We start from the raw sequence: 57,671 nt of genomic DNA on the forward strand, positions 1-57,671 counted from the left end.
GCGCATTTAGATCTGTTCCACAACTACTTCTATAACATCGATGCCAGTAATTATGAACGTAATTTGGAAAAAGCACTTTGGCTGGCCAATAGTTCTGTAGACAACCTCTATCGCCAGAAAAAAGCGGATGGTGTCTATAATCGCTTATTGCAGTATTCCTTAGTTCAAAAAGTACTGAGTATTGACTCAAGGATAACTGAAAATAGTGGCTCTTATAGTTTCATTACAACAACCATTTTTGAAATTAATAGAGGCTCTATTATCGATACCTATGAACTAGTTTCAACCGGAAACCTAATGATGGTTGACCGAAACTTCCCAAACAATACGCACGGATTATTGATTACCGATTACTTCGAGAACACATTAAAAAAACTAAATAATGAAAGCCCATAATCGGCAATTAAAAAAACCACGGTTATGAAATGAGCCATAACTGTTTTTGATACTAATCCAAATGTTGATTGGCGAATTACATATGACCATTGAAAAACAATTAAAAAGCATCAGATGAAAATAGAAAAGAACAAAATAGTATTTGCAGCAGTATTGGCTGTGATTTTCATATTCCTGATTTCATATTCCTTGATGGTAATAGGCGATGATGAAAGTGAAAATGAAAACCTTGAACAGACTCTAATACCCGATTTAGAAAAAAATCAAAAGGAATATGATTCTAAACTGGATGCCATAAATGATTTGAAAGAAGTGCGTGAGAATAACGCACCGAGCATTTATGACGAAAAATTGATTGATTCCTTGGGTTTTTATGACCCTGATTTACCCGAACGAGAAAAGAAACGTATAGTGGATAGCATCTATGATGCCGGAAGGATTCAATATTCGGAAAAACAATATCAGAACTTCGGGCAGAGAAAAGTCGCTAAAAAACAGATTATACTAATTGATTCCGCTGAAGTTAAAAAAGAACAACAAATTCAAGCTAAGGAATTGGCTTTGGAACATCAACTGTTTTTTGCATCCTCGCCAAAGGCAATTGATATTTCAAGAATTGGAAATACAGATGCAACCATTCACGTGGTTGTGGATGGTGACCAAGTTGTAAGGGCAAATACCCGATTGAGAATGCGACTGACTAAAGATGCAATGATAAATGGTAAGCAAATGCCCAAGAACGCACTAGTATTTGGGTTTATCAGTTTTAAACCTAATCGTGCCTTGATTGAAATTGAAAATATCAAGCATCATCCCACCAAACTTAAAGCGTTCGATTTACTGGATGGTAGTGAGGGCATCTATGTACAAAACAATTTTCGAGCAGAAGCTACCACCGAAGTTATAGACGATATTGTTAGCGACATCAATATTCCTACCGTTCCACAAGTAGGCGGAATTACAAAGGTGCTTAGACGTAACAATCGAAACGTAAAAGTAACGGTATTGAACAATTACAAATTAATTCTAAAAGCCGATAATCGGCAATAATTAAAACACTCTATTATGAAAACTTGTATTATAACCATAATGGTTTTTTGTATAAACCATATGATGGCACAACAGCCACTCGATACCATTTATGCTAACGACTACAAAAACGTAGCTATATTTTTTCCAGAACCCATACGACAAGGTATCACCGGTTCAGATAATTTTGTCTTTACCTATAACCGTGAAAAAGAACAATATTTCGGGCTGCTTCAAGCGAAGCCAGGAAAAGAAAGTAATCTTTTGGTGGTGAATAGAAATGGATCGGTTTTTTCATATATCGTACGATATAAAGCACAACTTTCAACGCTCAATTATTTTATCCCGTTATCAAATAGTATTGGGAATGAAAAACCAATCGTAACCGATTCTACTCAGGCTGAAACTTCTGAAAAAAGTATAGATAACAGATCATATTATTATCAAAAATTCTGCTCGTATCTTCTTAACAGAAACCAGCGTATAGGCCGAATCAAGAAGCGAAATGATGGTATCATTTTAAGTATTGAAAATATTGTTTTTGATAAAGAAGAGCTCTATTTCGTTATTCAGATTGAGAATAATTCTACGATGGATTACGATTTGAATTTCTTGAACCTTTCAATCGAGACTCGACAAAAAGGGGAAAAGAAATCTTTACAGAGTTTGTATCAAGAACCAATTTACAAACACCATCTACCATCAAAAATTGCTGAGGGTGAGATGACAAAATTCGTTTACGTGTTGCCTAAATTTTCATTGTCCAGTGACCACAGGGTACTTTTAGAATTGAATGAGGAAGTTGGCGAACGCAATGTTGAATTAAAAATATCGCATGCATACATTAATAACCCAAATTAGCTATGGTATGAAAGCAGTTATTACATCTCTATTTGCATTGTTGCTATTCGCCTGTGCAAACAATCAAAAAACATTACAAACCGATACAGTTAAAGTTGTAATGGAAAGCTTTTACCCAGACGATAAAGCAACTTTAAAAAAGTATATATGCCAATTTTATGACAGTACAAGATCTTTATGGCAAAGATAGAGATGCTGACTTTAGTGTCCTACCAGAAAACTCTGATGGTAAAACAGCCTGGGTAAAATCACCACCTTATATTCAGACGAACCAGAAACGTTTAAGCTCGTGATGCAAGATGGTAAATGGAAAGTTACTGAATAAGATAGGAGGGAACGAGCGCCTTTTTGAGCTCTATGTACCGCTATTTTACGAATCGGTGATACAAGAATGTTAATGGAAGTTGTTTATGATGAAATGATGCAATGTGATGCAAAACCTCCATGCCTAAGTTGTACGGCTTGAATGCTTTAGCTTTCACAAATTTTTCTCGTAGTTCAATCATATTGTTTTTATACTCCTTGAACGATGGGATATTTTTAAATGAAAAAACATTACCAGACTTAGAACAATACTCCTCAGCTAAACAGATATCTACAGTATCTTCAGTTGGATACCAAGTCTGAATACTTATCTTGTCTTCAAAAAGCTTGGTGAGCTCTATAACCTTGTTATATGTTTTCTCTGAATTTAAAATAATACACCAATCAAGTAGGCTCGCTAACAACATTGAAGATTCTAGCTTTTGTTTTGATTTGCCAAAATAGATGTCAACTAACTTTTCATAGTTTGGTCTAAAGAGCGGAAATAATTGTTTTATTTGATATTGATTATGGAGTGAAATCAAGATTTTTTCAATCCATTGTAAACAAAAATCATCTTTTTGGTACATCCGTAGGAACTGCATTGCCAAGTTAAATTCTATCAAATGGTCGTCATATAAAGGATAATTTAAAGATGAATTTTTTGAAACAAAAGATGTCAAGGATTTGCTCACATCTGTAAGTGAACGCAGGAATATTTCTTGCCCAGCTTTATTTTTATTTTGAAGATATACCCAATATTGTTGCAGCTCAAAATGACCAAGAATAGAAATAAGTCCCAATTCTTCCCAAGTTCTTAAGCCATACTCCAAATGGTTTTTTGAATAGCGCTGTACGCTCTGCTCTACAAAATAATGGTCATTTACTTTATTGTAATAATCTACAGCGATTAAACGACTTAAGTCATACAATTTGAAATATTCCACTTGAATGTACTTAAGCTCTAGTTTGTTGCTCTTTGTTAAAAAATTGTATGTTTTCAGCAAAGTTATATGGCTAAGGGTTACTGCGGATTTTAAGTTGCCAACTTCATCGCTCCACTTAAACATTAAATCCAATAGTAACTTTATTAAGCGTATTGTTTTTTGAAGTTCTCGTTTTCGCAGAATAGTTTTATCCAAAAGAGCATCTAACAGTTGAACATAATGATAATATTGATAATCAGTTAAGTCCATAAATGCCAAAGTCTTTCGAAATAAGGCCTGATTCTTTTTATCAAGTAATGTATCAAATAGAAAATCTTCCTTTATCTGATTTGTTATATCATCAATCCCTAAAAAATTGACTACCACATTATTCTTACTATGTTTTTGTTTGAAAGCAGTCCAAACTAAATTTAAATTTTGAGAAATGGTGCCGTTTGTGGCAAGAGTAATAGTTATAGGAAGTTGTTGTTCTTTATTAGTTAGATGCTTTGGTATATAAGTATCAATAATATCCTCTATAGATTGTTTGATGGCATTTGAATTCCCATCCCAATCATTGCGATTTATATTACCTCTTTTAACCGTAACAATTTTTATCTCTGAAACTTTACCTTTTTGTTTCTGTTCGGCATATATATCTACACCATACTGTCGTCCTTTTTCAGGTTTATACTTTATTGCATAGCCTTGCTCAAAGAGCAGGTCTACCAATAACAAATCCAACTCTCCGTCCTCCTTAAGAATTGATATGTACTCACGAATTATGAAATTCATCTTTTGAAATATATCTAAAATGTAATCTTTTTGCTTGTTGCCCAATTGGGTCTATAAATTCTAATCTTGGCATTTCCATTGAATGAGAAATACGTTTTGGCTCCATTACGTTTGTGAAACCCCGATCCGTTTTCGAAAAGAAACCTTTGCCCACTCTTAATTGTGTTTTATCTGCAAAATCTAAAAATGATGGTTTCTTATTCTCCATTGCTTCATTTCCTAAACCACTAAATTGGACTTTATTATAATAAGACAATCTCTTTTCGGATGGCTTAAATTCATCGTGAATTGGAAGATTACTTAGTCGGTTAAAAAAATCGTCCGCTTTATCCGTGATTTGTTTAATTATGGCTTTTTGTTTTTTATCTGAAACATTTTCCTTTCTTAGTTTTTCTATCAATGACGGGTAATTTAAGAGCAATTCAGAATAAATTAAACTCGCAGTATGATTTATTATCTCCTGCGATTCAAGATTCGCTGCCAATATTTGAAAGAGCATTCTGTAGGCAACATCTTTATCCCAAGCAAAACCTATTACTCGCAAAGCCAATAGAATTGTATCTTCCTCATTCAATTCTTTTATCCAATCGCCATCTAATTGCAAGGAATCCCTTGTGCTTCTAATTTCACTAATCACGGATTGAACTGCAAGGCCATAATTATGTGATTTTAATAGCCAAGTTGAGATTAACTTATGAAAATACTTTGAATTTTTATCGTTGAAGTTGTTCAAAAGATGCTCTAAAACTTGCATACCGTTTGCACTTGGTAAATGAAAATCAATCCAATTTTCAAGAAATATTTTGATAATCTCTGGATTGGAGTCGAAGAATTTATCGAACGAAAAGTTTAAAGAATTGTAAATACCAGAATACTGAAGTGGAACTGTTGCAAGATGCTTAATTGACAGATAAAATAGCTCCTCATTTTTCTCTAACTCAATAAAAGAGTTCAAAGATCTAACAAGTGGAGAATAGATATATGATGATTCAATTTTATAGAGTTCTTGTATTCTATTACTAAATTTTGGGAAATCCTCTAGATGACGAGTATAAAAATTCATCAAGTATGCCCAATCAATATTTTCAAGAATTTCTTTAAATTTATTTATGTCTATTAGACTGTCAATTCTATCGTAAAAAGAGTGTTTTTCTTCAAAATTTATTATTGTTGCCGCTCGAAATCCAGCAGACAGTTTAAAACCGATTTTGGATTTGATATTATTGATTATTTCGTCTTCAAAGTCTTCACCGACCTTATCCAATCCATAAACAATACTTGCCCAAAACTCATAAGTATCTCTTGAGGGGTTCTTCTCAATTTCTTCTTTTATCTGTTTAGCTATTCTAGGGTTGGTCTCAGAATATTTCTCAAGCCAAGTGTAAAATTGACCGCTTGATAAATCAGATTTAAAAAAAATGTTGATACTGGCAAAACAACTTACGAAAAGTTCAACATCCTCTACTTTATTATACTTGTAAAATTTCTGAATATCTCTCCAGAATTGAAACTTTTCAATACTACCAGCCTTTATTTTTTTTAAAAATTCTTTAGAAGAAAAATCACCTTTAGAGTTCATCGTACTATTTTTATTGAATTATAATTCATCCTTGGATCCGCGTTTAGTCATTCCCACCGAAAAGACCCCTCCATAAATTCCACTTCACTTCTTTTTAATCCTATTTCTTCTGCAAAATGTTTCCAGTTTTTAACCACCACCAATACTTCTGAAAGTATAATTTCCATTTCACTTTCGCTTAAGCGAAAATACATTCCTACACTTTTTGCCAAGTCAAAGCTTAAGGCATTATCATCCATATCTATATTTAAAGATAGACCATCTTTTTCTATTGAAGGGTTTAAGTCATAAGCTGGCGATAAAATCCAACCCTTTTCTGTTAGGATAAATCCGTGATTTCTTAGGTGATCATCCGTATTTGATATAGCAATATTAAACACAATTCTTCTCCATAATTTGTGTAAATTAGTTTCCACATCAACTCCATAGTTTTCAATAAACTCAACAATTTCTAAATAACTAGGTATTGTGTCTCTGATAATATCTTCTGTATTTGCAGTCATTGTCATTGCTGAGGCAAAGTGGATTCTTTTTCCATTATCCCTATCAAATCGTTTGGTCAGGAATGTATGGTATTGACCGCTTATCTTTTCTATTTTAGATTCTGCCATTTCAATTCCGGAGGCAATCGCCAATTTATAGGCTAGAAACTCCCAAGCTGCTTTATCTACTACATCCGTCTTAGAAGGAAATTTGGCTATCCACAAGTTCTTTTGGGCATCAAGTATATTAGCCTTAGGTCTTGCACCTCCTAGAGAAGAACCAGGTGCAATTAAAACTGCTATCCATTTTCTGACGGTATCACTTTGTTCATCATTTTCTAAATGATTTACTGCTTCTTGAAGCTCACCAATTGATGACCAAGGTGGTGTTGGACTATTTGTATCATTATCTAAAAAAGGGCCTTCTAAATCAGTTTTAAATCGTAAAGCTCCCATTCTACTCTCATCAAAAACTCCGAGCAGATAATCTATTTCATACAACGTTTCCGCTTTTTCATTCCTATCTCTAGCATCTTGTGCAGCTCTACGTTTCATTAACGTTTTACCCCAAGTGTCTGGCATACTATCTAAAAAGATGCCGAAATTTTCTTTATTAGCAGGGTATTGTGGGCCTGAATAAAAATCAATATCTGGATCTAGTAATCGTTGCGCATCGGTTTTTAACCAATTTTTATCATACTCAAAACTGAATGCCTTTTTGCCCTTGGCAAAATGTGCAGAAAGTGTTCCTATGGGTGATGGTTCTTCCAAACCAATCCAATCGGCAAAAACGTATATTTCAAATTTTCCTCCAGCCATTTTTCTTATAATAAATCAAGATCTTGCAATTTTCTACCGAATTCGTCATCCACAGCAAGCTTTTTAAAATCATCTTCTAAATTTAATACCCGTAATACATTAAAAAAAGAACCTATAGCAACCGCTGGGTCACCCTTTTCTATTCTGTAAAGTGTTGTCCGGTTAATACCAGCCCGTTCAGAAACCTGCTCGGTCGTTAGCTTTCTTCGCTTTCGCGCTAGCTTTATATTCTCACCCAACTGCTCAAAAACCTTCTGATATTTCGGCAGCAAGATTGCTTTCTTAGGATTCATTTTGTTGTATATTTACCACAAATATACTATTTTTGTTGATAATACGCAACATTAATAAATTTCGATTATGTATAATATTTTCAATCAAGACGACGAAATGGCCATTAAAATGGGAATACCAAATGTATTTCGAATTTCGACCGCCAAATGAGAATACGTTAAGCGAAATCAAAGAAAAACACATTTGGTTTTCAGATAGGAATTCTCTTAATGATGAATTGGATTCTAATATTTATATGATATAACAGAAACATTCTTTATAATCTAAAGTATTTAATTATTCAAAAATAAATCTCGTCTCCTCGTAAACCCGCTCAAAATTAGCCTCCAAATCAGCTTGAGAAAACTGCTTCGATTCTTGTGGAAACTCTCTTTTTATATTGCCTGGCTTGAACTGTATCTTTTTATCCTTTCCATCCGCATAGGTTGATAAAAAAATTAATTTTAAATAATTTAAAGGAATTAATTGGAACCTTATTTAACAATGGTTAATGTTGATTTTTGAACTTCAATTTTAGCTCTCAAAAGATTCATGTCATCACTTACTTTTTGCTCAACAACTCTTGCATATATTTGTGTTGTTGCAAGTTTGGTATGACCAAGAAGTTTAGAAACAGTTTCTAGGGGTACACCGTTGCTTAGAGTTACTGTAGTAGCAAATGTATGTCTTGCCATATGGAAAGTAAGGTTTTTTTCGATCCCACATAAATCTGCAATTTCTTTCAAATAACTGTTTAATTTCTGATTGGATAGCTTGGGTAATAAGCTAGAATTTTCATCGGTTTTAGAGGAATATTTACTAATAATAACTTTTGCCTTAGTTAATAAAGGAATTTTAAATGGAGTACCTGTTTTAGTTCTATTCGCCATGATCCAATTTTCAGAATCAATTCCCTCAATGATATTTTTTGAAGTAAGCGTCATTATGTCGACATAGGCGATTCCTGTATAGCAACTGAAAATAAATAAATCTCGGACAATGTCGAGTCTTGTTATTTGTGTTGCCAATGATTCTATTTGCTCTAATTCTTTTTTAGTAAGAAAATCTCTTTCTCGCTTTTCAAGTTTAGCTTTGAATTTAACGAATGGATCCTTATCAATCCATTCCATATCAAGCGCTAGATTTATCATTCTTCTAAGCCGCTGAATATGTTTCATTACAGCATTGTTTCCAATTTTACCTAGATAATGTTTAGGACGATAACCTCTTAGGTAATTTTCAAATCCAATGACAAATTTGTAATCTAAATCCCTGAGAAAACGGTCATCCTCCTTGTATTCCTTCTTCAAAAAGCTAAGTATGTAATTTTGGCTTGTATTATAATGACACAAAGTTTTTGGGCTAAGTTTATTAGACATTTTATCATTGAAAAAAGTTATAATGTCTAATAAGGAATACTGAATTTTTTCTTCCCCAAGAAATCGAGACTTTAGAATTTGCGGGGAAATTGTTTTATGTTCTAGCTTTAAATCTTTGTAATGGCTAAAAAGAAGAGATTGAACCTCATCTAAATAAAGATTTGTGATTCGTGCAGTTTTAGAATTTCCTTTTACTCTTTGTCTTGAAGAGTCCCAAAGGGTTATGTCGGCTTTCTTTTTTAAACTAATATTAACTCTTTTAGAATTAATTGTAATTCTAGCATAAATTGTGGCCTGATTGTTTTTAGCACGTTTGCTGTACACCCAAAAAAGGGTTGAAAAAGTGGAATTTGTTTTCATAGTTGTCGTCTTAAATGTTAAACATTAGTGAGACGAAAGTCAAATCAACTATTGGTATTAAAAAGTTCAAACTGGTTCACAAATCGTCAACATAAATTTTTTATTGCAAAATGTTGACGATTTGTGAACCAATAAATTCAAATAACATCAAATTCTATGATTGGCCTAAAATCATAAAACCTTGAAAATCATAAGATTTGCAAGGTTTTGATGTGATTTGAATTTTCATTCAGTGACCGGGCCGGGGCTCGAACCCGGGACCCTCTCCTTAAAAGGGAGATGCTCTACCAACTGAGCTACCAGGTCATAATTTCAGCAATAGTCTAACAGATTGTTCCCTGTTTGCGGGTGCAAATATACTATCAATAATTAATTATACAAGCCTATTTTCATATAATTTTATTTTTTTTTGATTTGAGCATAAAATATTTCAATTTTACATAAAATAAAGACATGAAAATTGTACTTGTGGGGTATATGGGAAGCGGTAAAAGTACCATAGGAAGATTACTTTCTAAGAAATTGAAAATCAATTTTATAGACTTGGATGACTACCTTGTTTCTAAATTAAAAATGCCAATTTCAGAACTTTTTGAAGTGAAAGGTGAGCTATTTTTTAGAAAAAAGGAACGTGAATATCTTCAGGAGCTAATGCTTAAAAAAACATCATTTATTTTAGCGACGGGTGGTGGAACTCCTTGTTATGGCGATAATTTAAGAATTATTCAGGAGGGTACTACGCACGATTTTTATTTAAAATTATCAATTCCGAGTTTGGTTCAGCGCTTGCTATCTGAAAAAGAAAACCGTCCTATACTAAAAAACATTGCGAACGATGCGCTGCCAGAATTTATTGGAAAGCACTTATTTGAACGAAATAATTATTATCTAAAGGCCAATCACATTATTCCATGTGACGGATTACATCCTGAGGCCCTAGTGGAAGAAATTATCAGGCGATTAGAGTAGGTAAACCACGTCATTTTTAGCCTTAAATTCAACCTTTACTTTTTCATGCAACGAAGTAGAGAGTGATATACCCTTGTAATCTGCTTTGACAGGGTATTTTTTATGATTTCTATTCACTAATACCGCCGTTTTTAATTGTTTTAAAGGCACGCGTAAAAAATGATGAACACCATAAATCAAGGTCGTTCCAGAGTTTAAAACATCGTCTACTAATACAATTGATTTGTTGGCATAAGCCGCCTCTGGAAGTGATGTTTTTACCCCGGTACTTAAAGGATTCGTCTTATCCATACTAAGCTTACAAATAGTAATTTTTGCTGAGGTAATTTCTTTCAGGACCTGCTCTATTCTAGTGGCAAAATTAAGCCCACCACCCTCAATACCTGCAATTATAATTTCTTCTTCATCCACATTTGCTTCATAGATCTGATATGCAATTCGTTTTATTTTATGCTGAATTTCCTGGTGTGTAAGTATAATATGTTGCATCTAAATGGTATTTCTAAATTAAACGATTCCTAAAGGCTTGCTTACTCCTCACTATTTTTGGGTACAGCACTATCATCAATATAATCTTCAATATCGCGCCTATCTTTTTTAGTGGGTCTACCTGCGCCCTTTTTTCTATAATAATCTTTGGAATATTGTAAAAGTTCATTGCTTTCAAACTCCGAAGCTGGCGTGGTATCTAATCGGTATAAAGCTACTAATTTAGCACCAACTCTGTTGGGTGGTATGTCTAAAACAGTAAGTTGATAATTAATCTGGTTTTTTCGTACTATAATTTTGTCTTGAGGCATAACTTCCTTAGAAGGCTTGGCTGCCGAGCCATTTAATTTTACATGGCCCTTTTTACAAGCTTCAGTACCAATATTACGTGTTTTAAAATAACGCACACACCAAAGATATTTATCTATTCGCATAAACTATTGTAATTCTTTCTTAAACTATTCCACAAAAATAGTGGAAAATTGTATCTTGCGGCACTTAAAATAAAATTGATGAAAATCAGAAGTTTATATTTATTATTGGTACTAGTTTTTTTAACTATCGTTTCTTGTAAAAAAGATGATGATGGTGTGGTATTTGTACCACCTCAAAATTTAAGTGAAATATTTGTTCAGGATGAGGCTAAATTACAAGCTTATTTTGAAACCCATTTTTACAATTATGAAGAGTTTGCAAATCCGCAACCAGGCTTTGACTATAAAATCGTTATAGATACCATTGCAGGGGCAAATAGTGATAAAATTTCTTTAAAAAATTCCCCAAGCTTTGGTTTTAATTCTGTAGAGGTTAATTCTTCTAATTTTGGTACTGTTAAGGAGGAGTCTATAGCACACAAGATATATTATATTATTGCAAGACAAGGCGTTGGTGCTTCACCTACTTTTGCCGATTCGACTTATGTTCAGTACGAAGGTTCGTTATTAGATGGCTCAATTTTTGATTCTTCTTCAGCACCAGTATGGTTCGATTTAACAACAAATATTCCCGGTTTTTCACAAGGGATTACAAGTTTAAAAGCTGGTGGTGATTTTATTGAAAATGGGGATGGAACTATTACCGTTAATGATTTTGGTATAGGAGCTATTTTTATGCCTTCTGCTTTAGCCTATTATAGTAACTCGGGAAATAGTGGAATACCAGCATATTCTCCATTAGTATTTAAGTTAAACTTGGTTGCTGTAAGTGAAATTGATCACGACAGAGACGGTATTCCTTCGTACATGGAAGATCTAAACGGGAACGGTAACTTAAGTGATGACAATACCGATATAGATACTGAAAATTCCACTCAACGATTTTTGCCTAATTATGTAGATTCAGATGATGATGGGGATGGCAAACTTACAAGAGATGAAATTATCATTAATGAAGATGGTACCATAGAATTTCCAGATGCAGACGGAGACGGAGTTCCTGATTATCTAGATAAGGATACAAAATAAAAAAAACCTGAAAGCTTAAAACTTTCAGGTTTTTTCTTTTTAATTTGCTTTTAAAGTTTTATGGATAAACTTAAAATAAGTTGATCTGGTCTTGTGTCGATACGTCCAACAACTGCATTGCCTCCATTGGCGTCAATTATTGAAACCTCATTTTCAGAAAAGCCTCTTTCATAACGTAAATCAATCCCTATTTTGCCTAGGTTGAGCCCAGCACCTATGTTAAGACCCACAGTAAAATCATTTTCTACATCACCTAAAGTAACTCCGTCAAAGTCAGTATCTAAAATGTATTGCAAAGAAGGACCAGCAAAAACAGTTAAGGGGCCAATCACTTTAAAGCCTACAAGTAAAGGGGCATCGATTTTACTCATATCGAGACTATTATTCTCATAGTCTGATTTGGTCTTGGTGTATACTAATTCTGGTCTAAAATAAATAGTATTCCCTAATTTTCCGAAGATACCCAAGTGATAGCCTACATTGCTGTCGGGGTTTTGAATTGCCTGGCCTGCTGAATCAAAGTAGTCACCATTGGCGCTGTAGTTTAAACCTCCTTTAATTCCAAATCCAGATTCATTTTGTGCAAATGCCATAAAGCCTAAAAAAGCAAATACAGCCGTAAAAATCATTTTTTTCATATGTATTAGTTTTAATGTAAACACTGGTATACAAAATTAATGCCAATGGCTTACATGTTTCTTATCAGATTCAACGCTAGTGCTTATGCTTTATTGTTAAGCTCGTTGTTTATTGCTGTTAATTAAATCGTAAATCTGTTTTAAAACCCTCGTGCAAACATGAATGCGAAACAATGGTATTCCTTTTTTTAAGCCTTAAAATAGCGCTGATTTTTCGTGCTTCTAAAAAGTCAAAAGTGGCGCAATAAGAAGAAATTTTTAGCATATGGAGAAAGTTTAAAGAGGTTCACCATTTTTCTTTCTTAGTTGATTATATTTGCGCTTACTAAAACACAATTTTGAAATTTACATTAAAGCATACTGACGTTCATAGCAAAGCGAGAGCTGGTGAAATTATAACCGATCATGGAAAAATAGAAACACCTATTTTTATGCCTGTTGGTACTGTAGGTTCTGTAAAAGCGGTGCACCAACGTGAGCTGAAAGAAGAAATTAACCCTGATATTATTTTAGCGAATACCTATCATTTATACTTAAGGCCTAAGACTGAGATTCTAAAAAAAGCAGGAGGAATTCATAAATTTATGGGTTGGGATAGAAATATCCTTACTGATAGTGGTGGGTATCAGGTATACTCGCTTTCAGGCAACCGAAAAATAAAAGAGGAAGGCGTAAAATTTAAATCGCACATAGACGGTTCGTACCACGTTTTTACACCTGAAAATGTCATGGAGATTCAGCGGGTTATAGGAGCGGATATTATTATGGCTTTCGACGAATGTACGCCATACCCATGCGATTACAAATACGCACAACGCTCTATGCATATGACGCATAGATGGTTAGAGCGTTGTTTAAAACATTTAGAAAAAACGCCACTTATTTACGATTATAGTCAAACTTTTTTTCCAATAGTTCAAGGGTCTACCTATAAAGATTTAAGAAGGCAGTCTGCAGAGTATATCGCAGGTGTTGGTGCCGAAGGGAATGCTATCGGTGGATTATCAGTCGGAGAGCCAGCAGAAGAAATGTACGCCATGACCGAGGTGGTTTGTGAAGTTTTACCCGAAGACAAACCTAGATATTTAATGGGCGTTGGTACACCTATAAATATTTTAGAAAATATTGCCTTAGGGATTGATATGTTCGATTGTGTTATGCCCACCAGAAATGCAAGAAACGGTATGTTATTCACGGCTCACGGCTCTATAAATATAAAAAACAAGAAATGGGAAGATGATTTTTCTCCTATTGATGAAATGGGGATCACTTTTGTAGATACCGAATATTCCAAGGCCTATTTAAGACATCTTTTTGCAGCCAATGAATATTTAGGAAAACAAATTGCCACTATTCACAACTTAGGTTTTTATCTTTGGTTGACTCGCGAAGCAAGAAAACATATTTTAGCTGGTGATTTTTATGATTGGAAAAATAAGATGGTAAAACAAATGGATAAAAGGCTGTAATAGTGACCATTTTAGATAAATACATATTAAAGCGTTATTTGGTAACATTTTCAGTAATGTTATTATTGTTTATTCCTATCGGAATCATGGTTCATTTGGCCGAACAGATAGGGAAAATGCAAGATAATGAAGCGCCACTAAATGAAATACTGGTGTATTTAGGGAATTTTTCTATTTATATCGGGAGTATGTTATTGCCTATTTTTCTATTCTTATCTGTCATCTTTTTTACCTCAAAACTCGCAAGTAATACTGAGATTGTAGCCATACTCAGTTCAGGTATCTCTTATGCTCGTTTTTTAAAGCCCTATATTATTGGCGCTACCATAGTCGCTACATTTATGCTTTTAATGGGGATGTTTATTGTACCGAATGCCAGCAAAGGCTTTAATGAGTTTAAGTTTAAATATTTAAAAAAAGGAAAACAAGACAGAGTTACAGAAAATATTTTCAATCAATTGAATGAGAATGATTTTATTTATGTTAGTCGTTTTGATCCACTGCGTCAGCAAGGCTATAATTTTACCCTAGAACATTTTAACGAAGAGAATGTTTTAGAGTATAAGTTGTCAGCGGCAAATATTAGATGGGTGCCTACAGACTCTTTGTATAGGCTTACTTCTTATGTAAAACGCAGTTTAATAGGTGAAACTGAAATTATTGAAACAAAAACAAGGTTAGACACCATTTTTCCATTTAAAATAAATGACTTAACCCCTGTTTCGTATATCGCAGAAACTAAGAATTTATTTGAATTAAATGAATTTATAGCCGATCAGAAGCGGAAAGGAGCATCAAACATTAATACCTATATTTTAGCGAAATATAAAAGATGGTCCTTGCCTATTACTGCTTTTATTTTAACCTTAATTGCCGTAGCTGTCTCTGCACAAAAACGCAGAGGTGGTATGGGAGTAAACTTAGCCTTTGGGATTTTAGTAGCCTTTATCTACATATTTTTTGATCGCGTTTTTGGGACCTTAGCGGAACAATCAGGTTTTTCTCCACTTTTAGCAGTTATTGTTCCTAACCTTTTGTTTGGCGGGCTCGCACTTTATTTATTGCGAAGAGCCATGCGATAGGCTACCACAGCTATTATTTATATATGACTTGTTTATATCATGACCGATAAAGTTAAAAATTACCTACACCTTCACGTCATTGTTTTTATTTGGGGCTTTACGGCCGTGCTAGGAAAACTCATAAGTTTAGATGCTTTACCCTTGGTTTGGTATCGGATGGGTATTGCTGTAGCACTTATTGGATTGTTTATTATTCTAAAAAGAATACCGCTTAAGGTAGCTCCGAAACAATTGGCATGGATGGGAATTGCAGGCATTGTAATCGCCTTGCATTGGGTTACTTTTTTTACGGCTATAAAAGTGTCTACTGTTTCGGTGGCTCTAGCGACGCTGTCCACTGGCGCGTTTTTTACGGCTTTATTAGAGCCTTTCTGGTACGGTCGTAAAATAATTGGCTATGAAATATTTTTTGGTATCCTGGTCATGCTTGGGCTCTACATTATTTTTAATGTCGAAACACAGTACACACAAGGAATTATATACGGATTAATATCCGCCTTATTGTCTGCTATTTTTTCTTTAATCAATGGAAAACTTGTTCAAACCAATAAGCCGAGTATAATTTCATTTTATGAACTAGGCTTAGGTGTTTTATTTCTAACGGCATATCTAGGGTATAAGAGTCGTTTTACAAGTTCCTTTTTTGAAGTATCTGTAAACGACTGGTTATTTTTAGGTATTCTAGCATCTGTTTGCACTGCCTATGCTTTTATAGCTTCTGTAAAAGTAATGAAGTTTTTAACGCCGTATACCGTCATGTTAACCATCAATTTAGAACCTATTTACGGGATAATTTTAGCCTTTGTTTTGCTAGGAGAAAGCGAAAAAATGAATCCTTTATTCTATTTAGGGGCTTTATTAATACTAAGCACGGTGATAGCCAACGGATTACTAAAGAACCGAGCAAGGTTAAAAAAATGGAGTAGGAGTTAGGCATCCCTATTTAAAGTTTTATATTTGTCTAATTATAAAAACTAAACAGGAGTACTCATGGAATATTTAGATTTTGAACTTCCGATTAAAGAGCTTGAAGAGCAATTAGATAAGTGCATGATTATTGGTGAAGAGAGTGACGTTGATGTTACCGAAACCTGTAAGCAGATAGAAAAAAAATTATTAGAAACGCGTAAAGAGATTTATAAAAATCTTACCGCATGGCAACGCGTACAATTATCCAGACATCCTAACAGACCTTATACGCTAGATTATATTAAGGCCATATGCGGTACTACTTTTTTAGAGCTTCATGGCGATAGAAATGTTAAAGATGATAAAGCTATGATTGGTGGTCTAGGTAAAATTGGCGATCAAAGTTATATGTTTATCGGGCAACAAAAGGGCTACAATACCAAGACCAGACAGTATCGAAATTTTGGTATGGCAAACCCTGAAGGGTACAGAAAGGCATTGCGTTTAATGAAGTCTGCTGAAAAATTTAATATTCCTGTTGTATGCTTAATTGATACTCCAGGTGCCTATCCAGGCATTGAAGCTGAAGAGCGCGGACAAGGAGAAGCTATAGCTCGAAATATTTTAGAAATGACGAGGTTAAAAGTGCCTATTATTGTCGTTATTATTGGAGAAGGTGCTTCAGGTGGAGCTTTAGGTATTGGCGTTGGTGATAAGGTATTAATGTTAGAAAATACTTGGTATTCTGTAATTTCACCAGAATCTTGTTCCTCTATATTATGGAGAAGTTGGGAGTACAAAGAAATTGCTGCAGACGCTTTAAAACTCACAGCAACCGACATGAAAAAGCTAAAGCTAATTGACGAAATTGTTCGAGAACCAGCAGGCGGTGCCCATAGCTCTAGAGATAAAACTTTTGAAATTGTAAAAAATAAAATAATTTCAAATTATGAGGAACTTAAAAAGTTATCACCAAAAGAATTGATTAAAATTAGAATGGATAAATACGCCAATATGGGTGTATTTAATGATTAAAACCTGTTTTATCATAGCATTTTAAAATCTGAAGAATTAAATCTTCAGATTTTTTTTGTTGTTAACATAAAATCGTAACTTATTAACATCGTAATTGTTGAAGACCTGTGAACATCGAAATTTATTTTTTGAGGTTCAGTAGGGGTTAATTACATACTTTCGTAATCATGGAAAAACCGAGCCCAATTGTTGGACATAGAATAGACAAATCTAATATTATCAGCTTAGAAAGAGGGAAAATTCCGCCACAAGCTATTGATTTAGAGGAGGTTGTGATTGGAGCGATGATGATCGATAAAAAAGGTATCGACGAAGTAATCGATATCTTACATCCTGATGTTTTCTATAAAGACGCCCATAAATTTATTTTTGAAGCAATTTTTAAATTGTTTGAAAGTTCTGAACCTGTTGATTTATTAACCGTTTCTTCGCAACTAAAGAAAGACGGTAAATTAGAGGCTGTAGGAGGCGATTTTTACTTGATTAAATTAACGCAAAAAGTAGCGTCTTCTGCACATATCGAGTTCCATGCTCGTATTATACTTCAAAAATTTATTCAGCGTAGTTTAATAAAAATTTCTAATGAAATAATCGAAGACGCCTACGATGAAGGTAGTGATGTTTTTGATTTATTAGACATGGCAGAATCAAAACTATATGATGTTACCCAAGGTAATTTAAAACGTTCCGCTGAAACTGCACAAAATTTAGTCATACAGGCTAAAAAGCGCATTGAAGAAATTGCGAATAAAGAGGGTTTAAGCGGTGTACCTTCAGGTTTTGATAAAGTAGATAAACTTACCTCTGGTTGGCAGCCAAGTGATTTAATTATCATTGCAGCTCGTCCTGGTATGGGTAAAACGGCGCTCACCTTATCGATGGCTCGTAATATGGCTGTTAATTCCAATATTCCTGTTGCTTTCTTCTCCTTAGAGATGTCTTCAGTGCAATTAATTACACGTTTAATTTCTTCTGAAACGGGCTTATCTTCTGAAAAATTACGTACAGGTAAGTTAGAAAAACACGAATGGGAACAGTTAAATGTGAAAGTAAAAACGCTTGAAAAAGCACCCTTATTCATCGACGATTCACCATCGCTGTCTATTTTTGATCTAAGAGCTAAAGCAAGACGTTTAGCTTCACAACATGGTATTAAAATGATTATGATCGATTATTTGCAGTTGATGACGGCTGGAGGTAGTCAAAAAGGTGGTGGTAATCGAGAACAAGAAATTTCTACTATTTCCAGAAATTTAAAAGCCTTAGCTAAAGAACTAAATATCCCTGTCATTGCCTTGTCGCAACTATCACGTGCTGTAGAAACTAGGGGTGGTACTAAAAGACCCCTATTGTCGGATCTTAGAGAATCTGGAGCCATTGAGCAAGATGCCGATATTGTTTCGTTTATCTACCGACCAGAATACTATAAAATTGATGAATGGGATGATGAGGAACGCTCACCAACCGCAGGGCAAGGAGAGTTTATCGTTGCAAAACACAGAAATGGGGGCTTAGAAAATATTCGATTGAAATTTATTGGTAATCAAGGAAAGTTCGATAATCTAGATGACTTTGATTCTCCTTTTGAATTTCAGTCTAAAATGAATGCGGATGAAGACAACCCGTTCATTACCAAAAATCTTCCTAATCCCAACCAAGCCTTTGGAAGTGCTATGAATGAGGAAGATGATAATGATGTGCCTTTTTAATTAAAAGGAGCGGGTAGTTACTATTTTTTTCAATATCTTAAGGCTTTATTAGAGTTTACTCCAAGACCAGTAACTTTAATGGATGTTTCTAAATTATACCATGAAAAAAATACTCTTTTCTCTGTTCTTTTTTCTTTTTTCGCTAAAAATGATAGCCTCAGCAATTCTAATTCCCATGGATGCCGAAAGTCAAAAAAATCATTTGAAAGCCTACGGGGTCACCTATTGGATTTTGGCGAAACAACAAAAAGTGCAGTGGCTTTTAAATTACCGTGGGGGCTCTTTTCTCTTACCTGATGGCGAGGATATTCGTAAAGAGTGCCAAATTAGAGGCGTGTCTTTTGAAGTTTTATCGGATAGTGAAGCCAATGCCATTTTAGCGACTATAGCTAGTCCTTCTCAAAACCAAGAAGCTGTTATTTTAGAAAAAGCTCCTAAAATTGCAGTATATACGCCCAAAGGATTGCAACCCTGGGATGATGCCGTGACTATGGTCTTGACCTATGCAGAAATTCCCTATGAAACTATTTATGATGAAGAAGTTTTAGATGACAAGCTGGTGTTATTTGATTGGTTGCACCTGCATCATGAAGATTTTACAGGCCAATATGGTAAATTTTATGCGGCTTATAAAGCAGCACCATGGTATTTAGAGAGTAAAAAAGAAGCTGAAGCCTTAGCGGCTAAATTGGGTTTTAACAAGGTGTCAGAATCGAAAAGGGCAGTTGCTTTAAAAATCCGGAATTATGTAATTGGTGGTGGTTTTATGTTCGCCATGTGTTCTGCTACCGATAGTTTTGATATCGCCTTAGCAGCTTCTGATAATGTAGATATTTGTGAAGCCATGTTCGATGGTGATCCTTCAGATGCGAATTACCAGTCAAGGTTAGATTTTACAAAAACTTTTGCATTTACTAATTTTACACTAGAAAGAAATCCGTTGCAGTATGAGTTCTCTTCTATTGATATGACTCAGAAAAGAAGTATTATAAAAGAATCTGATTATTTTTCATTGATGGATTTTTCAGCAAAATGGGATCCAATTCCTACCATGCTATGTCAAAACCATACCTCTTTGGTGAAAGGCTTTATGGGGCAAACCACATCCTTTGAACGGAATGAAATTAAATCGACTGTTTTAGTGCTTGGGGAGAACAAAGTAAATGGAGAGGCTCGGTATATACACGGAATTAAAGGAAAAGGTTTTTTTACCTTCTACGGAGGCCATGATCCTGAGGATTACCAACATAGAGTCGGGGATCCTAAAACAGAGCTAGCCTTGCATACGTCATCTCCTGGATACCGTTTGATCTTAAATAATGTTTTGTTTCCGGCCGCTAAAAAGAAAAAACAGAAAACGTAGAATAATTTCCAATTTCGTTTTTTTGCTTACCGATTACCGCAAAGAATCTAAAAGTCGTTAGCTTGCTAAATACTTTTAATTTCGGACATTTTTGAGTACATAGCTCCATTAATCATCAACAATTTATTTATTAGACATTCTACATGAGACTTTCGACTAAGTTTTCAAGGATCTTTTCTACTCCAAAATCATCATTACTGCTCGTACTGTAATTTGCGGCTTTTATAACATTGGGGTGCGCATTTGCCATGGCAAAGCTATAATCGGCTAAAGCTAGCATTTCTAAGTCGTTATTATAATCTCCGAAAACTAATAGTTCTTCTGGCTTAATATTATTTTGTTCCATTACTTTTTTGAGTGCATAGCCTTTATTGGCATTTTTGCTAGATATATCCACCCAATTAGAACCTGAAATTTTGACCTGTAGGTCTTGTTCTAAAAACGAAACCTGAGGATATACATATTTTTCAGAACTTTCAAAATGATAAATGGCGATCTTTAAAATCTCTCCCTCGTAATCGCCCAAACTATCTAATACTTGGTAATGAGAATAGTATTCCTGTAATTTTTTTTCAAATAACGAAGAATTTCCTAAGATGTAGGCACTGTTTTTTCCGCAAAGTACAGGATGAATATTACTGATGCGATCTAAAATGCTAACCACTTCATTTTTTGTTTGATGGGGTAGTGGGGTTGCTACAATTTCTTGTCCATTTTGCATCGCAAAGCCTCCATTTTCTGCAATTACAATGATGTCTTGTTGTATCGGATGTAATTTGCCTACAATACTGTGATATTGACGACCACTTGCCGCAACGAACAGAACCTCCTTTTTCTTTAAGGCTTCAAATAGGGTAAAAAATTGGTCGCTCACTTCATGATTAGAGTTGAGTAAGGTACCGTCCATATCGGTAACCACCATTTTTATTTTCGATAAATCCATAGTACTGTTTTTTGAACCTTGCAAAGTTATTGGATAAGGTTTAAAAAGACGGTACTAAATGGATAAGTTTGTAACCTAATTACAAATCACTTATGAAATTCTACCAAAAAGAGATTACATTAAAATCGTACCCCCGAGGTTTTCATGTAATTACAGAACAAATTACAGCTGCTGTTGCTTCAGATCTATCTTTCATTACTATAGGTATGTTACACGTTTTTATAAAACATACTTCGGCTAGTTTAACCATCAACGAAAATGCAGACCCTACTGTTCGGGTTGATTTTGAGCGTCACTTCAATACAATGATTCCTGAAAATGCACCCTACTACCAACATAATTATGAGGGCTCAGATGATATGCCTGCACACATAAAAGCCTCTTTATTGGGGAATTCAGTACAAATACCCATTACGAATGGAAAATTAAATTTAGGAATTTGGCAGGGTGTTTATTTAGGAGAACACAGAAATAAAGCCTCGGGGAGAAAATTGGTACTCACAATTTTTGGAGAGAGCTAAATTAGTATTTACTTTAATATTTCTAAAAAGTAAGTATAGAAACAGATAGTGCTGTTCATTGAAAAACAAAAAAAATCCGACTCGTAAGAATCGGATTTTTTAATAAGTGAGATATATTGTTGTTACTTTATTTTTTGAACGACTGCTTTAAAAGCTTCTGGGTGATTCATCGCTAAATCGGCTAAAACTTTACGGTTTAGCTCAATGTTGTTCGCTTTAATTCTCCCCATAAACTGAGAATAAGACATTCCGTGTAAACGAGCACCTGCATTAATACGAGTGATCCATAAAGAACGGAAGGTTCTTTTCTTGTTTCTACGATCTCTATAAGCATATAACATTGCTTTTTCAACCGCATTTTTTGCTACTGTCCAAACGTTTTTACGTCTTCCAAAGTAACCTTTGGCTTGCTTCATCACCTTTTTTCTTCTGGCTCTTGAAGCTACTGAATTTACTGATCTTGGCATACTTTTAAATTGTTTTTGTAGTAGGCGGTCGATAATCGACACTTTTTAGGCCTAACTCCATGGTTAATATTAATTTACCTGTAAAATTGAATAATTACTTTAAACGTAATTGTTCTTTGATACTGTTAACATCTGCTTCATGTACTAGACCTGAATGTGTTAACGCAAGCTTACGTTTTTTAGATTTCTTCGTTAGAATGTGGCTCTTAAAAGCGTGCTTTCTTTTAATTTTACCAGAACCTGTAAGTTTAAATCGCTTCTTAGCGCTGGATTTTGTTTTTTGTTTAGGCATCTTGTTCCTAGTTTATTTAATTATCTCACTTATTATCATTCAAACTGCCAGCAAAAGCCAGCAGTCTATTTTGTTTACGTCATAAGTATAAAAGCTTATGAGTGGTGTTGTTTATTTTTTGTTCGTTTTAGGAGCGATGAACATCGTCATCCTTTTTCCTTCTAATCGAGGCATCTGTTCTACTTTTCCTAAATCTTCTAATTCTGAAGCTAATTTAAGTAATAGAATTTCTCCTTGATCTTTATATACAATTGATCTTCCTTTGAAAAAAACATAAGCTTTGAGCTTAGCGCCGTCTTTTAAAAACTTTTCGGCGTGTTTCTTTTTAAAATCATAATCATGATCATCTGTTTGTGGACCAAATCTAATTTCTTTTACGATAACTTTAGTCGCTTTAGCCTTAATGGCTTTTTCGCGCTTTTTTTGTTCGTAAAGAAACTTTTTGTAGTCTGTTATTTTACAAACAGGGGGTTCAGCGTTAGGAGATATTTCTACCAAATCTAACTCTAATTCTTCTGCTTTATTTAGTGCTTCCCGAATCGGGTAAACACCAACTTCTACATTATCACCTACCAACCTGACTTTCGGAGAAAGTATTTGCTCGTTAATTTTATGAGGGTTTTTGTCTTCCCTACGCGGTTGAGGTCTAAATCTTTTTCTAATTGCTATGACTAAATCTTTTTAATTAAACTTATTTTTTACTTTTTATCCTCGTTTTTAGAGGTCAATTTTGTTTTTAGCGCCGAATTTTCCAATCGAAGCTATTAAAACGGTTTTAATGTACTATTTATTTCTGTAGAAACCAATTCTTCGAAGGTTTCTAGGCTAATTGAACCCAAATCTTCACCTCCGTGTTTTCTAACAGCAATGGTGTTTTGTGCCTCTTCACTTTCTCCGACAATCAGCATAAATGGTATTTTATTCATTTCTGCTTCTCGGATTTTCTTGCCGACCGTTTCATTTCTGGCGTCAACTTGGGCGCGAATTTCGTGTTTTTCTAGCGATTTTAAAACTTTTTCTGCATATTTTTCATGTTTCTCGCTAACAGGCAAAATAATGGCTTGTTCAGGGATGAGCCAAAGCGGAAAATTACCACCTGTGTGCTCTAATAAAAGCGCAATAAATCGTTCCATACTTCCAAAAGGGGCTCGATGTATCATAACGGGTCTATGTAGTTCATTATCACTACCTTTATAGGTAAGATCAAAACGTTCTGGGAGGTTATAATCTACCTGAATGGTACCTAGTTGCCATTGACGGCCTAGGGCATCTTTCACCATAAAATCTAATTTCGGACCATAAAAAGCAGCTTCTCCACTTTCGATCACAAAATTTAGTCCTTTTTCTTTGGCTGCATTTATAATTGCATTTTCTGCTTTTTCCCAATTTTCAACAGAACCAATGTATTTTTCAGGCTTGTTTAAATCACGAACAGAAACCTGGGCAGTAAAATTATCAAAACCTAAAGAGCCCAAAACATATAAAGATAAATCAATAACGTTTTTAAACTCTTGATCTAATTGATCAGGTGTGCAAAAAATATGAGCATCATCTTGGGTAAACCCGCGAACTCTTGTCAGTCCATGTAATTCGCCACTTTGCTCGTATCTATAAACGGTACCAAACTCAGCAAATCGTTTGGGTAAATCTTTATAGGAATGGGGTTTAAAATTATATATTTCACAATGATGGGGACAGTTCATTGGTTTTAATAAAAACTCTTCATCCATTTTTGGTGTTCTAATGGGTTGAAAGCTGTCTTCACCATATTTTGCATAATGTCCAGAGGTAACATAGAGTTCTTTTTGGCCAATATGTGGAGTTACCACCATTTCATATCCAGCTTTTTTCTGAGCTTTCTTTAGAAAATTTTCTAGTCGTTCTCGTAGGGCTGCTCCTTTGGGTAACCATAAAGGCAAACCCTGACCAACTTTAGCCGAAAAAGTAAAAAGCTCCAACTCTCTACCTAATTTTCTGTGGTCTCGTTGTTTGGCTTGTTCGAGTAATTCTAAATATTCGGTTAACTCTTTTTGTTTTGGAAATGATATTCCATAAACTCTAGTGAGTTGTGGATTTTTTTCATCACCTCTCCAATATGCCCCAGCAACACTTAGTATTTTAATAGCTTTAATGATGCCAGTATTGGGAATATGACCTCCTCTACATAAATCGGTAAAGCTATCATGATCACAAAAGGTGATAGTGCCATCTTCAAGATTTTCAATGAGCTCTACTTTATATTCATTGTTTTGCTCCTTATATATAGATAGGGCTTCTTTTTTACTGATGGCGCGCATTTTAAAATCGTGCTTACCTCTTGCGATTTCCAGAGCCTTTTTTTCTATTTCAGGAAAGTCCTTGTCGGATATTGTTTTATCCCCTAAATCAATATCATAATAAAATCCATTTTCAATAGCCGGCCCTATAGTTAGTTTTACACCAGGGTAGAGTTCCTCTAAGGCTTGTGCAACTACGTGGGAAGAAGAATGCCAAAAAGCTTTTTTGCCTTCATTGTCATTCCATGTATATAAAATAATAGAACCATCTTCAAGTAATGGTGTAGTTACTTCGACAACAGTGTCATTAAATTTCGCTGAAATAACATTTCGAGCGAAACCTTCACTAATATTTTTAGCAACATCCATGGGCGAACTCCCTTTTGCCATTTCTCTAATACTACCATCAGGTAAGCTGATCTTAATCATGTAATTTAATTTATGGACTGCAAATATATTGTAAAGTGAGTTGTTGAACAATGTTGATTTTGATTGAATTTTAATTTTTAATCAATTACTTTATATACAGTACAGGCTTAGTACTTAAACGGAGCTTAACTAAGTGATAAGTAAATGAGGTATTTCTCAGCGCTTTTTTGTGTCTATAGCGGTTAAAGCTTCTTTTTTCATGAAGCTTTTTGAAATTTAAATTTAGCTTGGTTTTAAGTTTTTTTCAACGAAATTAAACAAACACAAGTTTTTTTAATTTTTTCATTGTTTGTAACGTGTTGTTTTTAAGGGTTTTGTTTTGATTGTAGTAATTATTTCAAAAAAGAATTAAAAAAACATTTGCGGGATTAAAAAGAGGGTGTATATTTGCACCCGCTTACGGAGACAGAGAGAATGAAGTTGGTGTAAGTGATAAGGCTTTTAGGGTCTTAAAAGAGAGATAAAAAGGTTCATTGACATATTGTAAGACAGCGTTCAATTATTGGAAACGATAATTGGATAAAGAATTGAATTTAACAAAATAGCTTAAAGAATACATAAGGGTTAGGTTCGGATAATTTATTTTTAGTGATGTGAATAATATTTACAAAACAACGATGAAGAGTTTGATCCTGGCTCAGGATGAACGCTAGCGGCAGGCCTAACACATGCAAGTCGAGGGGTAACAGGGAGCTTGCTCCGCTGACGACCGGCGCACGGGTGCGCAACGCGTATGCAATCTACCTCTTACTAGGGAATAGCCCAGAGAAATTTGGATTAATGCCCTATATTATATTGAGTCGGCATCGGTTTGATATTAAAGGTTACGGTAAGAGATGAGCATGCGTCCCATTAGTTAGTTGGTAAGGTAACGGCTTACCAAGACTTCGATGGGTAGGGGTCCTGAGAGGGAGATCCCCCACACTGGTACTGAGACACGGACCAGACTCCTACGGGAGGCAGCAGTGAGGAATATTGGACAATGGGCGCAAGCCTGATCCAGCCATGCCGCGTGCAGGAAGACTGCCCTATGGGTTGTAAACTGCTTTTATACAGGAAGAATAAGGAGTACGTGTACTCTGATGACGGTACTGTAAGAATAAGGACCGGCTAACTCCGTGCCAGCAGCCGCGGTAATACGGAGGGTCCGAGCGTTATCCGGAATTATTGGGTTTAAAGGGTCCGTAGGCGGGCTGTTAAGTCAGAGGTGAAATGCTGCGGCTCAACCGTATGCACTGCCTTTGATACTGGCGGTCTTGAGTTATAGTGAAGTGGCTAGAATATGTAGTGTAGCGGTGAAATGCATAGATATTACATAGAATACCGATTGCGAAGGCAGGTCACTAACTATACACTGACGCTGATGGACGAAAGCGTGGGTAGCGAACAGGATTAGATACCCTGGTAGTCCACGCCGTAAACGATGGATACTAGCTGTTCGGTTTTCGGACTGAGCGGCCAAGCGAAAGTGATAAGTATCCCACCTGGGGAGTACGTTCGCAAGAATGAAACTCAAAGGAATTGACGGGGGCCCGCACAAGCGGTGGAGCATGTGGTTTAATTCGATGATACGCGAGGAACCTTACCAGGGCTTAAATGTAGATTGACAGGTTTAGAGATAGACTTTCCTTCGGGCAATTTACAAGGTGCTGCATGGTTGTCGTCAGCTCGTGCCGTGAGGTGTCAGGTTAAGTCCTATAACGAGCGCAACCCCTGTCGTTAGTTGCCAGCATGTAATGATGGGGACTCTAGCGAGACTGCCGGTGCAAACCGTGAGGAAGGTGGGGATGACGTCAAATCATCACGGCCCTTACGTCCTGGGCCACACACGTGCTACAATGGCCGGTACAGAGAGCAGCCATGTTGTAAAGCAGAGCGAATCTATAAAACCGGTCACAGTTCGGATCGGGGTCTGCAACTCGACCCCGTGAAGCTGGAATCGCTAGTAATCGGATATCAGCCATGATCCGGTGAATACGTTCCCGGGCCTTGTACACACCGCCCGTCAAGCCATGGAAGCCGGGGGTGCCTGAAGTCCGTCACCGTAAGGAGCGGCCTAGGGCAAAATCGGTAACTAGGGCTAAGTCGTAACAAGGTAGCCGTACCGGAAGGTGCGGCTGGAACACCTCCTTTCTAGAGAAAAGCATCCTATAGATGAATTCTAGAAGAATCTAGCCCTTGTATTTTTGAGTTATTGTTTACTTTAATTTTATCGCTGTCTTATTAGTATGTTATATAAGTTATTGAGAGGATCTGTTAAAGGGTTCAAGAGTGAGAGTCTCATAGCTCAGCTGGTTAGAGCGCTACACTGATAATGTAGAGGTCGGCAGTTCGAGTCTGCCTGAGACTACAAATCGAGCAAAGCTCGATGCTTTAGGCAGTAAGCTTTAAGCGATAGGCTAAAACAGCGTATTGCATATAGCGTAAAGCATATGGCGAATAAACGTTCTTAGAGTAAAAATTATTGAAAGGAAATTTTAGAAGTTGAGAGGCTTGGTTTTAAGTGTTTGTTGTTAAGTTTTAAATTAACTAGAACATAGAACTTAAAACTCAAAACTAATAACTCAAAACTAAATTTGGGGGATTAGCTCAGCTGGCTAGAGCGCCTGCCTTGCACGCAGGAGGTCATCGGTTCGACTCCGATATTCTCCACCGGGCAATGCCCGGAGATATTAATTTATCTCTGGCGTATTGCATGTGAGCGTATAGATGGTATAATTGTCTATCGCGACTCGCGATGTTCATTGACATATTGGGACAAAGTGATTTACTATTATCTTCAGGGATATAGTAAACACAAAGAAACACAAAAAATAAATTAGAGTAAAGTACGAAATGATGTGCTTTGGTATTTATACTGGAGTATGTTTTAATAAATTAGAATAAAGGACTAGTGACAAGCTAGAAAAGGGCGTATGGGGGATGCCTAGGCTCTCAGAGGCGAAGAAGGACGTGATAAGCTGCGAAAAGCTGCGGGGAGGTGCACACAACTTGTGATCCGCGGATATCCGAATGGGGCAACCCACTATATTGAAGGTATAGTATCTTGAAAGAGAAGCAAACCCGGTGAACTGAAACATCTAAGTAGCCGGAGGAGGAGAAAACAAAAGTGATTCCGTTAGTAGTGGCGAGCGAACGCGGATTAGCCCAAACCAATATTGTTTCGGCAATATTGGGGTTGTAGGACCACGACATTTGATGCGCGATGAATTAGAACCCTTTGGAAAGAGGGGCCAAAGACGGTGATAGCCCGGTATAAGTAAAGGACGTTATTGATAGTGGTATCCTGAGTAGTGCGGGGCACGTGAAACCTTGTATGAATTTGCCGGGACCATCCGGTAAGGCTAAATACTCCTGAGAGACCGATAGTGAACCAGTACCGTGAGGGAAAGGTGAAAAGAACCGTGAATAACGGAGTGAAAAAGATCCTGAAACCATACGCTTACAAGCGGTCGGAGCGGAGCAATCTGTGACGGCGTGCCTTTTGCATAATGAGCCTACGAGTTACTTTTACTAGCAAGGTTAAGATTTTAAGAATCGGAGCCGTAGCGAAAGCGAGTCTGAATAGGGCGACCATAGTTAGTAGTAGTAGACGCGAAACCGTGTGATCTACCCATGGGCAGGTTGAAGCTTTGTTAACCCAAAGTGGAGGACCGAACCCGTTGACGTTGAAAAGTCTTGGGATGACCTGTGGGTAGGGGTGAAAGGCCAATCAAACTCGGAAATAGCTCGTACTCCCCGAAATGCATTTAGGTGCAGCGTTGCAATAGTTTTATAGAGGTAGAGCTACTGATTGGATGCGGGGGCTTCACCGCCTACCAATTCCTGACAAACTCCGAATGCTATAAAATGTTTTGCAGCAGTGAGGGCATGGGTGCTAAGGTCCATGTCCGAGAGGGAAAGAACCCGGACCATCAGCTAAGGTCCCCAAGTGTATACTAAGTTGATATAACGCGGTGGAATTGCATTGACAGCCAGGATGTTGGCTTGGAAGCAGCCATTCATTTAAAGAGTGCGTAACAGCTCACTGGTCGAGCGATTCCGCATGGATAATAATCGGGCATAAGTATACCACCGAAGCTATGGCTTTTGTACACGGTACAAAGGGGTAGGGGAGCATTCTATGTGTGTTGAAGGTGAACTGTAAGGTTTGCTGGAACGCATAGAAACGAAAATGTAGGCATAAGTAACGATAATGCGGGCGAGAAACCCGCACGCCGAAAGACCAAGGTTTCCCCAGCTATGCTAATCAGCTGGGGGTCAGTCGGGACCTAACGCGAACCCGAAAGGGGTAGTGGATGGACAAGCAGTTAATATTCTGCTACCTGCTCACGCTAAAAGTGACGGGGATGTGGTGTTGGTGCGTAGTGACGGAATACTACGTTGAAGGGAGTGGTGACACCCCGATAGTACGATGATGCTTCGGCAAAGTTGATAATCCAGCGTAACATCCTCCGAGAAAAACAAGTGAAGCAGCCCGTACCGTAAACCGACACAGGTGGTTGGGATGAGTATTCTAAGGCGCTCGAGAGATTCATGGCTAAGGAACTAGGCAAAATAGACCCGTAACTTCGGGAGAAGGGTCGCCCTCCCTCTGGGAGGGCCGCAGTGAAGAGGTCCAGGCGACTGTTTATCAAAAACACAGGGCTCTGCAAAATCGTAAGATGAAGTATAGGGCCTGACACCTGCCCGGTGCTGGAAGGTTAAGAGGAGATGTCATTCGCAAGGAGAAGCATTGAATTGAAGCCCCAGTAAACGGCGGCCGTAACTATAACGGTCCTAAGGTAGCGAAATTCCTTGTCGGGTAAGTTCCGACCTGCACGAATGGTGCAACGATCTGGACACTGTCTCGGCCATGAGCTCGGTGAAATTGTAGTATCGGTGAAGATGCCGGTTACCCGCAGTGGGACGAAAAGACCCCGTGCACCTTTACTATAGCTTCGTATTGGTTCTGGGCAAGTAATGTGTAGGATAGCTGGGAGACTTTGAAGCGGCGTCGCCAGGCGTTGTGGAGTCATTGTTGAAATACCAGCCTTTGCTTGTCTAGGGCCTAACCCTATAACTAGGGAACAGTGCGTGGTGGGTAGTTTGACTGGGGTGGTCGCCTCCAAAAGAGTAACGGAGGCTTCTAAAGGTACCCTCAGTACGGTTGGTAATCGTACGTAGAGTGCAATGGCACAAGGGTGCTTGACTGCGAGACATACAGGTCGAACAGGTTGGAAACAAGAGCATAGTGATCCGGTGGTTCCGCATGGAAGGGCCATCGCTCAAAGGATAAAAGGTACGCCGGGGATAACAGGCTGATCTCCCCCAAGAGCTCATATCGACGGGGGGGTTTGGCACCTCGATGTCGGCTCGTCACATCCTGGGGCTGGAGAAGGTCCCAAGGGTTGGGCTGTTCGCCCATTAAAGTGGCACGCGAGCTGGGTTCAGAACGTCGTGAGACAGTTCGGTCTCTATCTACTGCGGGCGTTAGAAATTTGCGTGGATCTGATTCTAGTACGAGAGGACCGAATTGGACTGACCGCTGGTGCACCAGTTGTTCCGCCAGGAGCATTGCTGGGTAGCTATGTCGGGATTGGATAAGCGCTGAAAGCATATAAGCGCGAAACCAGCCACAAGATGAGATTTCTTTAAAGGGCCGTAGGAGATGACTACGTTGATAGGTCATAGGTATAAGGGCAGTAATGTCTGTAGCCGAGTGATACTAATAGCCCATAGGCTTGCACAACAAACCCCCTTTTAACTAAGGGGGTGGAAAATCCTTTTACAGCTTTGGTTGTAAAAACAATTAAAATTAATCGTAGTTTACTTTAAATTATACACTAGTGTTTTTTGTGAGTGCTATTAGCACCCATTTTGTCCCTTTAATATGTTATGCTTCGGCTACGCTCAGCAACCATGCTAGTGAGTAGTCAAAGTAATTAAAATAGTGTTGTTGGTCTTGTTTTAAAGAATTAAAATAGACCCAACTGAAAGTTTAAGGTGACCATGGCGATGGGGTCCACCCCTTACCATTCCGAACAGGGAAGTTAAGCCCATCAGCGCCGATGGTACTGCTATACCAAGTGGGAGAGTAGGTCGTCGCCTTTTTTAATCAAGTCCTTCATAGTAATATGAAGGACTTTTTTTGTTTTAGACTAGGCTACTAGATCATCTGACGCATTACTTAAATTAGTTCCTTATTTTTGTTCGTCTATCATCCTAAATTCTTTGCATGTCAACTATATCAAGGTATAAAAAAGAGGAAATACTAAATACAGCGTCTCATGCTTTGGGAATTCTATTAGGTATAGCCGGTTTCTTTTTACTGTTACAACAAAACACTGACAAAAGTGCTTTTGCTATGACGGGAATTGTCATTTATTCTTTTTCAATTGTACTATTATATACGGCTTCAACGGCTTATCATGCCATTGCAAATCCTCCTTTAAAAAAGAAATTTCGCATCTTAGACCATATCAGCATCTATTTTTTAATAGCAGGTACATACACACCCGTAGCATTAATTACCTTAATTGATGGTAACGGCTGGCTTATTTTTTATGTCGTGTGGGGAATTGCCTTTTTAGGAACAATTTTAAAGCTATTTTTCACAGGTAAATACGAATTTTTTTCCCTGTTATTGTATTTAATAATGGGCTGGTTGATCGTTTTTGATTTTCAAAATTTAGTAGCGTCAACGACTACTTTAGGGATCAACCTATTGATGCTTGGTGGCGCTTTTTACACTGTTGGAATTCTCTTTTATGCGATTAGAAAAATACCCTATAACCACTTTATTTGGCACTTATTCGTTTTAGGAGGGAGTATGAGCCATTGGTTATTTATTTATATGGATGTGGTTTAAAAAAACAACCTTAATTTCTATTCCATTAGAACCGGGATAATTCTACTTAAAAGAATAGAAGCTTTTAAAAGAAATATAGTTCTCTTATGGATAGTTAGAATAAACATTATAAATGTCTAATAAATAATAAATAAATCTTCAATATCTCTATATACATTATAGGTTGGGTTTTTAAATATAGTTTCCATAAAATCTGTTGTTTTACGACTACTCAAATTAGGTTTTATTGAATGGATTAAATATGCCTCATAACTATTTATACCTTCATATCTTTTTAACGCAACTTGTTGTACATCAAGATTATTTGTATTATATGATTGACTAATGTTCCAAGAGTTTAATTCGTTCGGTATTTTTGGTAAAATAACAGTAGAAGTTGTTTGGCTATTAAATATTATATTCCATCTGTAAATATCATTTATACCGTCTGAATTTTCTAAAAAAATGCTACCATTAGTATGTTCCATTCCGGTTGAATTAATTTGAATATTATTCCCATTTTGTATAAAATCGATACTCCAATTTGGATATGAATAATAGGGTAGGGGTGTGCCGATTCTTTTAGTGAAATAATCCTCTAACTGCAACTCATAACGGTAATAAGTAAATTGAGTGTCAAGACTGTATAATATTCCATTACTCGGGTTAAAATTAGAACTTAAAGCCTTTCCCTGATTCCATAATAAATGACCCGATTCTTGATTAAAGTCAGCTTCGTTTAAATAACCAAACAGTGTTAGGATTGTTGATTTACCATTGTCAGACATTGTAAATGGTGCATCGTAAAAACGTTTTTCTACTCCATCAGAAATAAATTTGGAATAATCTATGATAAAATTATCATCAGGCAAAGGTGCATCTAAAAGCAAATAACTATAGACATTATTATTGTAATTATTACTTTTCAGATAAATTTTATCTGAATGTACAATATTAGAATTAATCAACTCCCTTGTTTCAACATGCAGGCTATCATTTTCAGGAAAATAGCTTGAATTATAAAAAGAACCGTAACCGTTAATTTCAATATCGTTTTGATTATTAATAACCTTATAATGTTTATTGTTAACGACAGACTCTCTTTTTGGGGTTTTAAGATTAATTAATTTAAGGTTATCCCTTGTAATGTTTTGAATAGTTGATAGAGTACTAAAGTCAGCATATCCACTTGAGAATCCTGCAAAAGTTATCATAAACTCGGCAGTTTTATCAATATCGGCAGCTGTATTTAGAATCAATTCGGTACTTGAAATAGTAGCTTCTTTAATATCTAATAGTTCTCCATTTGTATCAGAAGCAAAAACATAAAACTTAGCGTAACTAGGGTTAATTGTCCCATTCTCTAAGGTTATTTTTAATAATCTCCGATGAATCATTAACCTAATGGAATATGTAGTTTTATTATCAAGATTATCATTTACTTCTATATTTAGAACGTTTTCTCCAATTGCAAAATTTTCTGGATCAAGATTATAATTTATTTCATTAGCATATAAGCCTTTAAAGATTATACTGTCATTTATCGAAATTCTAAGGCTGTCGATCTCTGAATATGCATCAGTTATAATAGGATTTAGGGTAATTGCCTCATCTATAATTTGGCCTTCAATCAAGCTATTGAGTTTAATTTCGGGTCCTGTATTATCAGAGATAAAATTTACAGTATATGAGGTTGTATTTTTAGCATTGTCAATTGCCTCAATTTTTAAGGTATTTGGGCCATCTGTTAAATTTAATGTTGAAATGTTTATTTTAAGTGTATCTCCTTCCACAATGGGGAGTTCAGTTTCATTTAAAAAAGCCGTGATAGCAACTACTTCTTGATTATCGGTTACAGTAAAACTAACCTCGTTTAAATCGCCATTTAGTATAGAATTTTCTAAAATTGATACTGCTGAAATTGTTGGAATTTCATTATCTATATAAATTATCTGTTCTGTGGAGGTACTATTTTCGTTTTTGTCGGTAGCGGTCACTTTTAAAACATAATCTTTATATTTCTGTGAATTTGCTATTTTCGAAGTGAATGTTGATACATCAATATTGATTAAATAAGGAGCAGTTGAATCTTCTCCAACTTTTTCATTATTAATAAATGCCTCAATTTTTGATATTCCACCTTCATCTTTTGCATTTATGTTTATTTCAAAACTTTTGCTAACAATAATTGGAGATGTATTCGATTTTGGAAATCCAGCAATTGAAAATGCTAAATCCGGAGCAACTATATCGGGCACTTCTTTATTTTCTGAATCAGAAGAACAGGAAAATAAAAATCCAAATAAAAAAGCCAGTAAAAGAGAAGTAGTGTATTTTTTCATGTAATTAAATTGAATCTAAAATCATTTTGAATACCGTATCTTATTTTTAAGATATTGATTTATAAGATATTGATCTAAATGATGCAAAAAATTAGAGTAGTAAGTTAATAATAATTGGAATTTTTTATATTCTAATCTAGAAATATTTCTTCAAAATCTTCAAAGAACGTTTCAAACTTTAGCATATTTTCATACAGAAATAGCATCGTTTTCTGCCAGGTGTCTTTATTGTATATAGAAACCTGATCTAAACCGACATAAATTCTGGATAGTTCAGTTTGATTTTCTACATGCGCATATTCATCAAACTGAGCCTCGGGAAGATAATTTTCAAGGAGTATGGCCTTTAAAGAAATCACTTTTTCCCATAACTCAATTCTTTTTTCTAAATCTTTACTTTCTATATCTAAAGAAACCATTGCCCTTGTAGTATCAAAATAGAATTTAAAAGAGAAATCTTTAATTTTAGTGTTATATAATATCCATTTACGTGGATATGATTTGCCAAAAGCAATCCAAAAGTCTTCTCTTAATTTTTTAGCTTCACTTCTACTGAACATTTATAAAAAATATGCGATAGTTACTCCTATGATAATTACTATCAATTTACCTAGATTAAATTTATGCCCTTCAGAGCTTTCAAATAATATTACGGTTGATATATGGAGAAAAACACCAACAGCAACGGCATTTAATTGAGAGGATATAGTAGCTAAAAAGTCAACATTTCTAGCCAAAAAAGTTCCTATCGGTGTCATGATCGAAAACAAAACCATAAACAATAAGGCGTTGATAAATTTTATTTTTGAACTAATTAAAAAAATGCTTAGGATAATAGCGATTGGAATTTTATGGATTAATATGCCGTATAGCATAGTGTGGTGATGGTCTATGGGTACACCTTCTAAAATAGAATGTAGGGATAAACTAATAAATAAAAGCCATGGAAACTCACTTTTTTCTTTATTGACGTGTACATGGCCGTGCTCAGCACCTTTGGAAAAAAATTCGAGAAATATCTGAAGCAAGATCCCTAACATGACATAAACACCCATAGTTTTTGTATTTCCATTTTCATAAATTTCAGGGAAAAGCTCAAAAATGGTTAAGGCTAAAAGAAATGCACCACTAAAAGCGAGTAGTAATTTTATTCCTTCTTTCTTTTTGGGCTTCGTTAGGTAAACAAATACAAAACTTAACAAAACAGCCAAGATGGGTAGTAAATAGTTCATTTTTATTCTTAGATTTTTATAAATTTTTTAAGGGGATAAAATTAGCGTATTTTTGTGGTAATCTTTTAGATAGGTATGGAGAATAATTTTAAAATGGTGGCCAAGACAATGTTTGGTTTTGAAGAAGTCTTGGCAAAAGAGTTACGAAAGCTGGGCGCAATAAACATCGAAGAAGGTAATCGGAGTGTAAGTTTTGAAGGTGATAAGGGTTTTATGTACAAGGCAAATTTATGCCTACGTACCGCTATAAAAATCGTGAAACCGATTCACTCCTTCACAGTGACTAGCGAGGAAGACTTGTACAAAAAGATATATGCCTTTGATTGGAGTGACTATCTTACTGTGGATACCACGTTTGCCATCGATACCACAATAAACTCTGAAAATTTTACCCACTCCCTGTATGTATCACAAAAAGTAAAAGATGCCATTGTGGATAAATTTAGGGCTACCGATGGTGAAAGGCCTAATGTAGATATTAAGTTTCCAGATATTAGAATAAATATTCATATTCAAAATGACCATTGTAATGTTGCTTTAGATACTTCCGGGAAATCATTACACCAAAGAGGCTATAAAACAGCCACCAATATTGCACCTATTAACGAGGTCTTAGCTGCGGGATTATTATTATTAAGTGGTTGGGATGGTCAATGTGATTTTTTGGATCCTATGTGTGGTAGTGGAACTATTTTGGTTGAAGCCGCTATGATTGCCTGCAATATTCCAGTGAATATAAATAGAAAAGAATTTGCTTTTGAAAAGTGGGAAGATTACGATGAAGAATTGTTCCAAAAAATTGTGGAGAGTTGTTTAAACAAAACACGTGAGTTTCATTTTAAAATTGCAGGTTATGATAAAGCCCCTTCAGCCATACAAAAGGCTCAAGATAATATTGAAAATGCCAACTTATCGGATTACATAAAAGTCGGGCAATTCAATTTTTTTGAAACTGAAAAAACGGTGGATAGTCATTTGCATATTTTATTTAATCCACCTTATGGAGAGCGTTTAGACATAGAGATGGAAGAGTTTTACAAAAGTATTGGGGATACCCTAAAACAATTTTATGCGGGTACTGATGCTTGGTTAATCACTTCGAATTTAGAAGCCTTAAAACATGTAGGTTTACGACCATCACGGAAAATTAAAGTATTTAATAGCCACTTAGAATCTAGACTCGTGAAATATGTGATGTATGCTGGGAGTAAAAAGGCAAAATATAACAACACAGAAGGCTAATCCATGATGAACTTAAAAAACAAAGCCTTAGTTTTTAATTTTATAAGTTTTACGCTACTGTTTTTAGGGATGCGTTATTTTATCGTGGAGTATCTGGCCGCAGCAAGCATTATAAAATCTATCATTGCGGCAATTTTAACCATGATTTTAGCGCCTAAATTTATGGTCATGAAAACAAAAGAAGGTACTAAATTAGTGATGAAATGGTTGTTTGTAAAAGGGTTTAAAACCTTTTAAGCTATTCTTTAGGAGGTGTTTTTTCGTTCTCTTTTTTGGTATTTTTAGCCTCTTTTTTCTTCTTGTAAAGCGGAATAAAATAACTTAAGGAATAGTTATAACTAGCGCCAAACTTACTGTTATCGGTTACTTTATTGAAGCCTGGAATCCAGAGGTTAGGAAAACGATCATCTTCCTTATTGGTAATTAATAGCCCTAGCCGAACACTTGCTCCTAAGTATATATTAGAAAATAACTCCACTTTAGTGCCAATAACAGCCTCGATCCAAGAAGCATTTAAACCACTAAATTCTTCAGCAATATCAGAACCAAATGCGAATTGTTCGTTTTCGAAATATCTGTTGGTGCTAAAAACTTGATAATTATTTAAGGTATTGCTAAACGTACTAAAAGCATATCGACCACCAACATGAATTAAATTATTCATACCAAACCAATTTTCATATACATTGTAGTCAACACCCAATTTAAGGTAACTACCAGAGGTAGTGAAATTGTATACATCTTCTTGTTTTGTTAGTTCTTCATTTCCTAATTCTGCTGCTGCAAATAAATTTTGTTTGAGTCTGTAGTCACCGACTAATTCTAGTCCAGTATAGTCTTCATCTAAAGTTGAAAGTACTATTTTACTTAAATCAACCCCAACTCTGAGTCCGTATTTTTGTGTTTTTGGTACCGTATCTTTGGGTTGTAGATCTATAGGTTTACTTTGTGACCAAACGAAAGAAACCATTAAAAAAAGACAAATACTAATGGAATATTTTGACATGGGCAGCATTTTGATTTTCAATAGTATCTTTTACAATTTCAATTCTTTTTATCCAATTATTCGAATCTGTCGTTAAGCGCTCTGATAAATTTTGGTAATTAGCAATAAATCCGCAGGCTCTTGATACAAAAACCTCTGTTGTCGAATAATCAAAAGTAAGGACATCCTCATTATCGTTCACGGCATCAGTGGTCGTATTTGTGGTGAAACTAAATGTAGTGCTGATGGCATCAATCTTTAGCGGAAGTTGAATAGAATCTGCAGCCGTATTCGGGATAATTGCTCCGTAAGTAACTCCTTCAAGTTGTCCTTTAATTCTTAGATTTTGAGGTGCTTTTAAAGTCTCCGTATCCGTCGCATTATCATAAAATCGTATCACCAATAACGGTGTGGTTCCATCCACACAGATATCATCTTTTTCACAAGAGTTAATCCCAATGAAAATAATGATAAGGATTACTATAAATATAATTTTCTTCATATACCTTTTATCTAGAAACCTATCGCCTTTCCAAAAGTACAACATTTTCAACATGATGTGTTTGCGGAAACATATCAACAGCTTGTGTTTTTGTTATCCTGTACATTTCTTTCAGCATTTCAAGGTCACGAGCCTGTGTAGCGCTATTACAACTTACATAAACCACTTTTTTAGCCGCTATTTTAATGATTTGTTCTACGACATCCTTATGCATACCATCACGTGGTGGATCTGTTATGATAATGTCTGGTGTGCCATGTTGCTTTATGAATTCTGAATTGAAAATATGTTTCATATCACCAGCAAAAAAAGTAGTGTTCTCAATATGATTTAAAATGGCATTGGCTTTTGCATCTGCGATCGCTTCAGGTACAGATTCAATACCGACGACTCTTTTGGCTTTTTTAGCGACAAATTGTGCTATGGTACCTGTGCCGGTATATAAATCATACACAACTTCTTCTCCTGTTAAACCGGCGAAATCTCTAGTAATCTTATAGAGTTCGTAAGCTTGTTGAGAGTTCGTTTGATAGAATGATTTTGCGTTGATTTTAAACTTTAAGCCTTCCATTTCTTCAAAAATATGATCTCTTCCTGCAAAACAAGTGATATGTTGATCATAAATGGTATCGTTCTGTTTTTGATTTACTACATATAATAAGGAGGTAATTTCTGGAAACGTTTTGGCTAAATGATTTAAAAGCAATTCTCTTTTTTCCGTATCATTTTCAAAAAACTGAATCAATACCATGATTTCTCCCGTTGATGCCGTCCTAATCATCATGGTGCGTAATAAGCCAAATTGATGTCTAGGGTTAAAAAACGACAAGTCATTTTTTATGGCGAAATCTTTAGTCTCTAAGCGGATGGCATTTGATGGATCTTCTTGCAAATGGCATTTTTTAATATCTAAAATTTTATCCCACATTCCCGGAATGTGAAAGCCTAGCGCATTTCTATCTGTAATTTCTTTTTTAGAATTTATTTCATCCAAGGACAACCAACGACTATCAGAAAACGAGAATTCCATTTTATTTCTATAGAAATACTGCTTTTTTGAGCCTAAAATTGGACTTATTTCAGGTAGTTCAAGATGACCAATTCTTCGTAAATTGTTTTCAACTTCTTTTTGTTTGTAAAACAGTTGATGTTCATAGCCCATGTCTTGCCATTTACAACCCCCACAAGTTCCAAAATGCTCGCAGACAGGTGTTACTCTTTTGTCGGATAAGCTGTGAAAATTAATAGCGCTACCTTCAAAATAGGCTTTGCGCTTTTTGGTGGTTTGTACATCTACAACATCACCAGGTACAGCATTGTTTAAAAAAATTACACGCCCATCAGGAGCTTTTCCAATAGTTTTTCCCTTAGCGCCTGCATCCACTACAGTGACCTTCTCAAAAACTGTTCTATTACTTTTTTTACGCATAGCGCAAAAATAGGATGTTTTTCGATAATTAGCGGAATGTTTATGATTTTAAAACCTATAAATTATTGGAAAAGTAGTGTTCTAAATAATTTTGGAATCCTGAAAGATTTTGTATTTTTATGGTTCTACAAGGATGATTTCTCTCCCACGCTGAATTTTCGTAACTACGAAAGGATAAAGGTACAGAAGGAATTGCTAAATTTTTATTTTTAAAATAAGTACTAATGTCAGTTTTAGAGAAAATTAGTTCTAAAGATGCGATTGCATTAGAAGAAAAGCACGGAGCTCATAATTACCATCCGTTGCCTGTAGTATTAAGTAAAGGAGAAGGTGTTCATGTATGGGATGCTGAGGGAAAAAAGTATTACGACTTTTTATCGGCCTATTCCGCCGTAAATCAAGGTCATTGCCATCCAAAAATTGTGGATGCTATGGTATTACAAGCAAAAACGCTTTCACTCACTTCCAGAGCATTTTACAATGATGTGTTAGGAAAGTACGAGAAATATGCCACCGAAACCTTTGGATTCGATAAGTTGTTACCCATGAACACAGGTGCTGAAGCCGTAGAAACAGCTTTAAAGATTTGCCGTAAATGGGCCTACGAAAAAAAGGGAATTGCAGAAAATAGCGCACAAATCATTGTTTGTGAAAATAATTTTCATGGGAGAACAACGACCATCATTTCTTTTTCGAATGACGCCGTTGCTCGTAAAAATTTTGGACCCTATACAGAGGGCTTTATTAGAATTGAATACGACAACGTAGTTGCCTTAGAAAAAACCTTGCGAGAGAATGAAAATGTTGCAGGTTTCTTGGTAGAGCCTATTCAAGGAGAAGCAGGGGTTTACGTGCCTTCCGATAATTATTTAAAGGAAGCAAAGGCCTTGTGCGAAAAATATAATGTGTTATTTATTGCTGATGAAGTACAAACGGGAATTGCAAGAACAGGTCGCTTATTAGCTACATGTGGTAATTGTAGTTGTCCAGACAAACACTGCAGTGGAATACCAGAGGTAAAACCTGATATTTTAATTTTGGGTAAAGCCCTTTCGGGAGGTGCCTATCCTGTATCTGCGGTATTAGCGAACAATGCCATTATGGATGTGATTAGACCTGGAAATCATGGTAGTACTTTTGGTGGAAACCCTATTGCGGCTGTGGTGGCTATTGCAGCTTTAGAAGTCGTAAAAGATGAGCAACTAGCCCAAAATGCCTTCGAATTAGGGGAATTATTCAGAGCAGAATTAAATGCATTTATTCCTACCTGTAGCCTAGTCAATGCTGTTCGTGGAAAAGGACTTTTGAATGCTATTCTTATCAATGATACAGAAGAGAGCTCAACGGCATGGGATATTTGTATGGCCTTAAAAGAAAACGGTTTGTTAGCCAAACCAACGCATGGAAATATCATACGTTTTGCACCACCACTAGTCATGACTAAAGATCAGTTGTTAGATTGTGTGCGCATCATAAAAACTACCTTAGAGGCGTTTGAAAAACAAAAGTAAGCTCTAAATTTAGGTAATTAAAAACCCCGAAACATACAACATGTTTCGGGGTTTTTAATTACGTAGTTGATTGCAGCTAATAAGCACCTCCTTCAGAGGCCGCTGCAACGATAAAGGCCACTATGACACCAAAATAGAGTAAGGAAAAAAGTAGATAAATCGCTGCTAAGGCAAGCCCTATATACGACAAAACTTTACCTGTTTTTACATTTTCGATTCCGGCATATTGCCCCGTACTGTCCGCATACATACGTTCTGCTTTTTTTGCATTAGACAAACTTATAAAACTGAATATGGCTCCAAAAGGACCACAACAAAATAAGGTCAATACAATAGATAAAATTCCGTAAGTCAGTGCGTTACTAGCGCCTGGTAAGGGTTGTTGTTGCATCTTTGTTTGGGTTTTATTGGGCTGCTTCGATCTGCCTCATCATTTCGTCATACTGCTCTTGGAAAGAATCGAAACCTCCTGTGGCTACTACATAAATCCAACGAACAATCATGATAACATTTAAGGCTACCGCTATAATTGCGACAATTCTACCTGTTTTAATGGTACTATAATTATCGTATAGTTCTGGATTTTCATTGTTTAGTTTTTGTGCTTTATTTGCCATTACTAAAGCGATAGCAGAGGGGATAATACCCAAACCTGCTAAACAGCAGCATAGATAACCAACGATACTTAGTACGATGATCATTGTTGCATTTGGTAATTTTTGTTGTTCCATAATTTAAAGGGTTTAGTTGATTGTTAGAAAAATTTTAAAATATAATTGGTTAAAATTAAGATGACCGTTATTGAAGTCAAAGTTATAATTATTTTATTGCTGTTTTTTATTTTATAAAAATTATCAAATAGTAAAAATCCTAGTAATAATAGTAAAGAATAAATGGCAGGGTACATTTTAAAAGCAGCTACAAATTCTCCCTGAAGTATGAAGGAAACTGAACGTTGAATACCGCAGCCGGGGCAATCTAAGCCAAAAATTTGCTTGCTAAAGCAGGGGAGCATGTATTCATCCATCCTTAAAAATAATAGTGATATTAACTGCATTTTAAGTAAAAATAAATTCTTTTGCCGAAAAATACTATTATTTTTAACCAATGAAAGCCCATTATAGGCATTAATTTAGAAAATAATTAGCGAATACGCTGTAAGTATTTGTAAAACAATATTTTAGTTTCATTTTTGCTTTATGATACGAGCATGCTAAAATCGTAATCCTCCAGAGGAATGATTATCGGTGAACAACATGTGACCCATAAAAAATATTAGCTATACACACATGAAAACAAAACAAATCATTTATTTGCTATTCATCATCACTGGAGCCTTACTCATGGGGTTTGGACCTGTTTATGTGGAGAAAGAATATGCCTTAGCCCTAGGGATCATTATTTTGATGTTCGGCGTGTATAAAGCAAGTACTTCTTGGACCCTTAAGGATCAAGAAATTAAAGAAGAAAATCATGAGCTTTGATATTGGCAATAGGGTAGAGGCGATGGATGATACCATTACAGGTGTTGTTGAAAAAATTAATGGTAAAAAAATCACCGTTTTAAGTGATGATGGTTTTTTGTTAGTGTATGATGAAAATGATTTGATAAAAATCGTTAAAGACCGAAATCTTACAGTTTCTAATTTTGAAGTGGCAAAAATTAAAGCTGAAAAGGCCATAGGGAAACGTAAAAACCTCCCAGTTGTAAAGCCCAAAGAGCGTACGGCTCCAAAAATGGAAGTTGATTTACATATTCACCAATTAGTACCCTCCGAGCGAGGGATGTCTAATTCAGACATGTTAAATATTCAATTAGACACTGCTAAGCGTCAGTTAGAGTTTGCCATCCGGAAACGTATTCAAAAAGTAGTTTTTATTCACGGGATTGGGGCAGGTGTTCTCAAAGAAGAGTTACAGTATCTGTTTGGCAGGTATGATAATGTGAAGTATTATGATGCTGACTACCAAAAATACGGTTTGGGAGCTACAGAAGTCTATATTTATCAGCACATTAATTCGTAGTAGTTACCGTTCCGAACTCGTTTAAAGTTAAGTCGGTAATGCGTTGTCCAGATGCAGTCTGTAAAGTAATTTTAGTGATTTCTATTTGATGCGAAAAAATAGGTTCCGTAGCGGTCCCTGTATTTGTAGTAGTCACTGCAATTGTAGCTTGTGAAGCAATAATTTCTTCCACGACGGTAGGTGAAACTGGCGGAACGATATCACAGAAGTAGTTTTTTGTAGCGGTATCTGAAAAAATACGATAGCTCACTTGGGTGCTCGTACTGGCTGTAATTTCAATAACAAATGCACCTACTTCGTTTTTTAGTGTATTAGGGCCTAAATTCATAATTAAGGCTTCATTCGTATTTAATTTAAATAAGACGTTATTTTGAGCAATAGCAACAGTACCACAAGTTTGTAAGCTTGCATCATTAAAATCTAAAGTCTCAATCTGTAAATCACCATCATCACATGAAAACATAAAAACAAAGAGGATAAGGCTAAAAAATTTATTCATTACAATAGATTTAAAAAAATGACCATAATAAGCAATTGAAATACAGCAACTAAAAGATTTTCAAATTTACGAGATTTAAACTTTAATTTCCTACAGCTTTAGCCTCAATTTATGATATATTAACTTTAATTCTTTTAATTTTACAGCCTTTTATAAACTCAAAGAGTATGCAAAAAGTTTATTTAGATAATGCAGCCACAACACAAGTAAGGGCTAGTGTTATTCAGAAAATGCAAGAAGCCCTAACAGAATGTTACGGTAATCCTTCCTCTACCCACAGTTTTGGTCGTTCGGCAAAAACGGCCATTGAAAAAACCCGGAAAACAATTGCTAGATATTTGAATGCACACCCTTCGGAAATAATTTTCACCTCTGGTGGTACTGAGGCTGATAATATGATTTTAAGATGTGCTGTACGAGACTTAGGAGTACAAACGATTATTACCTCTAAAATAGAACATCATGCAGTTTTACATACCGTTGAATTACTCGAAAAGGAATATAACATTCAAGTTTGTTATGTAGGTTTGGATTCGTACGGGAACCCTGATTTAGAGCATTTAGCAGCATTGCTGCAACAAGACGATACAAAAAAGCTAGTGAGTTTAATGCATATCAATAATGAAATTGGTAATCTTTTGGATATGGATGCGGTGGTGGAACTTTGCAAAAAACACCAGGCACTTTTTCATTCGGACACGGTACAATCTTTAGGGCACTATGCTTTTGATGTTCAAAAAATACAGGCCGATTTTTTAACCGCGGCCGCTCATAAATTTCATGGTCCTAAAGGCATCGGATTTGCCTTTGTTAGACGAAATTTAAGGATACAACCCATTCTTGTGGGAGGCTCTCAAGAACGAGGTTTTAGAGCAGGAACCGAGGCTTTTCATAATATAGTTGGTTTAGAGGAGGCATTTATTGCGGCCAACGAAAATTTAGCACAAGAGCAGGCTTATGTGTTAGATTTAAAAAAATATTTTATCGATGAACTCAAAGCGGTTCTACCTGAGGTGGTCTTTAATGGGCACTCGGGTGATTTAGAAAAAAGTACCTATACCTTGGTAAATGTTCGATTGCCTTTCGATGGGCAAAAATCACAAATGCTTTTATTTCAATTAGATATTAAAGGGATTGCCTGTTCTAAAGGGAGCGCATGCCAATCAGGAAGCAGTTTAGGATCACATGTACTCACCGAAATATTAAGCGAAGAAGAAATGAAAAAACCATCCATACGTTTTTCATTTTCAAAAGACACCACCAAGCAAGAGTTAGCCTATGTGATTAACGAATTGGTAGTTTTTAGTAATCAGTAATCAGTGTTCCGCAGGCAGTACGTATTTTAGACCAGAAAGCAGTCTTATTCTAATCCCTACAGCTCAATTTTTTACGATCCTACCATTATTTGGATCTCAAATAGGAAATCAACCCAAATTCATTGGTGATTTTTTTACTGCCTTTTATTCTGTTTTATACTAGCTCCCCTGCTTTAACCTGCCCACTGCTCTGCTACCTAAATACTTTTTTTTCTAATTCTGGGGGCCTATTTATAACGGTTTAGCTATGAGTAGTGCGGAAGCAAGGAAACCTTTTTGTTTCCGTCTGAGCACTTAGCAAAAGCTTTTTGTTTTGTTTTAATTTTTTTTCATCAGAGCAAAATCCTAAAGATTTTGCGGACACAGAAATATACACAAACCATTGGTTTTAATACCAAAACCCGCATTACTTATAGGTGTTGTTGTAAAACGTTTTTTATTCACTTTCTATTTCAATCGAATCTCCACTATGTATTCTAATATTCCAATCTTTTCTAATTACTCGCCATCTACTAAATCCTCTTAATATTTTCTTTTCTCTCCATTTGTTCTCGTAATAATACAGTAAACTGATTTCATTTTCATAATCGTTTTCTGTTTTATAATTTATATTTTTCCCTTTGAAAATTACGGTCTGAAAATTGTTTGGCGCTAAAGAGTCAATTTTAGTATTTGCATTCCGTCCGATTAAAGTAATATTTGATATTCCAAATTCGGTTTCGTTAGTTATTTTTACATTTATCCTATTTTTTTTATCAAACCCATATTCTACTATTCCCCAGGTTAAAAGTGCACCAATCATTAGTATAAATATTTTAATACTTGATTGTTTTAATCCTTCTATAAAACCATATTTTTTAAAATTTGAGAAAAGAAAAATTAAAATTGATAACAATAGTAATGGTAAAAGAAAAAACAGAAACGCATATCCAAAAAAATATGTTAATGAAACTGTTTTGTCAAAAAACTCAAATACATAGAGTTCGAAAGCAAATAATAATATAATAATTAACAACACATAAAATATCTTGTCGTTAATTTTTAAAATCTTATTCATTCAATATTTTTTTTCAAAATGTTTTACAACAAGGAACTAAGAAACACCTAGACTCCCTTTCTCACGCGCTCCCTATCATACGGAAACTTTTTAGTAGCTTGTTTCATCATTACATCAATTAAATCTTGGGTGTTTTTTCCAGATTTTTTAGTGATTTTCTTTTCGTAGCGCCAAAGTAATTTTCCAGTATCACCATCGCTAATTTTAATACCGATACGGCCATAATTGGCATCCCCTAAAATATAATCAACAAAGCTAAATTCAGTAGGGATACCATCAGATAATAAGATATTCAAATCGGTATTTCCACTTATAATCCCATCAACATTTAAAAGTTTACACAAGTCTTTGATACTATAAATATCAATATTGTCATAAGTGATATTATTTTGTGCGAGTATGGCATTGGTGTTTTTTGTATTTTGAAAGTCTACGGTAAACTTCTTTTTCTTCTTAGGTTGTAGAAAATAAATTTCCAATGCATTTTGTACCGCATAGCCTTCTTTTTCTTCTAAGGCTTTTTTTTCGCCTTTTGAAAGGGTTTCTTTTAAATCAAGATGCGTGAAAAATGGCAAAATCGCTAATTCTTTGTGATTTTTAGAAAGTTCATCAAATCGTGGACTTTCGTAAATATCTTTTTGAGCAACGAGCAATGTCGTAGTGAGTAAGAGTAAAAGTGTACAAATATTTTTCATCTATAGGTATTCGTTTATTTTTTTTTTAGCAACTGAATGGGCTTTACTATTAGGTCGCTAAAATGTTTATTTCTATCAAATTTTAATAAAATTTTTAAGCTACTGCTAATGGTGTAGGCTATAAACTTTTCTAAAACTGCATCCTGACCCTCAGGTTTAAAATTCGACTAGTTAAAAAGTTGGGTACTGCAAACTGCTCTTTAGTGTCAATGTTTCTAACCCAAGTATTGCTGATTGAATTTTGTGTGTTAAACATATTAAATAGTTCAAAGCCAGCAGAAAGTTCTTTAAAACCCTTTAACCAGCTATTTTCTGCAACTTTTTTGGTTTCATTTACAAAAGTATATGAAATTCCCAAATCTGCACGCTTATAATCGCGTAATCTGCTTTGAAAAATATAAGGATCGGCATTATGGGGTGAGCCTCCAGGAACGCCTGTTTGATAAACTAGGTTAAGATGCATTTTTACATCAGGAATAGTTGGGATGTAATCCTGAAATAATATCGCCGCTTTAAAACGCTGATCCGTAGGTCTTGAAATATAACCTCTATTAGTACTGTTCTCCTCCGTTTTTAGATAGCCTAAACTTATCCATGATTCTGTACCCGGCACAAAAGCACCAGTCATTCTAATGTCTGCGCCATATGCATAAGCAGTGGCATCGTTATTCGCAACATAACGCAACCGTACATCTTCAACTGTATAGGTATTTACATTTCTTAAGTCCTTATAGTACAATTCACTAATTAATTTAAACGGACTCGACCAAAGTTTAAAACTATATTCGTTTGTGACTACCGTATGGAAGGCTCTTTGCGCTTTTACGTTCACATTGACTGCACCAGTAGCATCTCGTAGTTCTCGGTAGAAAGGAGGTTGGTGATATATTCCTAAAGCTAGTTTAAAAAACAAATCCTTTTTCCAGTTAGGCTTTAGTGCAAATTGTGCTCTAGGGCTAAAAACCAGCTGCGAATTTCCTTGGTTTGCTTGGGAGCTCACGTTCCAATACTGACTTCTAAACCCAAAATTATAATAAATTTCATTCGAATGCCATTGTGTTTGTTGGCTGTATTGTAGATACCCAGAAAACCGGTTCGTCTTTACAAAATTGGTAGCTTGTATACTTTCTAAAGCTTCAATGGGCGCATTAAAAGAAACTTCAGGTTGGTTATTTATAAATGCAGGGGAACTTGGTCGTACAAAAAAACCTAAAGAGTCTAAAAACTCTGACTCCCTTATTTGATCTCGTATATCTTCGTGCGTATATTTTACACCCCAATCAATAGTCGTATTTTCTTTGGTGTAATTTCCTTTATGTGCTAGGTTAAAAAGCAAAGCATCTAAAGTATTACGTGCATTATTTAGTTGAGTTCCCAATTTTTTGCTAGTGCTAGCATCACCAAAGCTATTGTCTAGATCTTCTATTTCATACTGTGCTATAATCGTGGATGACTCTTGTTCTACAGTATGAAATAAAGAGGGAATGAATTTTAAAGTTATTTTGTCGTTTAAAAAATACGTAGCTTTTAGTGCCGCTAGAGCGGTATTAAACCGGTTATTTTCTTTACCTGCATAAAAAATAGAAACTCGCCTTGGGTTATTAAGAGTACCAAAATTTGTAACCCGTGTTTTGGGCTCGTTTACATAATTATTTAAAGAGAGATTCCCTAAAAACCCCAAAGTAAATTTTTGTGAAAATTGATAACTTTCATAGGTTTGAATATCAATAACCTTGGGTTGAACGTTGGTAACCGTTTCTTGACTATTAATTAAATGGCTGATATCTCGGTAGCGAACCCCGGTAAGCGAACTTAACTTTTTGTCTTTACTTCTCGTTTCTAAAGTGGTGCTGACACCCATTAAACTTGCATCTACTTTAAGCCCAAAGGAGACGGGTTTTTTGTAGGTAATATCTAAAACCGAAGCTAATTTATCACCGTATTTGGCTTGGAATCCTCCTGCAGAGAATCTAAGCTGTTGAATCATATCACTATTTACAAAACTTAAACTTTCTTGCTGTCCAGCTCTAATTAAAAACGGGCGGTACACTTCTACTTCATTTACATAGACCAAATTTTCATCGAAATTACCACCGCGAACATTGTATTGGGTACTCAATTCATTGCTGGAGGAAACACCTGGGAGCAATTTCAATATATTTTCAACCCCGGCATTGGCACCAGGTATTTGTCTGATAATTTCGGGAGCAATAGTGGTGATGGCAGCCACTTGTCGCTCTCCGGTGGCTGAAATTGTTATTTCATCTATTTGGGTCGTGTTTTTTTTAAAGACGGGGTTAAATTCAAAGGTTTCATTGGTTGAAAGTAAAAACTTTTTTAGAACAATGTTTTTATGCGCAACATGCGAAAAAGTAATGGTTATTTCTTGATCGGCAGGGATTTCTAAGAGATAAAAACCAGAAGCATCCGAGCTTGTTCCAGTAGCGCCAAAACTAATATTTACCTGAGCCAAGGCCTGATTGTTGCTGTCTAAAATAACACCTGTAATAACAGCCGTTTGCGCATTTAGAAAAATGGGGACTAGTAAAAAAAAAGACAGTTTTAAACTCTGTAACATCTATTTTCTAAAGAAAGTGCTCTTAAAGGTAGTACTATTACCGACATTATCAGTAACGATGACTTCGAGATTACATTCCTTTTCATTTAAAATATAGTTATCAAAATTATAGATAAGGACATTTTTTTTAGGTTCGTATTCCATTAAAATCCACTGTCCGTTTAAGGTGGCACGGTAGGTATCGATACCGCTTAAATCATCTGTTATGGTCAAGCTTAAATAGCTGTAATTACTAAGCCATTGTTTTTCTTTAAAATTATTGGCTCGTATTTTTGGAGCTACGGTATCTTTTGCCAGCGTGTAGGTACCTAAGTCTCTTGTTCTCGTAGAAAAAACAGTACCTCTTTTGTAGGTAGACGTATAGCTAGGTCTAGATCTACTATCTAAACGGGCAATAAAAAGTTGATTTAATTCTTCTTGAGGATATTTAGAAGTATCAAAAGTAATTGTGAAATTTTGATGTGCAGGAACAGTACTATTATGAATGGTTACGGTGTCGTCTCCTTGTCGTAAATCGATATAAAAATCTTCATAAAAAGTATTGGCTGGAAAATACACTTGAGCGATACCTAAATCGTAGCTGTTTGGCTTTTTTGCCATCAAGAAATTAGCAGTTTTGTTTTCATCCTTTACAACTTTTACATCTTGAAATTTGCCTTCTACCGGAATAACCACTTTGGTCGTATTGTCTTTAATATCTTTCATCAGTATTTCAACGGTATAACTCAAACCTTCTGCAACATCAATTTTACCATCATTATATACTTCTTTGTAAATACTCATCTGGTTAGGAGGTGTTTTGTACAAACGTTGAATTCTTTGCCGATTTTTGGCAAAATACTCGTAATCTATTAAGGTATTTATAAACCGAGTTTCTCCAAACGAAAACGATTCTAGATCATACGCGGTATACACTTTTCCATTGACAAGTTGTTGTACTTTGAACAGTCCATTTTGGTTTGTCGCCAAATCTTGCCGGTCAAAGGAATTAATACCGAAACCAATTGTTCCTGTGGCCACTACTTTATCTGCCAAAAAACTACCATCACTTTGTTTAGAAAAGCGAAGTTGAACTTTGTCATTACTTTGGTTAACAACGCTATTTTCGTCTAAAGGATAGGCATATAGGTTGGTCAAAACCGGGCTACTACCATCTTTAACATCATATCCGTATAATAATGGATTTGTAGGTTTTTCAGAAGCACTCTGTCTAATTTCAAAATGTAAATGAGGTCCAGATGATCCTCCAGTATTTCCCGTATAAGCAATTAGTTCCCCCTTTTCGACGGTTAAAGCCCCAAAGTCAGGAAAAACTTCGACCTCGAAAGATTCTTTTTCGTATTGTAGTTTGTTGATGTAGGCTTCAATTTTTGGAGAAAATTTTTGTAAGTGCCCATACACTGAAGTGTATCCATTGGGATGAGCAATGTAAATTACTTTGCCGTAGCCCCAAATAGAAACTTTAATTCTTGTGATGGTACCTTCAGCTATCGAATAGGTTTTTAGGCCTTCACGCTGCTGTGTTTTGATATCAATCCCAGAATGAAAATGGTTGCTTCGTAATTCACCAAAGCTACCTGATAAAATTAAGGGAATATCTAAAGGAGAGTTAAAAGCGTCTTGTGGATAATTATCTTGTGCACTAATAGCGTTTATGCCAACCAGTAATAAACCGAATAAGACTTTCTTCATAATTATAAATACTTGGGCTACGAAAGTAATTAATACATTTTGAAATTTAAAAATATTAAGAAGCTAAAAAATAGTTGATTTTAAATCCGAATTTTAAGTTGAAAAGAACTTTAGTAAAATATTATTTAAAAAAGTATTGGGTAGTCTTATTATGTATGTTAACTTTGTTTAAATTGCATAGCGTTTGCACATGAGCGAATTAGTAGAGATCGTAGATTCTTTAGAAAACAAAGTTAGCAAGTTATTGCACAGGATAGGGCAATTGCAACAAGCTAAAACGGAGTTAGAAGAAGAACTTATTGTGGTTCAACAAAATCATAATAGCGCTAAAGATTCGCTACGGGCTTGGGAGGAAAAATATAATTCTCTAAAGACAGCAAGTGCTATGTTGGGTAGTAACACGAATAAAACCGAGGCTAAGCTTAAAATAAATACATTAATTCGAGATTTAGATCATTGTATAGCACAATTATCTGAATAATAGTTAAAACATAATGTCTGAAAAACTCAAAATAAAACTTTCAATTGCTGACAGAGTTTATCCTTTGACGATAGACCCTAAGCAAGAAGAAGGCTTGCGAAAGGCTGCTAAGAATATTGAGCAACTTGCTAAGAATTTTGAGAAAAACTATGCGGTTAGGGACAAACAAGATGTATTGGCCATGTGTGCCTTGCAATTCGCTTCAAAAATTGAGCAAAGGAGCATTGAGCAAATGGAAGATACGACAGAGGTAACAGCTAGGTTAAAAGCTTTAGACGATTTGGTATCACAACAGTTAGCCGTTAAGTAGCTTAAAAACGTTCTTTAAAATACATACATTACTACCCACATTGGTAATTATTTTTGACAAACTCAACGTTAAATTGTTTGAAAAGGGTGAGTTTAGATTGTAAAAGCAGGCCTTGTTTTTAATAGGATCCTTGAGCAATTTGTTAGCCCTAAACCTGTTTTTTTGGAGTTTGTACAAAACTTCGACCCAATGTGGGTTTTTTTATATAAATAATTGAAATTATGGACAGTACATCAATAGGAGTAATAGCAGTAGTTGTAGGCCTAGCAGTAGGTTTTACCATTGCTAAATTAATGGAAAAAGGGAAAGCCTCTAAAACCATATCGAGTGCAAAAAAAGAAGCCGATAGCATTGTTAAAGAGGCCAAAATAGAAGGTGAAAACATAAGAAAAGATAAAATTTTCCAAGCTAAAGAAAAGTTTTTAGAATTAAAAGCAGAGCATGAAAAGGTCATTAACTCTAAGGACAAGAAAATCTCAGAAGCAGAAAAGAGAACACGAGATAAAGAGTCTCAAGTGAGTAGTGAATTGGCGAAAAACAAAAAAATTAGCGACGAACTAGAAGAAAAAATTAAAGAGATTGATTACAAGAGTGATTTTTTTGACAAAAAACAATCAGAATTAGATAAACTACATAAAAACCAAGTACAGCAACTAGAAGTTATCTCTGGACTGTCTGCGGAGGACGCTAAGTCTCAACTTTTAGAATCACTGAAGGAAACCGCAAAATCTGACGCTATGTCTTACATGCAAACGACCATGGAAGAGGCAAAATTAACCGCTCAGCAGGAAGCTAAAAAAATCATCATCAATACCATACAGCGTATTGGTACAGAAGAGGCTATAGAAAATTGTGTGTCAGTATTTAATTTGGAATCGGACGATGTTAAGGGTAGAATTATTGGTCGTGAAGGTCGAAATATTCGAGCTTTAGAAGCGGCAACAGGGGTAGAAATTGTGGTTGATGATACTCCAGAAGCAATCATCTTATCTTGTTTTGATTCTGTCCGTAGAGAAGTGGCTCGATTGTCTTTGCATAAATTGGTTACTGATGGTAGAATACACCCGGCGAGGATCGAGGAAATTGTAAAAAAGACCGAGAAGCAAATTGAACAAGAAATTATAGAAATTGGTAAGCGTACCATTATCGATTTAGGAATTCACGGCTTACATCCCGAATTAATCCGTGCTGTTGGTAGAATGAAATATCGTTCGTCATACGGGCAAAACTTATTGCAGCACTCGCGTGAGGTGGCAAAACTTTGTGGTGTTATGGCGGCTGAACTTGGCTTGAACGTTAAGATGGCAAAAAGAGCAGGTTTGTTACATGATATCGGTAAAGTACCAAATACAGAGGCAGAAATGGAAACTCCACATGCTATTTTGGGAATGCAATGGGCCGAAAAATTTGGAGAAAAACCCGAAGTATGTAATGCCATTGGAGCGCACCATGATGAAATTGAAATGAAATTTTTAATTTCACCTATTGTACAGGTTTGTGATGCTATCAGCGGAGCTAGACCAGGTGCACGACGACAAGTGTTAGACTCCTATATTCAACGTTTAAAAGATTTAGAAGATATAGCCTTCGGGTTTGGCGGCGTACAAAAGGCCTATGCCATTCAAGCAGGTAGAGAATTAAGAGTTATGGTTGAAAGTGAAAAGGTAAGCGATGATAAGGCGGCACAATTATCCTTTGAAATTTCACAAAAAATACAAACCGATATGACGTACCCCGGCCAAGTTAAAGTAACGGTCATAAGAGAAACAAGAGCAGTAAACGTAGCGAAATAAAAGGCACTACCGATCAGTATAGCATTAAAGGCGAACCTTATTGGGTTCGCTTTTTGTTTTTATAACGACAGTGCAGGTACTTGGGTTTATGCTTAAAAGTGCTGTGTGAATTAAAGTTCTATTTTTAATTTTTTAATAGCACTGAAGAAGCGGCACCTTAAATGAATTAGAATGCCTTAGCCCTATTGTTTGTTAAACAATGCATGTAGCGTAAAATAAGGTGCTATTAGCGGTAGCTATTTCAATGCTATACGCATCTACTGGATGGTATTCATAAGAAATTCAATTTTTACAATTCTTCCTCATTTTTGAGCTCAGAAAGAATAAGGTGTGTGGTTGGACTACCATATTTAATAAGCTTATCTACAAATTGTTGTAAGTGTAATTGGTCACGAAGCGCCACGCGCATATGTATATTATAAGGACCCGTAATTCTAAAAACTTCTAGCACTTCTGGATAGGTGGTAATCTCTGATAGTATGTATTGGAGCTTGCCGTCAAATATTTTCAACATTATAAAAACCTCAAGTCCATTCCCCATCATGGCATGGTTAAGTTTTATGCTATACGATTTTATAACGCCTAAATCTTCTAATTTCTGAATCCGTTCACGCACAGAAGAGGGTGAAAGAGCTATTTTTCTTCCAATTTCTGCAAAGGAGGCTCTAGAATTTTTTTTTAATATTTTGATTATTTGAATATCTATAGTACTCAGCATTGATTCGTGTTTTATTATTATAAATATACATTTTTTCGTGTAAAAAAAGTGTTTATTGACATTGAATCAATTGAAGTATCATGTCTAAGTTTTTTAATTTTAACCTCAATACATGATTTTTTCTTTATATGGATATAACAGTTCTAATACTCCTGATATTGGGTATTTTTATAGGGTTTTATGTGCAAACTGTGATTGGTTTTGCAGGATCCTTAATCGCGCTTCCTATTTTGCTTTTAGGTATGGAATTAACAGATGCAATTGCATACATTTCAATATTCTACCTGTTTTCAAGTGCTTTTTTAATTACAAAAGAATGGAAAAATATAGATAAAAAAATAATTCTAAAACTCGCCTTAACCTCCATCATAGGAGTCCTTTTAGGAATCTTAGTACTTACTTTTTCAAAACCTATACTATTGAAAAAAGGATTGGGGATTTTTATTTTAATATACGTAGCTTATGTATTATATGGTAAAACGAAGTTAAAGCTAAAAAGAGGAGAGGTCATTAGTTTTGGCGTATTGGCGGGATTTTTTTCAGGGGTATTCTCCACTGGTGGACCTCTGTATGTAATCTGTATTGAAAATTCAGTTAAAGAAATTAAAGCATTTAGAGCTACCATGATAGGCGTCTTAGGGCTGGTAACCCTAACGCGCGTTCCGGCATTAGCTGTAAGCGACTTATTAAATTTTAGTCATTTAAAAATGACCCTGTTGGTCATACCGTTTTTTCTTTTCGCACAATTTTTAGGGAAACGAACTTTTACGAAGATTAATGAAAATATGTTTAAAAAATTATTATTAGGTCTTCTATGTTTTTCAGGCCTCATTCTACTTTTTTAAAGGCCTCGAACTTTAATGATTTTTTGCACAAGAAAGTGCAGTGCTAGGCTTTAAGCAATTTTTTCTGAAACAGTGCGGTATTGCTACGTCATTAAGATAGTAGTAGTTATTTTTTTGATATGAAAATCTACGTTCATTTAGTTCTTAATGTTTTAACTAGTACGTTTTCAGTATTTTATAGTTTTATTTAACATATTTTTTTATCTTTTGAAAATTGTCATTTGTACCTTGGTGGAACCAAAAATCAATAAAAAATGATGACAAAAAAATCCTTTAAACATGTATTTTTAATAGCACTAGCTGCCGGATTAAGTTTTACATCTTGTAAAACAGAAAAAGAAGCAAGCCCTGAGAGTGCTTTATTAGCTGTAGAATTTGAAAAATATGAACTTGAAAACGGTCTCGATGTAATCTTACATCAAGATAAAAGCGATCCGATTGTATCTGTAGCGATTCAGTATGGGGTAGGTTCGAATCGAGAAAAAACAGGAAGAACTGGTTTTGCTCACTTATTTGAACATATGCTTTTTCAGGAATCTGAAAATGTTCCTCAAGACCAGTTTTTTAAAAAAATCCAAGATGCAGGTGGAACTTTAAACGGTGGTACCTGGAAAGATGGAACCATTTATTATGAGGTGGTGCCTAAAAATGCTATGGAAACGGTGCTTTGGTTAGAAAGTGACCGTATGGGCTACTTGATTAATACCGTTACCCAAGCAGCCTTTACCAATCAACAGGAAGTGGTGCAAAATGAAAAAAGGCAACGTGTAGACAATAACCCTTATGGTCATGAAAGTTGGGTCATCGATAAAAATATATATCCTGAAGGCCACCCATACAACTGGCAAGTAATTGGTGAATTGGTCGATTTACAAAACGCCACTGTCGATGATGTAAAAGAATTTTATGATAAATTTTACGGTCCAAACAACGCTACTTTGGTACTAGCAGGCGATTTTGAAAAAGAAGATGCAAAAGCCTTGATTGAAAAATATTTTGGTGAAATTAAAAGAAGACAAGAAGTTGCTCCAATTGAACCAAAAGCAGTTACTATAGCTGAAACCGTTCGTTTATACCATGAAGATAATTTTGCAAATACGGCACAATTAAATATGGTTTGGCCTACGACTTATCAATACACGGATGATGCTTATGCCTTAGATTTTTTAGCGGAGCTATTGTCAAGTGGAAAAAAAGCACCTATTTATAAAGTGTTAGAAAAAGAGAAGGAGCTAACTTCAAGTTCTTATGCCTATAATAATTCACAAGAACTAGCAGGCGAGTTTTATATTACCGTAACGGCTAATTCTGGAAAAAGTTTGAATGATATTGAAAAAGGTATTTTTGAAGCTTTCGCTATGTTCGAAAAAGAGGGTGTTACAGATCGTGATATCGAGCGTATTAAAGCTGGCTTAGAAACCGATTTTTATAACGGAATTAGTAGTGTGTTAGGAAAGTCTTTCCAATTAGCACAGTACAATACTTTTACGGGAGATCCGGGTTTTATTGAGAAAGATATCGCTAACATTAAAAAGGTTACTAAAGAAGATATCATGAGGGTGTATAACAAATACCTTAAAGATAAGCCCTACGTAATTACTAGTTTTGTACCGAAAGGTCAGATGGAATTGATCGCTGAAAACTCCAAGAAAGCACCTGTGGTAGAAGAAGAAATTAAAGAAAATGTAGCAGCTGTTATCGAAGAAAGCAATGAAGAAATTGTAAAAACGCCTTCTTTAATTGATCGTTCTATAGAGCCTGCACAGGGTGAATCACCAAGTTTAAATATACCTACGAGTTGGTCATCTACTTTAACGAATGGTATGAAAGTTTATGGAATAGAACAAAACGAAATTCCTACGGTAAACTTTAGTATTCGTATGGATGGAGGTCACCTGTTAGATACTATGGATAAAAATGGCGTAGCAAATTTAATTACCGACATGATGATGGAAGGTACCGCCAATAAAACTCCAGAGCAATTAGAAGAAGAAATAGAGTTATTAGGCGCTAGTATAAATATGTACACCAGCAGAGAGGCTATTGTTGTAAGTGGTAATACATTGGTGCGTAATTTTGATAAAACGATGGAATTAGTAAAAGAAATTTTATTAGAACCACGTTGGGACGCAGAAGAGTTTGCTATGAAAAAAACAAGCACGATCAACGATATAAAACGCTCTGATGCGAACCCAAATGCAGTGGCTAACAGGGTATATAATAAATTGCTATATGGGGACAATCATATTTTTGCCTATCCTACGAGTGGAACAGTTGCTTCTGTTGAAGCAATTACCATGGAAGATTTAAAAGCGTTTTATGCTAAAAATTTCT

54 protein-coding genes, 3 tRNA genes, 3 rRNA genes, 1 other RNA gene and 1 pseudogene (2 of these 62 only partly in view) are annotated in these 57,671 nt (G+C 35.5%); 31 read left to right on the forward strand and 31 right to left on the reverse strand.

Going from position 1 to position 57,671, the window contains the following annotated elements; translation table 11 throughout:
• The 4 genes from GQ45_RS16300 to GQ45_RS18320 form a co-directional block, all read left to right on the forward strand.
• Positions 1 to 396: the 3' portion of a conjugal transfer protein TraK gene (locus GQ45_RS16300; protein WP_047419620.1), read on the forward strand. 222 nt of this gene lie to the left of the window's left edge; the window shows 396 of its 618 coding nt (coding positions 223-618); its start codon lies beyond the left edge, outside the window; the stop codon is at positions 394 to 396.
• Between the two features lie 114 nt (positions 397 to 510).
• Entirely contained in the window at positions 511 to 1,446 is a 936-nt protein-coding gene (traM, locus tag GQ45_RS16305; protein WP_047419622.1) for a conjugative transposon protein TraM, read from the forward strand.
• 39 nt (positions 1,447 to 1,485) lie between these two features.
• Positions 1,486 to 2,286 (forward strand): DUF4138 domain-containing protein, encoded by an 801-nt coding sequence (locus tag GQ45_RS16310; protein ID WP_052188307.1) that lies wholly within the window; start codon positions 1,486 to 1,488, stop codon positions 2,284 to 2,286.
• A gap of 158 nt (positions 2,287 to 2,444) precedes the next feature.
• Positions 2,445 to 2,579, forward strand: a complete 135-nt coding sequence (locus GQ45_RS18320) for a hypothetical protein (RefSeq protein ID WP_255352054.1) — start codon at positions 2,445 to 2,447, stop codon at positions 2,577 to 2,579.
• Positions 2,580 to 2,651: 72 nt separating this feature from the next.
• Here GQ45_RS18320 and GQ45_RS16315 read toward each other — a convergent pair whose 3' ends face one another.
• The 7 genes and pseudogenes from GQ45_RS16315 to GQ45_RS16340 all read right to left on the reverse strand — a co-directional run bounded on the left by GQ45_RS16315 (position 2,652) and on the right by GQ45_RS16340 (position 9,508).
• Positions 2,652 to 4,310 (reverse strand): hypothetical protein, encoded by a 1,659-nt coding sequence (locus GQ45_RS16315; protein ID WP_156125457.1) that lies wholly within the window; start codon positions 4,308 to 4,310, stop codon positions 2,652 to 2,654.
• Complete coding sequence (locus GQ45_RS16320) at positions 4,291 to 5,889, reverse strand: hypothetical protein (RefSeq protein ID WP_047419625.1); 1,599 nt, start codon at positions 5,887 to 5,889, stop codon at positions 4,291 to 4,293. Before GQ45_RS16320 ends, GQ45_RS16315 begins: the two co-directional genes overlap by 20 nt.
• Before the next feature lie 47 nt (positions 5,890 to 5,936).
• Positions 5,937 to 7,190, reverse strand: a complete 1,254-nt coding sequence (locus GQ45_RS16325) for a type II toxin-antitoxin system HipA family toxin (protein ID WP_047419626.1) — start codon at positions 7,188 to 7,190, stop codon at positions 5,937 to 5,939.
• A 5-nt stretch (positions 7,191 to 7,195) separates the two neighbouring features.
• Positions 7,196 to 7,483, reverse strand: coding sequence for a helix-turn-helix domain-containing protein (locus tag GQ45_RS16330; protein WP_047419627.1), 288 nt, complete (start codon positions 7,481 to 7,483; stop codon positions 7,196 to 7,198).
• Between the two features lie 277 nt (positions 7,484 to 7,760).
• Positions 7,761 to 7,910: pseudogene (locus GQ45_RS18285) on the reverse strand (type IV secretory system conjugative DNA transfer family protein); the annotation flags it as partial.
• Between the two features lie 47 nt (positions 7,911 to 7,957).
• Positions 7,958 to 9,202 carry a site-specific integrase gene (locus GQ45_RS16335; RefSeq protein ID WP_047419629.1) on the reverse strand — a complete coding sequence of 415 codons (1,245 nt, stop codon included), beginning with the start codon at positions 9,200 to 9,202 and terminating at the stop codon, positions 7,958 to 7,960.
• 233 nt (positions 9,203 to 9,435) lie between these two features.
• A tRNA-Lys gene (locus GQ45_RS16340) sits at positions 9,436 to 9,508 on the reverse strand.
• Positions 9,509 to 9,655: 147 nt separating this feature from the next.
• Here GQ45_RS16340 and GQ45_RS16345 point away from each other — a divergent pair.
• A complete protein-coding gene (locus GQ45_RS16345) occupies positions 9,656 to 10,171 on the forward strand; it encodes a shikimate kinase (RefSeq protein WP_047419632.1) in 516 nt (171 codons plus the stop codon).
• Here GQ45_RS16345 and GQ45_RS16350 read toward each other — a convergent pair.
• Together GQ45_RS16350 and GQ45_RS16355 are read right to left on the reverse strand one after the other, a co-directional pair.
• Complete coding sequence (locus GQ45_RS16350) at positions 10,163 to 10,660, reverse strand: phosphoribosyltransferase family protein (RefSeq protein ID WP_047419633.1); 498 nt, start codon at positions 10,658 to 10,660, stop codon at positions 10,163 to 10,165. The two genes, GQ45_RS16345 and GQ45_RS16350, sit on opposite strands and share 9 nt — an antisense overlap.
• A 41-nt stretch (positions 10,661 to 10,701) precedes the next feature.
• A complete protein-coding gene (locus GQ45_RS16355; RefSeq protein ID WP_047419634.1) occupies positions 10,702 to 11,094 on the reverse strand; it encodes an RNA-binding S4 domain-containing protein in 393 nt (130 codons plus the stop codon).
• A 78-nt stretch (positions 11,095 to 11,172) separates the two neighbouring features.
• Between GQ45_RS16355 and GQ45_RS16360 the strand changes: the two genes are divergently transcribed.
• The gene (locus GQ45_RS16360; RefSeq protein ID WP_047419635.1) at positions 11,173 to 12,123 is read left to right on the forward strand and encodes an FKBP-type peptidyl-prolyl cis-trans isomerase; all 951 of its coding nucleotides are present in this window, start codon (positions 11,173 to 11,175) and stop codon (positions 12,121 to 12,123) included.
• Between the two features lie 50 nt (positions 12,124 to 12,173).
• Here GQ45_RS16360 and GQ45_RS16365 read toward each other — a convergent pair whose 3' ends face one another.
• Complete coding sequence (locus GQ45_RS16365) at positions 12,174 to 12,761, reverse strand: outer membrane beta-barrel protein (protein ID WP_047419636.1); 588 nt, start codon at positions 12,759 to 12,761, stop codon at positions 12,174 to 12,176.
• 338 nt (positions 12,762 to 13,099) lie between these two features.
• On the opposite strand from GQ45_RS16365, the gene tgt reads away from it, so the two are divergent.
• The 6 genes from tgt to GQ45_RS16395 all read left to right on the forward strand — a co-directional run bounded on the left by tgt (position 13,100) and on the right by GQ45_RS16395 (position 20,328).
• Positions 13,100 to 14,230 (forward strand): tRNA guanosine(34) transglycosylase Tgt, encoded by a 1,131-nt coding sequence (tgt, locus tag GQ45_RS16370; protein ID WP_047419637.1) that lies wholly within the window; start codon positions 13,100 to 13,102, stop codon positions 14,228 to 14,230.
• 2 nt (positions 14,231 to 14,232) lie between these two features.
• The gene (locus GQ45_RS16375) at positions 14,233 to 15,312 is read left to right on the forward strand and encodes an LptF/LptG family permease (RefSeq protein WP_047419638.1); all 1,080 of its coding nucleotides are present in this window, start codon (positions 14,233 to 14,235) and stop codon (positions 15,310 to 15,312) included.
• 36 nt (positions 15,313 to 15,348) lie between these two features.
• Positions 15,349 to 16,245 (forward strand): DMT family transporter, encoded by an 897-nt coding sequence (locus GQ45_RS16380; protein WP_047419639.1) that lies wholly within the window; start codon positions 15,349 to 15,351, stop codon positions 16,243 to 16,245.
• Between the two features lie 57 nt (positions 16,246 to 16,302).
• Positions 16,303 to 17,256 (forward strand): acetyl-CoA carboxylase carboxyltransferase subunit alpha, encoded by a 954-nt coding sequence (locus GQ45_RS16385; RefSeq protein WP_047419642.1) that lies wholly within the window; start codon positions 16,303 to 16,305, stop codon positions 17,254 to 17,256.
• Positions 17,257 to 17,423: 167 nt separating this feature from the next.
• On the forward strand, positions 17,424 to 18,965 hold the full coding sequence (dnaB, locus tag GQ45_RS16390) for a replicative DNA helicase (protein WP_047419648.1): 1,542 nt from the start codon (positions 17,424 to 17,426) through the stop codon (positions 18,963 to 18,965).
• A 100-nt stretch (positions 18,966 to 19,065) separates the two neighbouring features.
• Entirely contained in the window at positions 19,066 to 20,328 is a 1,263-nt protein-coding gene (locus GQ45_RS16395; protein ID WP_081980980.1) for an asparagine synthetase B, read from the forward strand.
• 139 nt (positions 20,329 to 20,467) lie between these two features.
• Here GQ45_RS16395 and GQ45_RS16400 read toward each other — a convergent pair whose 3' ends face one another.
• Complete coding sequence (locus GQ45_RS16400; RefSeq protein ID WP_047419650.1) at positions 20,468 to 21,271, reverse strand: HAD family hydrolase; 804 nt, start codon at positions 21,269 to 21,271, stop codon at positions 20,468 to 20,470.
• 92 nt (positions 21,272 to 21,363) lie between these two features.
• Between GQ45_RS16400 and GQ45_RS16405 the strand changes: the two genes are divergently transcribed.
• Positions 21,364 to 21,792 (forward strand): secondary thiamine-phosphate synthase enzyme YjbQ, encoded by a 429-nt coding sequence (locus GQ45_RS16405; protein ID WP_047419651.1) that lies wholly within the window; start codon positions 21,364 to 21,366, stop codon positions 21,790 to 21,792.
• A 122-nt stretch (positions 21,793 to 21,914) separates the two neighbouring features.
• On the opposite strand, the gene rplT is transcribed toward GQ45_RS16405, so the two are convergent.
• The 4 genes from rplT to thrS all read right to left on the reverse strand — a co-directional run bounded on the left by rplT (position 21,915) and on the right by thrS (position 25,256).
• Positions 21,915 to 22,259, reverse strand: coding sequence for a 50S ribosomal protein L20 (gene rplT / locus GQ45_RS16410; protein WP_047419653.1), 345 nt, complete (start codon positions 22,257 to 22,259; stop codon positions 21,915 to 21,917).
• A 94-nt stretch (positions 22,260 to 22,353) separates the two neighbouring features.
• A complete protein-coding gene (rpmI, locus tag GQ45_RS16415; RefSeq protein ID WP_031444751.1) occupies positions 22,354 to 22,551 on the reverse strand; it encodes a 50S ribosomal protein L35 in 198 nt (65 codons plus the stop codon).
• 111 nt (positions 22,552 to 22,662) lie between these two features.
• The gene (infC, locus tag GQ45_RS16420) at positions 22,663 to 23,214 is read right to left on the reverse strand and encodes a translation initiation factor IF-3 (RefSeq protein WP_255352065.1); all 552 of its coding nucleotides are present in this window, start codon (positions 23,212 to 23,214) and stop codon (positions 22,663 to 22,665) included.
• Positions 23,215 to 23,315: 101 nt separating this feature from the next.
• Positions 23,316 to 25,256, reverse strand: a complete 1,941-nt coding sequence (gene thrS / locus GQ45_RS16425) for a threonine--tRNA ligase (RefSeq protein ID WP_047419658.1) — start codon at positions 25,254 to 25,256, stop codon at positions 23,316 to 23,318.
• 614 nt (positions 25,257 to 25,870) lie between these two features.
• Between thrS and GQ45_RS16430 the strand changes: the two genes are divergently transcribed.
• From GQ45_RS16430 to GQ45_RS16440, 3 genes are all read left to right on the forward strand, one after another.
• Positions 25,871 to 27,389 (forward strand): 16S ribosomal RNA (locus GQ45_RS16430).
• Between the two features lie 143 nt (positions 27,390 to 27,532).
• Positions 27,533 to 27,606, forward strand: a tRNA-Ile gene (locus GQ45_RS16435).
• Between the two features lie 228 nt (positions 27,607 to 27,834).
• Positions 27,835 to 27,908: transfer RNA gene (locus GQ45_RS16440), tRNA-Ala, on the forward strand.
• Here GQ45_RS16440 and GQ45_RS18325 read toward each other — a convergent pair.
• On the reverse strand, positions 27,882 to 28,007 hold the full coding sequence (locus tag GQ45_RS18325; RefSeq protein WP_255352028.1) for a hypothetical protein: 126 nt from the start codon (positions 28,005 to 28,007) through the stop codon (positions 27,882 to 27,884). The genes GQ45_RS16440 and GQ45_RS18325 overlap by 27 nt on opposite strands.
• A 142-nt stretch (positions 28,008 to 28,149) precedes the next feature.
• Between GQ45_RS18325 and GQ45_RS16445 the strand changes: the two genes are divergently transcribed.
• The 3 genes from GQ45_RS16445 to GQ45_RS16455 all read left to right on the forward strand — a co-directional run bounded on the left by GQ45_RS16445 (position 28,150) and on the right by GQ45_RS16455 (position 32,106).
• A 23S ribosomal RNA gene (locus tag GQ45_RS16445) occupies positions 28,150 to 30,987 on the forward strand.
• Positions 30,988 to 31,237: 250 nt separating this feature from the next.
• Positions 31,238 to 31,349 (forward strand): 5S ribosomal RNA (rrf, locus tag GQ45_RS16450).
• The 16S, 23S and 5S rRNA genes sit together here with 2 tRNA genes alongside, the layout of an rRNA operon.
• 124 nt (positions 31,350 to 31,473) lie before the next feature.
• Positions 31,474 to 32,106 carry a hemolysin III family protein gene (locus GQ45_RS16455; protein WP_047419659.1) on the forward strand — a complete coding sequence of 211 codons (633 nt, stop codon included), beginning with the start codon at positions 31,474 to 31,476 and terminating at the stop codon, positions 32,104 to 32,106.
• 116 nt (positions 32,107 to 32,222) lie between these two features.
• Here the strand turns inward: GQ45_RS16455 and GQ45_RS16460 are convergent, their stop codons facing one another.
• The 3 genes from GQ45_RS16460 to GQ45_RS16470 all read right to left on the reverse strand — a co-directional run bounded on the left by GQ45_RS16460 (position 32,223) and on the right by GQ45_RS16470 (position 35,659).
• Entirely contained in the window at positions 32,223 to 34,427 is a 2,205-nt protein-coding gene (locus GQ45_RS16460; RefSeq protein WP_047419660.1) for an Ig-like domain-containing protein, read from the reverse strand.
• Between the two features lie 131 nt (positions 34,428 to 34,558).
• Complete coding sequence (locus GQ45_RS16465; protein ID WP_047419661.1) at positions 34,559 to 34,987, reverse strand: DUF4268 domain-containing protein; 429 nt, start codon at positions 34,985 to 34,987, stop codon at positions 34,559 to 34,561.
• A complete protein-coding gene (locus GQ45_RS16470; protein ID WP_047419662.1) occupies positions 34,988 to 35,659 on the reverse strand; it encodes a ZIP family metal transporter in 672 nt (223 codons plus the stop codon).
• A gap of 75 nt (positions 35,660 to 35,734) precedes the next feature.
• Here GQ45_RS16470 and GQ45_RS16475 point away from each other — a divergent pair, with 75 nt between their 5' ends.
• Both GQ45_RS16475 and GQ45_RS16480 read left to right on the forward strand, forming a co-directional pair.
• Entirely contained in the window at positions 35,735 to 36,901 is a 1,167-nt protein-coding gene (locus GQ45_RS16475) for a class I SAM-dependent RNA methyltransferase (protein ID WP_047419663.1), read from the forward strand.
• Positions 36,902 to 36,904: 3 nt separating this feature from the next.
• Positions 36,905 to 37,138: a hypothetical protein gene (locus GQ45_RS16480; RefSeq protein ID WP_052188314.1), complete on the forward strand. Its 234-nt coding sequence runs from the start codon at positions 36,905 to 36,907 to the stop codon at positions 37,136 to 37,138.
• A 1-nt stretch (position 37,139) separates the two neighbouring features.
• Here the strand turns inward: GQ45_RS16480 and GQ45_RS16485 are convergent, their stop codons facing one another.
• Genes GQ45_RS16485 through rlmD form a run of 3 tightly spaced genes read right to left on the reverse strand, consistent with a single transcriptional unit; the run spans position 37,140 to position 39,817 of the window.
• Positions 37,140 to 37,907: a DUF6048 family protein gene (locus GQ45_RS16485; RefSeq protein ID WP_047419664.1), complete on the reverse strand. Its 768-nt coding sequence runs from the start codon at positions 37,905 to 37,907 to the stop codon at positions 37,140 to 37,142.
• Positions 37,888 to 38,388: a DUF6452 family protein gene (locus tag GQ45_RS16490; RefSeq protein ID WP_047419666.1), complete on the reverse strand. Its 501-nt coding sequence runs from the start codon at positions 38,386 to 38,388 to the stop codon at positions 37,888 to 37,890. The genes GQ45_RS16485 and GQ45_RS16490 overlap by 20 nt, the downstream gene beginning before the upstream one ends.
• A gap of 19 nt (positions 38,389 to 38,407) precedes the next feature.
• Positions 38,408 to 39,817, reverse strand: a complete 1,410-nt coding sequence (rlmD, locus tag GQ45_RS16495; protein WP_047419669.1) for a 23S rRNA (uracil(1939)-C(5))-methyltransferase RlmD — start codon at positions 39,815 to 39,817, stop codon at positions 38,408 to 38,410.
• A 224-nt stretch (positions 39,818 to 40,041) separates the two neighbouring features.
• On the opposite strand from rlmD, the gene rocD reads away from it, so the two are divergent.
• Positions 40,042 to 41,328 carry an ornithine--oxo-acid transaminase gene (gene rocD / locus GQ45_RS16500; protein ID WP_047419670.1) on the forward strand — a complete coding sequence of 429 codons (1,287 nt, stop codon included), beginning with the start codon at positions 40,042 to 40,044 and terminating at the stop codon, positions 41,326 to 41,328.
• 76 nt (positions 41,329 to 41,404) lie between these two features.
• Here rocD and GQ45_RS16505 read toward each other — a convergent pair whose 3' ends face one another.
• The 3 genes from GQ45_RS16505 to GQ45_RS16515 are packed head-to-tail and all read right to left on the reverse strand — an operon-like array spanning position 41,405 to position 42,385.
• The gene (locus GQ45_RS16505) at positions 41,405 to 41,719 is read right to left on the reverse strand and encodes a CCC motif membrane protein (protein ID WP_047419672.1); all 315 of its coding nucleotides are present in this window, start codon (positions 41,717 to 41,719) and stop codon (positions 41,405 to 41,407) included.
• Positions 41,720 to 41,732: 13 nt separating this feature from the next.
• Positions 41,733 to 42,059, reverse strand: coding sequence for a CCC motif membrane protein (locus GQ45_RS16510; protein WP_047419674.1), 327 nt, complete (start codon positions 42,057 to 42,059; stop codon positions 41,733 to 41,735).
• Positions 42,060 to 42,082: 23 nt separating this feature from the next.
• Positions 42,083 to 42,385, reverse strand: coding sequence for a DUF2752 domain-containing protein (locus GQ45_RS16515; protein ID WP_047420569.1), 303 nt, complete (start codon positions 42,383 to 42,385; stop codon positions 42,083 to 42,085).
• Between the two features lie 232 nt (positions 42,386 to 42,617).
• On the opposite strand from GQ45_RS16515, the gene GQ45_RS16520 reads away from it, so the two are divergent.
• On the forward strand, positions 42,618 to 42,812 hold the full coding sequence (locus GQ45_RS16520; RefSeq protein WP_047419676.1) for a hypothetical protein: 195 nt from the start codon (positions 42,618 to 42,620) through the stop codon (positions 42,810 to 42,812).
• Positions 42,802 to 43,353, forward strand: a complete 552-nt coding sequence (locus tag GQ45_RS16525; RefSeq protein ID WP_047419678.1) for a Smr/MutS family protein — start codon at positions 42,802 to 42,804, stop codon at positions 43,351 to 43,353. Before GQ45_RS16520 ends, GQ45_RS16525 begins: the two co-directional genes overlap by 11 nt.
• Here GQ45_RS16525 and GQ45_RS16530 read toward each other — a convergent pair.
• Entirely contained in the window at positions 43,343 to 43,852 is a 510-nt protein-coding gene (locus GQ45_RS16530) for a hypothetical protein (protein WP_047419689.1), read from the reverse strand. The two genes, GQ45_RS16525 and GQ45_RS16530, sit on opposite strands and share 11 nt — an antisense overlap.
• 167 nt (positions 43,853 to 44,019) lie before the next feature.
• On the opposite strand from GQ45_RS16530, the gene GQ45_RS16535 reads away from it, so the two are divergent.
• The gene (locus tag GQ45_RS16535) at positions 44,020 to 45,168 is read left to right on the forward strand and encodes a cysteine desulfurase family protein (RefSeq protein ID WP_047419692.1); all 1,149 of its coding nucleotides are present in this window, start codon (positions 44,020 to 44,022) and stop codon (positions 45,166 to 45,168) included.
• Between the two features lie 436 nt (positions 45,169 to 45,604).
• Here GQ45_RS16535 and GQ45_RS16540 read toward each other — a convergent pair whose 3' ends face one another.
• From GQ45_RS16540 to GQ45_RS16555, 4 genes are all read right to left on the reverse strand, one after another.
• Positions 45,605 to 46,225 carry a hypothetical protein gene (locus GQ45_RS16540; RefSeq protein WP_047419694.1) on the reverse strand — a complete coding sequence of 207 codons (621 nt, stop codon included), beginning with the start codon at positions 46,223 to 46,225 and terminating at the stop codon, positions 45,605 to 45,607.
• A 47-nt stretch (positions 46,226 to 46,272) separates the two neighbouring features.
• A complete protein-coding gene (locus tag GQ45_RS16545; protein WP_047419696.1) occupies positions 46,273 to 46,920 on the reverse strand; it encodes a hypothetical protein in 648 nt (215 codons plus the stop codon).
• A 130-nt stretch (positions 46,921 to 47,050) separates the two neighbouring features.
• Positions 47,051 to 49,498: a carboxypeptidase-like regulatory domain-containing protein gene (locus GQ45_RS16550; RefSeq protein WP_047419698.1), complete on the reverse strand. Its 2,448-nt coding sequence runs from the start codon at positions 49,496 to 49,498 to the stop codon at positions 47,051 to 47,053.
• Complete coding sequence (locus tag GQ45_RS16555) at positions 49,499 to 51,190, reverse strand: M23 family metallopeptidase (RefSeq protein ID WP_047419700.1); 1,692 nt, start codon at positions 51,188 to 51,190, stop codon at positions 49,499 to 49,501. It lies immediately after the preceding gene.
• 190 nt (positions 51,191 to 51,380) lie between these two features.
• On the opposite strand from GQ45_RS16555, the gene GQ45_RS16560 reads away from it, so the two are divergent.
• From GQ45_RS16560 to rny, 4 genes are all read left to right on the forward strand, one after another.
• Positions 51,381 to 51,671, forward strand: a complete 291-nt coding sequence (locus tag GQ45_RS16560; RefSeq protein ID WP_047419702.1) for a hypothetical protein — start codon at positions 51,381 to 51,383, stop codon at positions 51,669 to 51,671.
• 13 nt (positions 51,672 to 51,684) lie between these two features.
• Positions 51,685 to 51,981: a cell division protein ZapA gene (locus GQ45_RS16565; protein ID WP_047419704.1), complete on the forward strand. Its 297-nt coding sequence runs from the start codon at positions 51,685 to 51,687 to the stop codon at positions 51,979 to 51,981.
• A gap of 60 nt (positions 51,982 to 52,041) precedes the next feature.
• Positions 52,042 to 52,152: non-coding RNA, 6S RNA (gene ssrS, locus GQ45_RS17920), on the forward strand.
• A gap of 50 nt (positions 52,153 to 52,202) precedes the next feature.
• Positions 52,203 to 53,774 (forward strand): ribonuclease Y, encoded by a 1,572-nt coding sequence (gene rny, locus GQ45_RS16570; protein WP_047419706.1) that lies wholly within the window; start codon positions 52,203 to 52,205, stop codon positions 53,772 to 53,774.
• Positions 53,775 to 54,063: 289 nt separating this feature from the next.
• Here rny and GQ45_RS16575 read toward each other — a convergent pair whose 3' ends face one another.
• Entirely contained in the window at positions 54,064 to 54,492 is a 429-nt protein-coding gene (locus GQ45_RS16575; RefSeq protein WP_047419707.1) for an Lrp/AsnC family transcriptional regulator, read from the reverse strand.
• 128 nt (positions 54,493 to 54,620) lie between these two features.
• Here GQ45_RS16575 and GQ45_RS16580 point away from each other — a divergent pair, with 128 nt between their 5' ends.
• Both GQ45_RS16580 and GQ45_RS16585 read left to right on the forward strand, forming a co-directional pair.
• A complete protein-coding gene (locus GQ45_RS16580; RefSeq protein WP_047419709.1) occupies positions 54,621 to 55,337 on the forward strand; it encodes a sulfite exporter TauE/SafE family protein in 717 nt (238 codons plus the stop codon).
• Between the two features lie 257 nt (positions 55,338 to 55,594).
• Positions 55,595 to 57,671: the 5' portion of a pitrilysin family protein gene (locus GQ45_RS16585; protein ID WP_047419711.1), read on the forward strand. Its footprint extends 788 nt past the window's final position; 2,077 of the gene's 2,865 nt are visible here — the first part of the coding sequence; its start codon is at positions 55,595 to 55,597; its stop codon lies beyond the right edge, outside the window.

This window comes from Cellulophaga sp. Hel_I_12 (assembly GCF_000799565.1).
In the GTDB taxonomy this organism is placed as follows: domain Bacteria; phylum Bacteroidota; class Bacteroidia; order Flavobacteriales; family Flavobacteriaceae; genus Cellulophaga.

Coding starts and splice junctions, on each gene's coding strand:
- traM (WP_047419622.1), top strand. CDS start 511: ATGAAAATAGAAAAGAACAAAATAGTATTTGCAGCAGTATTGGCTGTG.
- GQ45_RS16310 (WP_052188307.1), top strand. CDS start 1,486: ATGGTTTTTTGTATAAACCATATGATGGCACAACAGCCACTCGATACC.
- GQ45_RS18320 (WP_255352054.1), top strand. CDS start 2,445: ATGACAGTACAAGATCTTTATGGCAAAGATAGAGATGCTGACTTTAGT.
- GQ45_RS16315 (WP_156125457.1), bottom strand. CDS start 4,310: ATGAATTTCATAATTCGTGAGTACATATCAATTCTTAAGGAGGACGGA.
- GQ45_RS16320 (WP_047419625.1), bottom strand. CDS start 5,889: ATGAACTCTAAAGGTGATTTTTCTTCTAAAGAATTTTTAAAAAAAATA.
- GQ45_RS16325 (WP_047419626.1), bottom strand. CDS start 7,190: ATGGCTGGAGGAAAATTTGAAATATACGTTTTTGCCGATTGGATTGGT.
- GQ45_RS16330 (WP_047419627.1), bottom strand. CDS start 7,483: ATGAATCCTAAGAAAGCAATCTTGCTGCCGAAATATCAGAAGGTTTTT.
- GQ45_RS16335 (WP_047419629.1), bottom strand. CDS start 9,202: ATGAAAACAAATTCCACTTTTTCAACCCTTTTTTGGGTGTACAGCAAA.
- GQ45_RS16345 (WP_047419632.1), top strand. CDS start 9,656: ATGAAAATTGTACTTGTGGGGTATATGGGAAGCGGTAAAAGTACCATA.
- GQ45_RS16350 (WP_047419633.1), bottom strand. CDS start 10,660: ATGCAACATATTATACTTACACACCAGGAAATTCAGCATAAAATAAAA.
- GQ45_RS16355 (WP_047419634.1), bottom strand. CDS start 11,094: ATGCGAATAGATAAATATCTTTGGTGTGTGCGTTATTTTAAAACACGT.
- GQ45_RS16360 (WP_047419635.1), top strand. CDS start 11,173: ATGAAAATCAGAAGTTTATATTTATTATTGGTACTAGTTTTTTTAACT.
- GQ45_RS16365 (WP_047419636.1), bottom strand. CDS start 12,761: ATGAAAAAAATGATTTTTACGGCTGTATTTGCTTTTTTAGGCTTTATG.
- GQ45_RS16385 (WP_047419642.1), top strand. CDS start 16,303: ATGGAATATTTAGATTTTGAACTTCCGATTAAAGAGCTTGAAGAGCAA.
- dnaB (WP_047419648.1), top strand. CDS start 17,424: ATGGAAAAACCGAGCCCAATTGTTGGACATAGAATAGACAAATCTAAT.
- GQ45_RS16395 (WP_081980980.1), top strand. CDS start 19,066: ATGAAAAAAATACTCTTTTCTCTGTTCTTTTTTCTTTTTTCGCTAAAA.
- GQ45_RS16400 (WP_047419650.1), bottom strand. CDS start 21,271: ATGGATTTATCGAAAATAAAAATGGTGGTTACCGATATGGACGGTACC.
- GQ45_RS16405 (WP_047419651.1), top strand. CDS start 21,364: ATGAAATTCTACCAAAAAGAGATTACATTAAAATCGTACCCCCGAGGT.
- rplT (WP_047419653.1), bottom strand. CDS start 22,259: ATGCCAAGATCAGTAAATTCAGTAGCTTCAAGAGCCAGAAGAAAAAAG.
- rpmI (WP_031444751.1), bottom strand. CDS start 22,551: ATGCCTAAACAAAAAACAAAATCCAGCGCTAAGAAGCGATTTAAACTT.
- thrS (WP_047419658.1), bottom strand. CDS start 25,256: ATGATTAAGATCAGCTTACCTGATGGTAGTATTAGAGAAATGGCAAAA.
- GQ45_RS18325 (WP_255352028.1), bottom strand. CDS start 28,007: ATGTCAATGAACATCGCGAGTCGCGATAGACAATTATACCATCTATAC.
- GQ45_RS16455 (WP_047419659.1), top strand. CDS start 31,474: ATGTCAACTATATCAAGGTATAAAAAAGAGGAAATACTAAATACAGCG.
- GQ45_RS16460 (WP_047419660.1), bottom strand. CDS start 34,427: ATGAAAAAATACACTACTTCTCTTTTACTGGCTTTTTTATTTGGATTT.
- GQ45_RS16465 (WP_047419661.1), bottom strand. CDS start 34,987: ATGTTCAGTAGAAGTGAAGCTAAAAAATTAAGAGAAGACTTTTGGATT.
- GQ45_RS16470 (WP_047419662.1), bottom strand. CDS start 35,659: ATGAACTATTTACTACCCATCTTGGCTGTTTTGTTAAGTTTTGTATTT.
- GQ45_RS16475 (WP_047419663.1), top strand. CDS start 35,735: ATGGAGAATAATTTTAAAATGGTGGCCAAGACAATGTTTGGTTTTGAA.
- GQ45_RS16480 (WP_052188314.1), top strand. CDS start 36,905: ATGATGAACTTAAAAAACAAAGCCTTAGTTTTTAATTTTATAAGTTTT.
- GQ45_RS16485 (WP_047419664.1), bottom strand. CDS start 37,907: ATGTCAAAATATTCCATTAGTATTTGTCTTTTTTTAATGGTTTCTTTC.
- GQ45_RS16490 (WP_047419666.1), bottom strand. CDS start 38,388: ATGAAGAAAATTATATTTATAGTAATCCTTATCATTATTTTCATTGGG.
- rlmD (WP_047419669.1), bottom strand. CDS start 39,817: ATGCGTAAAAAAAGTAATAGAACAGTTTTTGAGAAGGTCACTGTAGTG.
- rocD (WP_047419670.1), top strand. CDS start 40,042: ATGTCAGTTTTAGAGAAAATTAGTTCTAAAGATGCGATTGCATTAGAA.
- GQ45_RS16505 (WP_047419672.1), bottom strand. CDS start 41,719: ATGCAACAACAACCCTTACCAGGCGCTAGTAACGCACTGACTTACGGA.
- GQ45_RS16510 (WP_047419674.1), bottom strand. CDS start 42,059: ATGGAACAACAAAAATTACCAAATGCAACAATGATCATCGTACTAAGT.
- GQ45_RS16515 (WP_047420569.1), bottom strand. CDS start 42,385: ATGCAGTTAATATCACTATTATTTTTAAGGATGGATGAATACATGCTC.
- GQ45_RS16520 (WP_047419676.1), top strand. CDS start 42,618: ATGAAAACAAAACAAATCATTTATTTGCTATTCATCATCACTGGAGCC.
- GQ45_RS16525 (WP_047419678.1), top strand. CDS start 42,802: ATGAGCTTTGATATTGGCAATAGGGTAGAGGCGATGGATGATACCATT.
- GQ45_RS16530 (WP_047419689.1), bottom strand. CDS start 43,852: ATGAATAAATTTTTTAGCCTTATCCTCTTTGTTTTTATGTTTTCATGT.
- GQ45_RS16535 (WP_047419692.1), top strand. CDS start 44,020: ATGCAAAAAGTTTATTTAGATAATGCAGCCACAACACAAGTAAGGGCT.
- GQ45_RS16540 (WP_047419694.1), bottom strand. CDS start 46,225: ATGAATAAGATTTTAAAAATTAACGACAAGATATTTTATGTGTTGTTA.
- GQ45_RS16545 (WP_047419696.1), bottom strand. CDS start 46,920: ATGAAAAATATTTGTACACTTTTACTCTTACTCACTACGACATTGCTC.
- GQ45_RS16550 (WP_047419698.1), bottom strand. CDS start 49,498: ATGTTACAGAGTTTAAAACTGTCTTTTTTTTTACTAGTCCCCATTTTT.
- GQ45_RS16555 (WP_047419700.1), bottom strand. CDS start 51,190: ATGAAGAAAGTCTTATTCGGTTTATTACTGGTTGGCATAAACGCTATT.
- GQ45_RS16560 (WP_047419702.1), top strand. CDS start 51,381: ATGAGCGAATTAGTAGAGATCGTAGATTCTTTAGAAAACAAAGTTAGC.
- GQ45_RS16565 (WP_047419704.1), top strand. CDS start 51,685: ATGTCTGAAAAACTCAAAATAAAACTTTCAATTGCTGACAGAGTTTAT.
- rny (WP_047419706.1), top strand. CDS start 52,203: ATGGACAGTACATCAATAGGAGTAATAGCAGTAGTTGTAGGCCTAGCA.
- GQ45_RS16575 (WP_047419707.1), bottom strand. CDS start 54,492: ATGCTGAGTACTATAGATATTCAAATAATCAAAATATTAAAAAAAAAT.
- GQ45_RS16580 (WP_047419709.1), top strand. CDS start 54,621: ATGGATATAACAGTTCTAATACTCCTGATATTGGGTATTTTTATAGGG.